Source organism: Xanthomonas sp. D-99 (assembly GCF_017746145.1).
Lineage (GTDB): Bacteria > Pseudomonadota > Gammaproteobacteria > Xanthomonadales > Xanthomonadaceae > Xanthomonas > Xanthomonas cissicola.
Map to the genome: position 1 here is coordinate 1 of NZ_JAGHWU010000070.1, position 57,671 is coordinate 57,671.

A 57,671-nucleotide genomic window follows, 5' to 3' on the forward strand; every position below is an offset into this window, starting at 1 on the left:
CGGGTCTGCTTACGCTTGCCCAAGCCCTCAGCGTCACCGAACGTCAGCTGCATGGATGAATCCTCTACATAAGGCGATAGTGTCGCGCATCTGCGGTGAGTTGATCAGACCTTCCTTAGAGTGCGCTGTTCGCACATCCCTCATTACGTCGTGTTTCCAGCACGTTTTGTCAGCCTCTCAAGCTTAAATCGGTGTGTGGATGTCGGGTGCGGCGATTTCTCAAGCTCGCAATCAGCAGACCTTGCAGACCGAACGGACTCCGCTTTTACGAATCCCGAATCCCGAATCCCGTCACCTGACCGGCATGCCCGGCTGTGCGCCGCTGTCGGCGTCCAGCAGCGCCAGGGCGCCGCCGTCGAAGCCAGCCGACAAGATCATGCCTTCGCTGATGCCAAAGCGCATCTTGCGCGGGGCCAGGTTGGCAATGAACACCACGCTGCGGCCGACCAGCGTTTCCGGTTCGCCGTAGCTGGCGCGAATGCCGGAGAAGATCTGCCGCGTGCCCAGTTCGCCGGCGTCCAGTTCGAAACGCAGCAACTTGTCCGAGCCTTCCACGAATTCGCACACCAGCACCTTGCCGATGCGTAGGTCGAGCTTGGCGAAATCGTCGATACCGATGAGGCCGGGATTGGTGGTTTGGGATTCGGGATTCGCAACGGCGGCAGGCTTTGCGTCAGCCTTGCTCGGTGCGGGCTTGGTGGTGGTGGCTGGTGCTGCGGGTGCGGCGAGGGTGTCCTTGGAAGCGTCGGTCATGGCGTCGATCAGTTTGGGGTCGATACGGGTAAACAGGGCGGTGTAGGGCTGGATCGTGTGCGCTGTCAGCGGGCCGATCACGTCTTCCCAACTGGTCATCGGCGCCGACAGGAAGGCCTCGGCTTCGGCGCAGGTGCGCGGCAGGATCGGCTTGAGCGCGGCCACCAGGATGCGGAACAGGTTCAGGCCCTGCGTGCAGACCGACTGCAGCTGCGCATCGGCGCCATCCTGCTTGGCGATCACCCACGGTTTGGTGTCGTCGATGTATTTATTGGCCTCGTCGGCCAGTGCCATGGTCTGGCGGATCGCGCTGGCGGCATCGTTGCGTTCGTAGGCCTCGCGGATCGGTGCCAGGGCGGCGACGAAGCGGTCGTACTGGGCGGCATCGGGTAGTGCGTCGGCCAGCTTGCCGTCGAAGCGCTTGCCGATGAAGCCGGCGCAGCGGCTGGCCAGGTTGACGAACTTGCCGACCAGGTCCGCATTCACCCGTGCGATGAAATCGCCCAGGTTGAGGTCAAGGTCGTCCACGCCGCCGGAGGACTTGGCCGCGAAGTAGTAACGCAGCGCTTCCGGTTCCAGGCCGACATCCAGGAAGGTCCGCGCCATCACGAAGGTGCCGCGCGACTTGGACATCTTGGCGCCGTCCACGGTCAGGTAGCCGTTGACGTGCAGCCGGGTCGGCGCGCGGTGGCCGGTGCCGTGCAGCACCGCCGGCCAGAACAGGCCGTGGAAATTGACGATGTCCTTGCCGATGAAGTGATGCAGCTCGGTCTGGGTGCCGGCCACCAGATGCGCATCGAAGTCTTCGCCCATCTGCGCGCACAGCGTCTTGAAGCTACACAGGTAGCCGATCGGCGCGTCCAGCCACACGTAGAAATACTTGCCCGGCTGGCCGGGAATCTGGAAGCCGAAATACGGCGCATCGCGCGAGATGTCCCAGGCGCGCAGGCCGCCTTCGGCGTCCAGCCATTCCTTGAGCTTGGCCTTGACCCCGGGCAGCGCCACATCGCCGGCAAGCCACTGCCGCAGGAAGCCGTCGAAATGGCCCACTTCGAAGAAGAAATGCTCCGAATCGCGCAGTTCCGGGGTGGCGCCTGAAATCACCGACTTCGGTTCCTTCAGCTCGGTCGGCGCATAGGTGGCGCCGCACACTTCGCAGTTGTCGCCGTACTGGTCGGCGCTGCCGCAGTTGGGACAGATGCCCTTGATGTAGCGGTCCGGCAGGAACATGCCCTTGGCCGTATCGTAGAACTGCGCCACCGAGCGCCGGCTGATGTGGCCGGCAGCATCGAGCTTGGCGTAGAAGGCTTCGGTGAGCTCGCGATTGACCGGCGAATTTGTCGAATCGTAGTGGTCGAAGGTCACTCCGAACGCCGCGAAATCGCGCTCGTGGCTGGCCTGGACGTTGGCGATGAAGGCTTCCGGGGTCACCCCGGCCTTCTCGGCAGCCAGCATGATCGGCGTGCCATGGGTGTCGTCGGCACAGACGAACCAGGTCTTGTCGCCGCGCAACCGGCGTGCGCGCACCCAGATATCGGCCTGGATGTAGCCGACCAAGTGGCCAAGATGCAGCGGGCCGTTGGCATACGGCAGGGCGGTAGTGACGAGTGCGGTGCGGGTCATGGCAGGCGTAATGCGGGGGACACGCGATTATCGCACTAGTCGTGAGCCGGGATTGGGGATTGCTCAAGGCAGGATCAGGCCGCCTGCCTGTCGAGCCGCGCGGCCTTAGCCATCTCTGCAGCAGCGGAAGCAATGATCCCGCTCATAGGACAAGCCCCAACATGCGCCTGCGCGCAAAAAAAGGCGCCCCGAAGGACGCCCGCTTTTGCAATCACCAATCCCGAATCCCGAATCCCGAATCGATTACTCACGCACCCACGTCTGGGTCCGGCCCAGCGCTTCGATACCGACATAGCCGCGCATCTGCAGCTTCTTGCCGCCGTCGGTGAGGGTGATCTTGGACTTGTAGGTCTTGCCCTTGGCCGGGTCGAGTACCGAGCCACCGCTCCACACCGCGGTGCCGTCGGGCTTGAGGCCCCACAGGATGGTCATGCCCTTGATCGGCTTGCCCTTGAGCGCGCCATCGCACTTGTCGCAGACCGGGTTGGGCCCCTTGGACGACTGCAGGATCTCGACCACCTTTCCGCTCAGCGTGCCATTGGCGGCCTGCTCGATCTGCACCACCGATTTGGGCTTGCCGGTTTCATCGTCGATGGTCGTCCAGCGGCCTACCGGCGAATCGGCCGCATGGGCCATCAGCGAAGCGGCCGCCAGCGGCAGGGCGAGCAACAGGGTCTTGAAGGTCTTGCGCATGGTTCCCCTCCCAGGGTTTGCTTGGGCCACCGTCGGCGGCCTGAACGCGAATGTATCCCGTGGAGTATGGTTGCGGAAAGATGCACTGCGGGATGCGTTCATGCGTGCGCTGCGGGCATCGCCGTGGCCCAGGCCGGTGACTGACCTTGCGCTGATCGCGCGCCACAGCAGACGCGCGGGAGCAGCGCATGCCGTGCCCTGTCCTGCGCCTGCTGCTTCAGTGATCGCCGATCAGTTGGCCGCCAGGCTGATCCGCTTCCGATTGTCGTCCGGCACCCGGTCAATCAGCTTGTTGTCGGGGTCGAAGCCGGCTTCGACGGGCAGGGCGTCCACCGTCAGCGTGAAGCTGGGCGTGGCGCTGGTGACGTGCCGCCGCTGTAGCGCCAGCACCGGCGCAGGTGCGTTCTTGTCGGCGGGCTGGCCATAGATCCCGACCTCGATCCAGTCGTCCATCGGCACTGCATGTTCCTTGCCGCGCCCATCGGCCTGCAGCTTGGCCGCCTGCGCCTGCACGGTCACATCGAAGCGTCCATCCGGGCGCTTGCGGGCCTGAGCGCTCACCACACGGTTGTCGTAAAACGTGATCCTTTCGAACAGGTCGGTGATCATTGCTTGCTGATCGGGGCCTGCTTCGGCACGAATGGCCTGTAGCAGTTCGGCCGAGGTGGTATAGGGCGGTTGCTGAAACGCCTTGGCCTGCAGGAAGCGCTGCAACGCGCGATTGAGCGCCTGTTCGCCGATCTCCTCACGCAGGCGATAGAACGCCAGCGACCCCTTGCGGTAATGGATGTACTGCTGGTTCTCCACCCGGTACAGCGGCAGCTCATCGATCGTTTCGCCGCCGCGCCCTTCCAGGTAGCGGTCCAGTTCGTATTTAAGGAAGCTGCGCATGTGCGTGCGCCCGTATTCGCGCTCCATCACCATCAGCGCCGAGTACTGCGCCAGCGATTCGGACAACATCGTGGCGCCTTGCACATTCGCACCGATCACCTGATGCGCCCACCACTGATGCGCCACTTCATGCGCGGTGACGTAGAACACGTAGTCGATGTCGTCCTTGTCGCGCAGGTCGGCGATGAACCCGATCGATTCGGAGTAGGGGATGGTGTTGGCAAACGACTGCGCAAACCCCGCATAGCCCGGGAACTCGATGATGCGCACCTGATGATGCTGGTATGGGGTGAAATTGGCTTCGTAATAGGTCAACGATTTCTGCACGCCTTCGATCATGCGTTGCACGTTGTACGGGTGCTTGGGATCGTAATAGATCTCGATCGGAACGTTTTTGTAATAGCCCTTGCGCGCCTGCCAGCGCGCCGACAGGTACGCATAGAAGTTGAGCATCGGGCGATCCATCACGTAGCGGAAGCAACGCCTGCCAGCCTGCCGGAATTCCTTCTGCAGATAGCCCGGTGCCAGTGCAATCTGGTCCGGTGCGGTGCAGATGGTGCTGGCGAAGCTGAGCCAGTCGGCATCGTCGCTGACGTAGGTGTTGGCGCGTGCGGCCTGGTCTTCCAGTTTGGGCATGCGCGTCGGTTCGCCCAGGCCACGCTTGCGGCGGTCGTTGCGGTCGGTGATCTCGGTCTGGGTGTTGTAGCCGAACCAGGGCAGTGCCTGACTGTTGAAGAAGCTGCCGTTGGCGACCAGATCGGTCTGTGCCTGCCCGGCGATGATGCCATGCGGGTGCTGGTCCACGCGGAAGCGGAACACGCGCTCTTCGCCAGGTTGCAGTGGGCGCTGCAGGCGATAGATGCGGTAGCCGGCCGGAATGTCGTGGGTGATCAACGTCTGCCCGCCCAGGTCGACGTTCACCAGGCTACGGTCGCCCGTGCGCCCCTGCATGCCGATATGCACCTCGTTGATCGGCGCGCTATGGGAATTACGCACGGTCCAGGTGGCATCGATCACGACCGACTGCGTTTCCGGGTGCAGATCGACATGATTGTCCACGGCAATGATGCGCGGCTGCGGCAGGTCCTTGTACTTGCGGTAATCGCGCTCGTAGCGTGCCTGCAGGTCCAACTGCTGCTCCGGCGACAGGAAACTGTTGTAGACGTTGGTGTTCCAGTACAGCCAACCACCGATCGCCGCAAAGCCAAGCAGGCTCACCGCCAATGCCGCGCCGGTGGGGCTGCGCAGACGCTGCGATGCCAGGCGCAGCCGCTGGCGCAGTCCATGGCCGACCCCACGCGGCCAGAACGCCGAGGACAGCAGCAACAAGGCCAGCAGGAACACGCCCCAATAGCCCTGGAACCACAGCTGCCCGGGCAGGAAGTGGCCGAAGCCGTTCATGTCCGAATACGGTGCGTTGGGCCAGCTTCCGAAGTTGTACAGGTTCTGCGTGTAGTCCAGCATCGACAACACCGATTGCCCGATCAACACCAGCATCAGCATTGCATAGCCGACGAACTTGTTTTTGCTCAATAACTGCAGCACCAGGGCCATACCGCCCATCAGCACATACAGCACCGACCCAAGCGCCAGGGTCTTCAGATACAGCAGCGGCTCGATCGTGGTGTAGCCACGGCCAAGTTGCAGCGCGATCGAGGTCAACGCACCGGCGAGCTGGAAGCTGGCGATCACGGCCAGCAAGGCGACGAACTTGCCGAGCAGGGGAACCCAGTCCGGCACCGGCATGGCATCGGTGATGCCGTCGATGCGGTTGCTGCGTTCTTTCCATACCAGTTCGCCGGCATAGAACAGCACCACGATGATCAGCAGAAAGCTGTAGCTGTTCTGCAGCGCTTGCAGCATCAATGAGGTGACCGGCAGCACGGCGGTGCCGTACATGCGTGCATTGAACAATGCGGTGGGGATGAAGTTGGCCAGGCCCAGCACCAGCAGCACCACGAACGGTGCGCTACGCAGCACGCCGAGCGTATCGAAACGGATCTGGCGCAGCAGTTGCCGAAAGGCGGTGCTGGCCGCGAAGACGGGCGTCACGCTGAGGCGGGTGGTGTTGACGCGCACTCCGGCTGCCTGCGCGCTGGAGGATGCGGCAGGCACCGCGCCGCGACGACGACGCGTGCCGCTGCGTTCGGTGCGGAAAAGTGCAAAGGTCGCGGCGAACAACACGCCGCTCATGCCCAGCCACAGGGCGCGATTGGCGAGCAGGTAACCCGTCAATGGGGGAAGCTGCAGGTTGCGTTGTTCCGCCGACCAGTAGCGCAGCGTTTGCGACAGTGCGCGGATGCCGAGTGGATCGGACAGGGTCGCAACCCAAACGTTGTCCAGGTCCGATAGCAGCGCCCGGCTCACGCCATACAGCACGAAAAACACGATGACGCCGATGTAGACCCACAGAATGCTACGCGTGGTCACCGCAAGCACCGACAGCAGCGCGGTGGTGAACAGTAGGTTGGGCAGCACCAGCACCAGCAGCGACCACAGGTACGGCAGCAGCGCGACCGGCCCGAGCCTCGCCTGGTCGATCCATGGCATGAACTGCGCCACAAACATGCCCAGCGCGATCACCAGATACATCACCGTGCCGGCAATCAACGCTGCGGCGATGCGGCCTGCCAGGTAATCGCGGCGGCGCACCGGTGTGGAAAACACCAGCTCTGCGAAGCCCAACTCGAAATCGCGCAGCAAGGCATTGCTGACAAACAGCGCAGCCACCAGTAGGCCGAGCAAGGTAAAAATCGCCAGCACGCTGGCAATCACGGTTGGCGCATTGCGCAATACATTGCCGATACCGCCGCCGATCTGCACGGCATCGCTGGACAGCGCGGCGAAGGCCAGTAACGCATACAGCGCGGCCAACAACCACAAAAACGGCGAGCGCAGTTGTTCGCGCAGCTCGAAGCGCAGGAACGCCAGGATCATGGCCGTGCTCCGTCAGGCAGCCAACGCCTGCTTGCGCAGGCGCTGGAAATAGACATCCTCAAGATCGGGAGCGACTTGTTCGAAACCCGGTTCCGGGCAGTCCGCACTGAACACGTGGATCACCGGATGGCCGGCGATCAGGCGTGTGGACAGCACGGTGAAGCGCGCTTCGTAGTCGGGCAGGGTGCTCTTGCTGACCTGCTTGCGCCAGACCTGCTGGCTGAGCATGTCGATGGCATCGGCCGGCCGTCCGGTCAGCAATACCTGTCCCTTGTTCATGATGGCCATCGTCGGGCACAGGTCGGTGACGTCTTCGACGATGTGGGTGGACAGGATCACCACCACGTTCTCGCCAATTTCGGCCAGCAGATTGAGGAAACGGTTGCGTTCCTCCGGATCCAGCCCGGCGGTCGGCTCGTCGACGATGACCAGCTGCGGGTTGCCCAGCAGCGCCTGCGCAATGCCGAAACGCTGGCGCATACCGCCGGAATAGGTGCCGAGCTTGCGCTTGCGCGCGTCCCAGAGATTGACCTGCTGCAGCAGGCGTTCCACCACTTCCTTGCGCTGTGCCCGGTTGGTGAGCCCCTTGAGCACGGCGAAATGATCGAGCAGGTCGAGCGCGCTGACCTTCGGGTACACGCCGAAATCCTGCGGCAGATAGCCCAACCGGCGCCGCAACAGGTCCTTGTCCTTGAGCACGTCGATGCTGCTGCCGTCGGCAGCGGTCAGCGTCACGCTGCCCGAGTCCGGCTCCTGCAAGGTTGCCAGCGTGCGCATCAGCGAGGACTTGCCGGCACCGTTGGGGCCAAGCAATCCGAACATGCCGCGGGGAATGTCGAGCGAGACGCCTTGCAGCGCATGCACGCCATTGGCGTAGGTCTTGGACAACGCGCGGATCTGCAACATGGACGGTCCTGTGCCCTGGGTTGTGAAGATCTTCAGGGCGTTGCCGCATGGCCGCATGCGCCGGAAGTCATGTCACATCGACGCACAGACGCGGTGGATGCGACCGCACCGCGCAACCGGCTGCGAGGTCTGCCGGTTCTAACCGACCTCGTACAACTCCAGCGGCAGCTCGTCCGGGTCGGCGAAGAAGGTGAAGCGGCGTCCGGTGTATTCGTCGATGCGGATGTCTTCGGTCGCCACGCCGTGTGCGTTGAGATGCGCGACCGCCGCATCCAGATCGTCGACGCGAAAGGCAAGGTGGCGCAAGCCGCGCGCTTCGGGGCGGCTGGGCCGCAGCGGTGCGTTGGGGAACGAGAACAGCTCGATCTGTCCGCCATCGGGCAGCGCCAGATCCAGCTTCCACGAATCGCGCGCCTGTCGGTAATGCTCATCGAGCACACGCAGGCCCAGAATTTCGCAATAGAACCGTTTGGATGCCGCGTAGTCGCCAGCGATGATTGCCACGTGGTGAATTCCGGCGAGCATCATGCGGCGCTCCACCGCAGTGTTTCAGGCAATGCGATCACTCTCGCCGTGTTCGAGCATGCGCAGCGCGTGGGCGCACTGGCAATCGAACGCGCAGCAAGCTCGGCATCGCTTGCGCGGGAGGCACCGTTTGGATTGGGCCTGCGCGTAGGCAGGGCCGCGGTGGCGAGGCGGCGCGCGGATGTGTGCAAATCCGGAAGGCGGTGATGGGGCATGGGAAGGGGCGAGCAGAGACCGATCAGCAGCATACCCGCGCACCAGTGAGCGGTCTTGCATCACAACTCGACTGCGCGCGGCTTTGCCCGTCTGCGTGCGCGTGGCAGGATGGAGTCCCCCGATCAGATGCCCCCATGCCCGAGCCGTCGTCCGCCACCGCACCGCAGTTCCAGCGCAGCATGCAGGTGCGCCATCTGGTGATGCTGTCGCTGGGCGGCGTGATCGGCACCGGCCTGTTCTTCAACACCGGCTACATCATTGCCAGCACCGGCGCGCTGGGCACGGTACTGGCGTACCTGATCGGTGCACTGGTGGTGTACCTGGTGATGCAATGCCTGGGCGAGCTGGCGGTGGCGATGCCGCAAACCGGTGCGTTTCATGTGTATGCCGCGCGCTACCTCGGCCCGGCGACCGGCTATGTGGTGGCGTGGTTGTACTGGTTGACCTGGACGGTGGCATTGGGTTCGAGCCTGACGGCCGCAGCGTTCTGCATGCAGTACTGGTTTCCACACAGCCCGGCGTGGCCGTGGTGTCTGCTGTTCTGCGCGCTGATCTTCGGCCTGAATGCAGTATCGGCGCGCTGGTTTGCCGAAGGCGAGTTCTGGTTTTCGTTGATCAAGGTGATCACCATCCTGGTGTTCATCGTGCTTGGTGGCGCGGCGGTGATCGGTCTGTTGCCACTGGCCGATGGTTCGCCCGCACCCGGGCTGCGCCATCTGCGCGCCGACGGCTGGTTCGCGCACGGTACGCTCCCGATCTTGATGACGATGGTGGCAGTGAATTTCGCATTTTCCGGCACCGAGTTGATCGGTGTGGCGGCCGGCGAAACCGCCCAGCCTGCACGCGCGATTCCGCTGGCAATCCGCACAACGCTGGCGCGGCTGGTGGTGCTGTTCGTCGGCACGGTGCTGGTGCTGGCGGCGCTGCTGCCTGCCAGCCAAGCGGCCGTGGAAACCAGCCCGTTCGTGCGCGCCTTCGCGCTGCTGGGCATTCCATATGCAGCCGACATCTTGAATGCGGTGATCCTCACCGCGATCCTGTCGGCGGCCAATTCCGGCCTGTATGCGGCCGCGCGCATGCTGTGGTCGTTGGCCAATGAAGGCACGTTGCCGGGCGGCCTGGCGCGCTTGACCGGCCGCGGCATTCCGCTGCGTGCCGTATCGCTGAGCATGCTGGGCGGCTTGCTGGCGCTGCTCACCGGCGTGTATGCGCCCGAAACGGTGTTCGTTGCGATCTCGGCCGTCTCGGGCTTCGCCGTCGTGGTGGTGTGGCTGAGCATTTGCGCCGCGCATTACCGCTTCCGTCGCCAGTGGCTGCGCGATGGCGCTGCGCTGGAAACGCTGGCGTATCGCGCGCCGTGGTACCCGTGGACACCGATTCTGGGCTTTTCGCTGTGTCTGCTCGCCTGCATTGGCTTGGCATTGGATCCGCAGCAGCGCATTGCGTTGTGGTGCGGTATTCCGTTCGTCGCGCTGTGCTATGGCGCCTACGCACTTACCCAATGGCTTGCGGCCCGGAGACTGCACGCATGACGATTCTTCCGCGCCAACCGCGCCCCAATGCGCCTTTCAGCCAGGCCCTGCAACACGACGGGTATGTGGTGCTGGATGGCGCGCTGGCCACCGAGCTGGAGCAGCGCGGCTGCGATCTCAACGATGCGCTGTGGTCGGCGCGCGTGCTGATGGAGCAGCCGGAGCTGATCTATCAGGTGCATCGCGATTACTTCGCCGCCGGTGCGCAATGCGCGATCACCGCCAGTTACCAGGCCACGCCGCTGGGATTTGCCGCGCGCGGGTTGGATGTTGCGCAAGCGCAGGCGTTGATCGCTCGCAGCGTAGCGCTGGCGGTGCAGGCGCGTGCCGATCATCTGACGCTGCACCCGCATGCCGCGCCTTTGTGGGTGGCAGGCTCGGTGGGACCGTATGGCGCGTATCTGGCCGATGGCTCGGAATATCGTGGCGACTACGTGCTGCCGATCGAGCAGTTGATGGACTTTCATCGTCCGCGCATCGCGGCGCTGGCTGAGGCTGGCGTGGATCTGCTGGCCTGCGAGACGCTGCCATCGGCCAGCGAAATCGTGGCCCTGCGGCAGTTGCTGCAACACGATTTTCCACAGCTGCATGCCTGGTTTTCCTTCACCTTGCGCGATGCGGCGCATCTGAGCGACGGCACGCCGCTGGCGCAGGTGGTGCCGGCGCTGGACGCCTGCGCGCAGGTGATCGCGGTGGGCGTCAACTGCATTGCGCTGGATCAGGCGACCGCTGCATTGCATAGCCTGTCGGCGCTGACCGCGCTGCCGCTGGTGGTGTACCCGAACTCGGGCGAGCACTACGACGCCAGCGACAAGCGCTGGCATGCCGGCCGCGGGGCTGCGCTCACGCTGGCCGACCAGCATGCGCACTGGCTGGCGGCTGGCGCGCGCTTGATCGGTGGCTGCTGCCGCACCGCACCGCGCGATATCGCCGCGCTGGCGGCGGCGCGTGCGGCGGAGTGACCCGGCTTACGAACGCGCACTCGCCCCGCGTGTCACACGCGGCCGGCATCGTTGGGATTGCCACCGCAGCATGCCAAGGGCGAGGCGAAGCCGGGCTTTGCCAAGCACTCCAAGCCTCAACCTGAGGCAATCCCAAGGCCAACCCGCAGTGACGGGTCAGCAGCGTCCAATCATCGCAGCCGCGCGCTTCACCCCTTCTGTGTGGCGATCCAGCGCTGGATCTTGTCCTGCAAGATATCCAGCGGCACCGAGCCGTCCTTGAGCACTTCGGTGTGGAAGGCGCGGACATCGAAGCGCGGACCCAGCTCGCGCTGCGCCTGCTCGCGCAATTGCGCAATCTTCATCTCGCCCACCTTGTAGGCCAGTGCCTGGCCGGGAATGGCCATATAGCGGTCTACCTCTGCTTCGGCATCGGCGCGGCTCATGGCGGAGTTGTCCACCATGTAGTCGATGGCCTGGGTACGCGTCCAGCCCTTGCTGTGCAGGCCGGTATCGGTGACCAGGCGAATCGAGCGCCACAACGCGTTCTGCAGATAGCCGTAGTAGTTGTACGGGTCGTCATACAGCCCTAGCTCGCGGCCAAGCGATTCGGCATACAGACCCCAGCCTTCGATGTAGGCCGTTTCGCCGCCCAGGCGGCGGAACTTGGGCAGGTCGGTCAACTGCTGCTGCAAGCCCAGCTGGTAGTGGTGGCCGGGCACTGCTTCGTGCAGGTACAGGCTCTCGGCCTCCCAGGTCTTGCGCGACGGCAGGTCCGAGGTGTTGACGTAGAAGATGCCCGGCGTGCTGCCGTTGCCGCTGGGGCGCATGTACGAGCCGCTGGCCGCCGATTGCGCACGCTGCGGTTCCACCGCACGCACTTCCAACGCCGGCATGCCCTGGGTGTTGAACAGCCGCGGCACCGCCAGCTGCACGCGGCCCTGCAGGCTGCGGTACGTGCCCAGCAACTCGGTGTCGCTGCGGAAGCTGAAGCGCCGGTCGGTCTGCATGAACTTGTAGAACTTGGGCAGGTTGCCGCGGAATCTGACCTGCTTGGCCAAGGTCTGGATGTCGCCCTGCAGGCGAGCGACCTCATCCAGGCCGATCTGATGCACCTGCTCGGGGGTCAGGTCCGTGGTGGTGCTCTGGCGCACATCGTAGGCGTACCACGCCGCGCCGTTCGGCAATGCCGCCAGCCCATCGCTGTCGCGGCAGGCGGGCAGGTATTCGGTGGCGATGAAGCCGCGCAACGCGCGGTAGGCCGGCATGATGCGCACTTCGATCATGCGCTTGTACTCGGCGGTGATGCGCTGCTTGTCGGCCTCGGGCATGTCGGCGGGCAGGTTGCGAACCGGACCCCAGAACAGGCTGTCTTCGGCATTGCGCGCGATGATCGCATCCAGCTGCGGCAACACCTTCTGCATCAGCACCTTGGGCTGCACCACCCTGGCCTGCATGCCCGCACGCATGTTGGCGATGGCCTGCTCGAACAGCTCGGGAATGCCGAGCGCACGCCGCGACCAGTTGTCGTAATCCTTGACCGTCTTGAACGGCTGCGCGCCGGTACCCGAGCCCAGCACCACCGCGATGCTGGCGATGTTGTAGAACTGGTTGATCGGCAGCATCCAGCTGGGGAACTGCTCGGCGGCCAGCGCGCTGCGCGCATCGCGTACGAAGATCTGGTAACTGAGCAGATCCTGTCCGCTCAGCCCATCGGGGCCCAGCGCCTCGGCCTTGCCCAGCCACAGCACGGTGAAATCGTGCGACTGCTGGCGGAACGCCGGCGACAGGAAGTTCGGCAACTGGTCGTTGTAGCGGCTCTCACCCTGGAAGGTGGCCTGCAGCGAGTTGAGCTTGAGCGAGGCGTCCCAGTACTGGTCGTACAGCAGGTTGAGCTGTTGCGCCTTGGTCAGCACCACCGGCGCGGCAACCGCGCGTGGCCTCACCTTGGCGGCCTTGCTGCCCTTGCCCTTGGTGCTCTTGGCTGCCGGCTTGGCGGTCTTCTTGCCTTTGCTCGCCTTCGCGCGCGTTTGCGTGGTCTGTGCCTTGGCGGTCTTCTTCTTGGCCGCATCGGCCGGCGCCGCCAGCGACAGGCTCACGAGGGCGGCCATGGCCAGGGACAGCAGGCGGGAAAAGCTGAGGGGCATTACCGGCTCCGGAAACAAGCGAGCGGGGAGCTTGCCCGATCCGCACGGTTACGGCCACCCATTGGCGGCATACCGCCTATCGGCAATTCATGCGGCGCATGGGCGCGGTGCTGTGCCCGCGCGATGTGGTGCGCTGCGACATGGCCAGCCAGGCTGCATGCAAGTCCCAGCTCGGTGGGCCGGCTCGCAGCGCCGCGATGCGGACCACTGTCGGCAAGGTGTGGCCGCCGCACCCCATTGCGGCGTGACGATCCTGGCTGGGAGGCAGCCCGGCTCAGTCGGCAGCGGCTTCTTCGCGCAGCTGCTCGGCACGCTCGGCGCCCAGGTACGCCGTAATGCCGCGGCGTGCCAGATACAGCAGCGGGATCAGCAAGACCGCAAAGCCCATCTTGTAGATGTAGTTGAGCGTGCTCACTGCCAGAAACTGGTCGACCGACCAATGCTGCGGGCCGAGCACGAAGGCGATATAGATCACCACGAAGCTGTCCACCACCTGCGAGACCGCAGTGGAGCCGGTGGCGCGCAGCCACACGTGTTTTTCGCCAGTCACGCGGCGGATGCGGTGAAACACCGACACATCGATCAACTGGCTGAACAGGAATGCCACCAGCGAGCCGCCGATGGTCCACAGCCCTTGCCCGAATACTGCCGCAAACGCCGCCTGGTAATCGGGCACGCCCTGGTTTTGCGCCGCAGTGACCCACCAGCCAGCCGGCGCCAGCGCGATGGCCGCGAATGCGAACACGAAGCCGTAGCCGATCAGCGCCACCGCCACCCACGAGATGAAACGCACCCCGCGGCTGCCGAAGAACTCGTTGATGGTGTCGGTCATGATGAACACGATCGGCCACAGCAAGGTGCCGGCGGTGAAGCTGAGCGAGCCGCGCTGGCCGAACAGATTCCAGTTCAGTGGCGCAATGCCGAGCGTGTCTTCCAGCGCGAAGATCTTGACGCCAATGAACTCGGCCAGCGCCGCGTTGACGCAGAAGAAGGCCGCCAGTGCAATGAACAGGCGTACCGCACGATCGTCGAGGGTGCGCACATGGGTCATGGTGTCAGCGATCCGCAGTTCGGGTGAAGGGAACCGATTCGGGCGCCACGGCGCCACCGGAAATGATGAAGCTCATCGCCTGATCCACGCTCCAGTCGGTGGGCGTGAGCAGCTCCACCGGCACGATTTCCAGGTAGCCGGAGGTGGGGTTGGGCGTGGTCGGCACGTAGACTGCGGCCAGCTCGCGGCCGGTGCCCTGTTCCTTAATCACCCGGGTGACCAGGCCCACCGATTTCATGTCGCGATGCGGGAAATCGATCAGCACCACGCGCTGGGTGCTGCCGGGCTGGGTCTGCAAAATGTCCAGCAGCTTGCGCGCGCTGTCGTAGACCACGCTGGCCAGCGGAATGCGCCGCATGATGGCCTCGAACCAGCGCAGCAAGCGCTGGCCGATCACGCGCCGGCTCAGGATCCCGACGAACAGGATGACCGCCACCGTGGCGATCAGGGCGATGGTGTTCTGCACCCACAGCGCCTTGAACCAGCCCAGATAATCGGGGAACGAGGCAGCGATGCGTTCGGACAACGGCACCACCCACGGGCTGCTGATGCCCGAAAGCAGCGAGAAAACGAACTTCACCACCACCCAGGTCAACCAGACCGGTAGCAAGGTGAGCAACCCGGTCAGAAAGACCCGTTGCAGGGAAGGGCGGACGTGCGGAGTAGGGGATTGGGACATCGGCATAGTGTAGGCATTCGGCCACGCTCGGTGGAGCTGGGGCCGGGGTCTGGCAGCAGGCATTCGCGATTGGCAAAAGTGTTTCGCGTGCCTCAAGCCGGCGCAATCCCGTCATTCCGGTACCCACATCGACACAGGCGTGGCGGTACCCGCAGCCCAGCGGCAGCGGGCGACCCGTGCAGCCCTTCTTTCATTGGGAAGCATGGCGCGCAGAGGCGCAGGGGGCGACGTCTGCAGCGCCCGGATCCTGATGAGACCGTCGCCCATCGCCAGCGCGTGGTGTGGTTGCCCAGTGTCACGCAGGTTGCCAGACGCACCGCTGCCGATGGTCTGCAGCCCAAAAGAACGCAATACGTCAGTGCCCGTCGCGGGCCTGTGCCGATGGCACTAAGATGCGCAGCTCCCAGGGACGGATCGTTCGCACGTGCTCGCCAAATTTCTCAAAGCCGCCTTGCTCGGTGTGTGCATCCTGATCGCAGCAGCGCTGGCGCTCTATGCGATCTCCAGGCATTGGCCGATTCCCGAATCGCAGCGTCAGGCGTTGGCGCAGCTGCGCCAGCCGCTTCCACCGTTGCGCGGGAGCAACATGTTCGGGGCGCTGTGGTCGCTGTCGTACGCGATTCCGGAGGCGCAGCGCGAGGCAGTGCTGGCCCAGGACGTGGAGCGATTCAATCGGCTGCCGGAGCATGCGGCATTTCAAAGCGCCGCTGTGGGCTATCGGCGCTTGCCAGGTTGGCCATCCAGCGCGCCTGCGCTGTGCATGGCCAGCGCTGGCGGATGCTTGCAGCGCGTGCGCGAACAACCGCAGGCCTATGCCGCTGCGTTGGCCGCACAGGCACCGATGCTGGAGCGGATGCGGGCGTTGTCGCAACACGCCGACTATCGCAGCCCGTTCCGTCCACGTGTCGATACGCCGTTGCCCGAACTGCCGCGCATGCCCTTGTCGATGACGGCCAGCGCCTTGGACTTTGTCCAGGGGCGCACCACCCAGGCCTTGTCCGGTGTCTGCACCGATGCGCAGGTTGCCCGTGTCCTGATGCGCAGTAGCGACAATCTGGCGATCACGATGATTGGCGCGGCGATGCTGCGCGGCAATGCGCACCTGTTTGCCGACATGCTGGCCGAATTGCCGGCGCAGCATCCCTTGCCTGCGCAATGCGCCGCTGCATTTGCGCCGCTGCCGGTGGATGAGATCGCGCTGTGTCACGCGTTGCACGGTGAATCGCGGATGGTGTTTTCGATGCTGCAGGAGGATGCGTTGACGCAAGGCGGCCAATCGTCCTGGCAAGACCGGTTCCCGCTACGGTTGCTGGACGACGAGCGCACCCAGGCCTTGCTGGCGCCCACCTTCACCTGGGCCTGCAGCGCGCCGGTGCGGACCTTGCTGGCACAAGATCAGCCGGTTCCGCAAACGCTGATCCCGTTGCCGCAGACCGCATCGGTGGCCTGCATCGCCAATGCAACCGGGTGTTTGCTGGCAAGCGTGTCGCATCCGGACTACGCCAACTATCAGCGCAAGATGCAGGACACCGCCGCTGCATTGCGCGCGCTGTCTGCGCTGCAGTGGTTGCGCGATCATCCTGCGCAGACAATGCCGCTGACGCAGCGGATCGCCGCGCTACCGCCTGCGTTGCGTGGACAGGTGCGCCCGCTAGGCGCAGGAAACGACGGCAAGAGCCTGATGCTTCGGCAGTACGCACGACCGGAGGGCGGGGCAGGCAATGATCGCTGGCCCGTGCCAGGCAGTGCGATCGCGGCCACACAGGCAGCCTCATCGGCTCGATGAAACAAGACGCCTTCTGCACTGCCAGGCACAGGGCGCAAGACTGGTACAGGCGGTCTACGCTTGCATGAGTAATGTTTGTATCGGCAGCAGCTGCCTGACGACCGCCGGCGGACAGCCGTCAAAGCCGGGCGAGCAGTCGCCAGGTGAGCGTGGAGGCGCGCATGAATCGCCGTGCGTGGCCATGCCGATGCGAACCATCGGCCATGCCTGCCTGGCATCTGCGCAGGGGTGGGGTGGCTGCCTGAAGCGGCCGGAGGTCAGGACGACTCAAGGCCGTGAATGCACTGTGCGCGTCGCTGTCTCCGGCCGCATGACGCATGCGGCCTTGTTCGCTGTCATCGGCATGCCGCACGTAAAGGACGACATGCCGCGTCCTTGCGGGACGCGGCATGTGATGACGCCACTGTTGTTGGAGATGGATCGCGCACCCAACCGCTGTGTTCAGAAGCGGAAGTTCAACCAGCCCATCACGAAGGTCGAGTCGCCGTAGCCGGCCTTCTCCAACGCCGGCCCGGCCATCAGATGTTCGGCGCGGAAGGTCACCGACCAGTTCGGGTCGATGTTCCAGGTGGCGTTGATGCGCGGCATGGTCCCGATGCGGCGCTCGCCGGTGTTCTGAGTGCGTGCGTAGGCGCGCGCCTGGTTGTTGTAGATCGCATCGCTGGTGGTCTGGCGCCACAGCGTTTCCCACTCCAGGTTCACGGTGAGCTTGGAGGTCGGCGAGAACGTCAACGTCGGTGCGGCAGTGACCAGGTTCACCGGGCCGAAGAACGTGGCCCAGCTGAAGTAGATCGTGTTGCCGTACAAGAAGTTGTTGTTGCGCAGCGTGCCGGTGCCGGAGGTGCCGCCGCCACCGGAAGCGATCTCGCTATGGAAGCCCAGGCGCGGCTTCCAGCCCGATTCGCTCAACGACCAGGCGTTGGAGGTACTGGCCATGTAGGCGCGCAGGTCGCGTCCGCCGAAGCTGCCGCGCTGCACGGTCACGAACGAGTCGGTGCGCAGCTTGCCCACGTTGCCCCACAGGCGCAGGCCGTAGTAATTGCGGTTTTCTTCTGCGGTCTGGCGGCCCCACACCTGGTTGTCGTTGCGGAACTGATAGAAGAACGGCTCCAGGTACATCGGCTTGGCCGTCGCCAGGCGGTAGCCACCGACCACGCCGCGGAAGTGCCGCGAGCGGTCGATGCGATCATCGCCGAGGCCTTCGGTGCCATCGATGTTGAAATTGAAATCGAACAGGTCAACACGCGTCCTGTCGCCGACTGCCCAGGCGCGCGCGCCGTTGAAGGTCACGAAGATATCGGTGTTGTCGCGCAGCGCCATCAGCGTGGTCGGGCCATCGACGAACACCTGACGTCCGACGCGCAGGCCGGTGTCGGCGCTGCCGATACGGCCTTTCACGTCGAAGAACACCTGCTGCAGGATCGCGTTGTTTTCCTGTGTGCCGGTCTTGGTCCCCTCATTGCGCCCGTCCAGGCTGCCATGCGCCAATTCCGTGTACAGACGGAAGTGCTCGCCCACATGGAAGTCCGCACCGAAGAAGGCGCGCAGCAGATACTGCTGCTGCGAATGGCTGCCGGGAATCAGGCCCGGATTGGTGATGGTATTGCTGCGCACGCGCAACTCGTTGCTGAGCGACACATATACATCGCCGTCGTCGTTGAGCGGGATGTACTTGAGCGGATCGAACGGACTCTTGCGCTTGGACGGGTCCTTCAGATACGACCAGTCTTCGGCCCAGCGCACCTGCCACATGTTGCCGCCTTGCTTGGCACCCCAACCCTGCGCTTCGAGCGGATAGCCCTTGGCGGTGGCCGGAGCGGCGGTGACCGGCGCTTTCGCCGGCTCGGCAACGGCCTGCTCGGCATTGGTCGGCGCCGGCTGCACCTGCGCCAGGCCAAGACCCGGCAGCGCCAACCCGATCGCAAGGCACAAGCGCCGTGTGGCACCAAAGGAAGTATCAGCCATGGCCGCCTGCGCCAAGCGTGTCGTTTGCATCGTATTCCCCGTCGAAAGTGAAAACCCCTAGGCGAAAGGTATCGGCAGGGGGGACACCGACTGTAGTAAAGCCGTGCCAGAAAGGCAGTAACCCAAAGGTTCTAAGCTCATGAACTCACTGGGTTTGCGCAGGCGGGCGCTAGTGGGGCGGGGATTGGGGATTCGGTATTGCGGATTCGCAACGGCGGCGCTACTGCGACGGGGCTCGCTGCGATGGGGCTCGCTGCGATGACGACAATTGCTCAAACAAGCTAGCGACCACGGCTTTTTTTTTGACCAATCCCCAATGCCGAATCCCCAATCCCCGCCCATGACTACCGGCACATTCACTATAGCTAGGTTCTACATAGCATCACCTTCAACCTAGCGGAGATGGCCGATGAGCGAGCCGGATATCCACCTACGCAAATTTCAGAAGGAACTGAGTGCGGGCACGGTCTCGTTGGCCTTGCTGGCCGTCCTGGCACAGGCCGATACACCGCTGTACGGCTACCTCATCGCCAAGCGGCTCGAGCGTCTGGAGGGCGTGCTCAGCGGCAAGCAGAGCGCCCTGTATCCGGTGCTGCGCAATCTGGAAGGGGCCGGGTTGCTGCACAGCCATGTCGAGCCCTCGGCCTCCGGGCCACCGCGGCGGTATTACCGCATCACCGACAGCGGGCGTGACTGCCTGCGCGACTGGACCGCCGCCTGGCGTGCCACCCGAGATTCCGTTGATTCAGTGCTGGAGGGGACCCACTCATGAAGACAGTTGCACAGGCACACCCGTTGCCGACCACCATTGGCGATTATCTGCTGCAGCTGCGCCAGGCGCTGTCCGGTGCAGATCCGGCAATGATCCAGGACGCGCTTTACGACGCCGAAGAGTATCTGCGTTCGGAACTGGCAGAACAGAAAGGCAAGAGCGAGGCCGAGGTCATTGCCTGCGTGGCCAGCAGCTACGGCGCGCCGGAGGAAGTGGCAGAGATCTACCGCGAAACCGAGGTGACCGTGGCACGCGCACTGCGTTCCCCGGTGCCACCGAGGCGGGCATCGTGGATCGGCACGTTCTTCGGTGTGGCCGCCGACCCCCGCACCTATGGCGCCTTGTTCTACATGCTGCTGTCGCTGCTCACCGGGGTGTTCTATTTCACCTGGGTCGTGACTGGCGCCAGCCTGTCGATCGGGATGTTGATCCTGATCATCGGCGTGCCGCTGCTGGTGTTGTTCTTCGGCTCGGTGCGGGTGTTGTCGCTGGTGGAAGGCCGCGTGGTCGAGACGCTGCTCGGCGTGCGCATGCCGCGTCGCCCGCAATACCCGGGCCTGCAAGGTGGTTGGCTGCAGCGTATCGGCGCGATGTTCACCGATGCGCGGACCTGGAGCACGATGCTGTATTTCCTGCTGATGCTGCCGCTGGGCATTCTGTATTTCACTGTGTTTTGCACGCTGCTGGCGCTGTCGTTGGGCCTGGCCGCTTCACCGATCGCGGTGCTGTTCGACAACCTCGCCGTGCTGACCTGGGATGGCGTGGACATCACCAGCGCCTGGCTGACGCTGCCGTTGTTCGCAGCGGGCGTGCTGTTGTTGTTCGTTACGCTGCACCTGGCGCGCGCGTTCGGCAAGTTGCACGGCATGTTCGCCAAGCACCTGCTGGTCAAGGGCGGAGAAGCGGCCGCGTGATGCGCCTGGCCGAGATGTCAGCGTGCGCAGGGTCGGTGGTGGTGCTCGCTCGCCGGCATCACGTCGTCTCGCGGTTGCACGCAGATCGAAATGAACATCCCCGGCATTGCCGGGGATGTTGTGTGGATCAGGCGCGTTTGCCGCGCTTGCGGATCGGGGTCACGGTGGCCGGGTCGCGGCTACCCACCGGGTCGGCGTCGTAGCGGGCGATGAATTCGCGCACCTGCGGGTACACCACCTCGCGCCAGCGACGGCCGCTGAAGATGCCGTAATGGCCGGCGCCTTCCACCACCAGATGGCGCTGATGCGCCGCATCGATGCCGGTGCACAGATCGTGCACCGCCTCGGTCTGGCCGAGGCCGGCCATGTCGTCCAGCTCGCCTTCGATGCTCAGCAGCGCGGTATTGCGGATCGCCGAGGGCTTGACCAACTGGCCGTCCACCTTCCACTTGCCTTGCGGCAGCAGGAACTCCTGGAACACGACGCGAATGGTGTCCAGGTAATACTCGGCCGGCATGTCGAGCACGGCGTTGTATTCGTCGTAGAACTGCCGGTGCGCTTGCGCATCCTGCAGATCGCCCTTGACCAGATCGGTGTAGAAATCCCAGTGCGACATCACGTGCCGGTTGGGGTTCATCGACAGGAAGCCGGCGTGTTGCAGGAAGCCCGGATACACCTGGCGGCCATGGCCCGGATACGGGAACGGCACGGTGTGGATCAGGTTGTTCTGGAACCACTCGATGCCGTTTTCCGTGGCCAGGTTGTTGACCTGGGTGGGGCTGCGACGCGCATCGATCGGCCCGCCCATCATCACCAGCGAGCGCGGGGTGGGCTCGTCGTTGCTGGCCATCAGCGACACTGCAGCCAGCACCGGCACGGTAGGCTGGCACACGCTCACCACATGCAGGCGCTCGGCGCCGATATGGCGGATGAATTCCTGGATGTAGGTGATGTAGTCCTCGAGCCGGAACGCGCCGGCGTCCAGCGGTACCATGCGCGCGTCCACCCAGTCGGTCACATAGACCTTGTGGTTGCGCAGCAGGGTGCGCACGGTGTCGCGCAGCAACGTGGCGTGGTGGCCGGACAACGGCGCCACCACCAGCACGGCAGGCTGCTCCTTCATCTTGCCGATTAGCTCGACGTGGTCGCTGAAACGCTTGAAGCGCAGCAGCCGGCAGAACGGCTTGCTCAACACTTCGCGTTCGATGATCGGTAGCGAATGGCCATCGACCTCGACATCGTCGAGCGCCCAGGCCGGTTTTTCGTATTCCTTGCCCAGCCGGTGGAACAACTCGTTGCTGGCGGCCATGCGCTCGGCGCCCGGGAGCGAGGCCCACAGGCTGTCCGGGTCGGAAAACATCTTGGCGTTCGCCTGGGCCTGATGTACCCAGGGGGCTAGCAGATTGCGGGTCAGCTCATGCAGTTGATAAAGCATTCCACCCATCCGTGCGGTTTTGCTGCCGCGCAGCATACCGGTTTTGGCGCATTTGCACCTTAATGGGGCTGCGGACCGTTGAGGCTGCCATACGATTGACGGCAAGCGCGAGCGCGTTGATTTGCCGCGGTTTGGTTTGCCGCAAGTGGTGATGCTTTGGACGGCTGCGCGCGCCGAAAGCGCGCGTTCGGCGCAGAACCCTGCGGCCTGCTGGACGAGTCCCTCTCCTGTAGAGGAACACGTGAGGTCGGAGCGCAGCCCAGTGCACTCAGACTTCTTCAGCGCTCGATCTCCACCAGGCTTCGCACGTACCTCGTCCGCCCCTGCGGGGCACCTTCTCCCGGCGGGAAGGAATCAAGCCGCTCAGCCTGCGAGGAAGGCTGCGTGGACTGAAGCCCCTCTCCTGCGGGAGAGGGTTGCGGTAAGGGGGCGCGGCGAAGCCACTCGCCACGCGTGCCGCAACCGGCCAACGTTTTGCTTAGCCGCGTTCCAGTGCAGAGGCCTCATCGGCCAACTGTGGCGACAACCAGCAATGCGAGCCGAGTGCAGCAAACCCCACGCTGGCGAAGCGGCGCCGATACCAGCGCGCCGATCGCGCCTGGAAGCCGTCGTGATCGCCCTCGAACGCATCTTCTTCGGCGAAGGCTTCCAGAAACGCCACGCCTGCGCACATCTCGGCCAACCCCGGCAGGCCCTGGTTGAACTCGCGCGTGGGCACGTAATGCAGCACGTCCGAGCAGATCAGTAGATCCACCGGGGCGCACGGGCGCAGCCAGGCAAAATCGCCGAAGCGGGCAGGGTGGATCTGGCGACTGCGGCCATAGCGCTGCACCGCATAGGCGCTGCTGTCGAAACCCAGATAACTCAGCTTTGGCCGCAATGCCAACAACGGCGCGCGCCATGCGGCTTCGCCGCAGCCGACATCGAGCACGCTGCGGATCGGCCGTTCCAGGTAGTACTCGGCCTGGGCCACGGCGAGTGCGACCTTGCGTCGCAGGCGTGCGGGGTCGGCCAGCCCGGCATCGCGATACCAGCGGCGGAAATAGTGGGCGTCGTACTGTTTGGGGTCGGACTGCTGCATGGGCTTGGCTGCTTTCGCGCGCGCGGATAGGTGAAAATGCGGGCCATCCTACGCGAGCCAGCGGAGCCAGCGCATGACCCTGTATTTGTGGATCAAGACCTTCCACCTGTTGTTCGTAATCGCCTGGATGGCCGCGGTGTTCTACCTGCCGCGCATTCTGGTCAACATCGCCGAAGCCGGCAGCGACACCGCGGTGCGCGCGCGCCTGGTGTTGATGGGGCGGCGGCTCTATGCATTCGGCCACAGCATGCTCGGTCTGGCACTGCTGCTCGGGGCGGTGCTCTGGCAGGGTTATCGGGTCATCCCGGATTTCCCGACGATGGTCGCCGGCGGCTGGCTGCACGCCAAGCTGTTTGCCGTGGCATTGATTCTTGCCCATTACATCGTGTCCGGGCGCTGGGTCAAAGGCGCCGAACAGGGGCGTGCAGTGCCCAGCGGTTGGGCGCTGCGCTGGTTCAACGAAGCACCGGTGATCCTGCTGGTCGGCGTGATCTGGTTGGTGCTGGCCAAGCCGTTCTGAGCGCATTGCCCACCGCATCTGCGTACGCCTGACGGCTCCGGCGCGCCGGTGCCAAGGCTGCTACTGCCGAAAAAATACGGGGCATTCCGGTGTCCCGCCGCGCATGCCTGTGGTGGTTCATGGAGGGACGGCCAGTGACGTGGAGATGTGCGCACCGGGCAAAAGGGCCGATGAATCTTAGGGTCCGCGCGAGCGCGACGACGAATTCATGCGCCTGACGGGTGTTGCTTGAGCAGCATCTCCAGATACCGTTTCTGGTGTCCGGCAAATCCCTTTCTGCCGTATAGCGCGTAAATTTTGCCGAAGGCAGCATAGGCGCGTGCCTCATCCCCGAGCTGCAGCATCGCTTCGCCTTCGGTCATCAGCACAAGATGGTCGGTGTGGTCTGGGTCGTCGTACATCAGTGCCATCACCTGGATCCATCGAAGCACGTTTTCCTGATCGTGCAGGTCGGCGTAATCCTTGACGAAACTTGCAGACAGGCTTTGCGGGTAATAATCCCAGTTCGCCTTAGGTTCGGGGATCAGCGCCCACGCCTGTAATCCCAAGGCGAGCGATTCGGCCAGGGCGCCGCTGCGAAACCGCTGTGTGGATTGCTCCAGCAGACGATCGATCTCGGCTCTCAGACCTGCCTCGATTTCAGGCTTCCTTTGCATGGTGATGGCCTTGATCAGGTTGCCAAGCGATTGGTTGCCGAGCGATGCGATGTGCGTGACCTGCAGCTACACGGGCGTCGTGTTGGCTGCTCTCAGGCGCCGGTGTCGAGCTCGCGCAGGCCCTTGCGCGCCAGGTCGACCCAGGCGCGTTGCTCGCGTTGGTAATGCTTGGGCGAGGCGGCGGCGTGACGCAGCACCTGTTCGTACACCGCCCTGGCCTGGTCATTGCGTGCGATGCGCTGCAGCAGTTGTGCATAGCGCACGCGTGCTTCTTCGCCCGGATAGCCTTGCGCCAGCGTGTCGTATTCGTGCAAGGCAGCCTCGGTGTCGCCACTGCCTTCGACCGCGCGCGCATACAGCAGGTGCCCGTCATGCGAGCGGAAGCTGGGGTTGGCTGCGATCAAGGCATCCAGGGTCTGCCGCGTCTGCTGCGGTCGGCCCAGCCCGAACTGCGCCTTGGCCAGGCCGAGCATCAGGTGCGGATCGTCGCGATAGAGTCCACGCAAGGCCCCCTGGTAATGCTCGGCGGCCTGGGCGTAATCGCCGCGCGCCAGCAAGGTCTCTGCGAGCTGGCGGCGATTTTCCGGTGTGTCGGCCACATCCAGCCGGCGTGAGGCATCGCGCTGTTCGCGTTGCGGGTCCAGGGTGCTGCGCACGCGCTTGAGGCCACGGCGTGCATAGGGGTCGTTGCGCAGATCGGGGATGACCGCCACGCACACATAGACCAGCACCGCCAGCAGCGAAAACGCCAGCAGCAGGAAGATCCAGTACAAGGGCCGCCCGCTGCGCACGACGTGGACGCAGCAGGCGGCTTGCAGCAGCAGTGAGATCAGCAGGAGCGGAGACATGCGGGTGTGGCGTCCTTTCCATGGCCGCGCACTTGGCGCGGCCGGCCTTCGTGCGAATCAATGCCCTTCGTAGGCACCGTAGCTGCGCAGACGCTCGTAACGCTGCTGCAGCAACGTATCCACTGGAATCTTTTCCAGCGCGTCCAGCTCGTTGAGCAGTACCGCTTTCAGGCGCTTGCCCATCTGTTCGGGATTGCGATGCGCACCGCCGGTGGGTTCACGGATCACCTTGTCGACCAGGCCCAGGCCTTTCAGGCGCTTGGCGGTCAGACCGAGCTGTTCGGCGGCGTCCTTGGCCTTGGCCGCGTCCTTCCACAGGATCGAGGCACAGCCTTCCGGCGAAATCACCGAATAGGTGCCGTATTCCAGCATCAGGGTACGGTCGCCCACGCCGATCGCCAACGCGCCGCCGGAGCCGCCTTCGCCGATCACGGTGCAGATCACCGGGATTTTCAGCTCGGCCATTTCCAGCAGGTTGCGCGCGATCGCCTCGGACTGGCCGCGCTCCTCGGCACCGATGCCCGGATACGCGCCGGGCGTGTCGATGAAGGTCAGCAGCGGCAGGCGGAAGCGCTCGGCCAGCTTCATCAGGCGCAGCGCCTTGCGGTAGCCCTCCGGGCGCGGCATGCCGAAGTTGCGTGCCACCTTGGTCTTGGTATCGCGGCCCTTCTGGTGCCCGATGATCACCACCGGGCGGCCGTCGATACGGCCCAGGCCACCGACGATGGCCTTGTCGTCGGCGTAGGCGCGGTCGCCGGCCAGTTCCTGGAACTCGTCGCAGATGGTGTTGATGTAGTCCAGCGTGTACGGGCGCTGCGGATGACGCGCCAGCTGCGAGACCTGCCAGGCCGACAGATCGCGGAAGATCTGCGCGGTGCGCACGCGCAGCTTGTCGCGCAGCGCACGCACTTCGGTCTCCACGTTGACCGCAGGCCCGGTACTGGCCTTGCGCAGTTCCTGGATCTTTGCTTCCAGATCGGCGATGGGTTGCTCGAAGTCGAGGTAGTTAGGATTCATGCAATGGCGTCGTCAACGTAAGGCGGGGAGTGTAGCTGAAGCGGTGTGGCTGGCCCGTACGCAGCCGTGCGGTTGCACGGCAGGGATTGGGGATTCGGGATTCGTAACGGCGGTCTGTTGCAGCGCCGAAGTCGCAGTGCTGCTGTTACGAACCCCCAATCCCGAATCCCGGCTCCTCACGCCCACGGCGGGTTGTACTTGATCTTCAAGGTCCGCACCGCAGGGTCTGCGCGCAGGCTGTCCATCAGCTGCTGGTCGATCCGCACCGAATGGTTGCCGTTGAGGTCGAGCATGCCGGCCACGCCCCCGCTGGGCGCGCGCAGCAGCAGGTCCAGGCGCAGGGGCGTCCTGCCGGGGCGGTGCTTGGCCAGCAGGGCGTCGATGCGCTTGAAGGCCTGCTTTTCGCGCAGGTCCAGGCGCAGCGACAGCCGCTGCGCGTGGTCGGCGCAGATCTGCTCGTAGTCCCAGCACTGGCGGATGCGCAGGCTATAGCCGCCGTTGAATTCGTCCTCGCGCAGGCCGCCCTTGACGATCAGGATGCGGTCGCGGGTGAGCAGGTGGCCGAACTCGGCCATCGCGTCGGAGAACGCACTGCATTCGACCCGGCCGCGGCCGTCTTCGAGCTGCACGAACACCTGGCTGTCGCCCTTGCGGCGTACGCCGACCACCTGGCCGGCCAGGATCGCGCTCACTTCCGGCCGCCAGGCGCGTTTTTCGCCATCGCCCCCGCCGCCCCCGCCACCACGTTGTTGCGAGGCCAGGATCTTTTCCAGCGCACCCAGATCGCAACCGACCAGCTCGCGGACTTCTTCGCGGTGCGGGTCGAACGGGTGGCCGCTGAGGTAGAAGCCCAGCGTTTCGCGCTCGCCGGTGAGCAGCTGGCCCAGCGGCCATTCCTTGCTCTCGGGCAGGTCCAGGCGCATCGCCGGGGCGCTCGGGTCCGGCCCGCCGAACAGCGAGTTCTGTCCGGAGGCGCGCTCACGCGCCATCTGCTCGGTAGCCTTCATCACCTCCGGCAACTGCAGCATCAGCGAAGCACGGTTCTTGCCCAGGCCATCCATCGCGCCGGCATTGATCATGGCTTCCAGCGTGCGCCGGTTGAGCTTTGCGGTGCCCACGCGCGTGCAGAAATCCAGCAGCGTGGTGTAGGGGCCGCCGCGCTGGCGTTCTTCGACGATCGCCTCGCAGGCGCCCTGGCCGACGCCCTTGATCGCGCCCAGGCCGTATTGAATGGTGTCCGGGCTGGCGGCGGCGAACATGTACGCCGACTTGTTGACGCGCGGCGGTTTGACGGTGAGGCCGAGGTTGCGCACCTCATCCAGAAAGCCCACCACCTTGTCGGTGTTGTCCATGTCCGAGGACAGCGTGGCGGCCATGAATTCGGCTGGGTAATGGCGTTTCAGCCACGCGGTCTGGTAGCTGACCAGCGCGTAGGCGGCGGCGTGCGACTTGTTGAAGCCGTAGCCGGCGAACTTCTCCATCAGGTCGAAGATTTCGTCGGCCTTGGCGGCGCTCACGCCGCCCTTGGCCGCACCTTCGCGGAAGATTTCGCGGTGCTTGGCCATTTCGGCCGGCACCTTCTTGCCCATCGCGCGACGCAGCAGGTCGGCGCCGCCCAGCGAATAATCGCCGACGATCTGCGCCATCTGCATCACCTGCTCCTGGTACACCATGATGCCGTAGGTGTCTTTCAGGATGACTTCGGTGCGCGGATCGGGGTAGACGATCTCCTGCTGGCCGTGCTTGCGCGCGTTGAAGTCCGGGATCAGGTCCATCGGGCCGGGACGGTACAGCGACACCAGCGCGATCAGGTCTTCGAAGCGGTCCGGGCGCGCGTCCTTGAGCAGGCGGCGCATGCCCGAGGATTCGAACTGGAACACCGCACCGGTATTGCCCGAGGCGAACACGCCCTTGTAGGTGGGCACGTCGTCGAGCGGAATGGCGGTGATGTCGACCGGGTCGATGCCGGCGCGCGCGTGGCGCACGTTGATCGCCTTGACTGCCCAATCGATGATGGTCAGCGTGCGCAGGCCAAGGAAGTCGAACTTCACCAGACCCACCGCCTCGACGTCGTCCTTGTCGAACTGGGTCACCGGGTTCTTGCCGCGGCCGTCTTCGTCGTGTTCGGCGAACAGCGGGCAGAACTCGGAAAGCGGATCGGGCGCAATCACCACGCCGCCGGCGTGCTTGCCGGCGTTGCGGGTGAGGTCTTCGAGCTGGCGCGCCAGATCCATCAGGTCGCGCACGTCGTCTTCGACCTGGTAGCGCTGGATCAGATCCGGCGAGGCCATCTCCGAATCCTTGCCTTCGCCCATCGCATCCTTGAGCGTGATGCCCAGGATGTTGGGGATCAGCTTGGCCACGCTGTCGACCAACCCATACGAAAAGCCCAGCACGCGGCCGGCATCGCGCACCACCGCCTTGGCGGCCATGGTGCCGTAGGTGATGATCTGGCTGACGCGTTCGCGGCCGTACTTGCGCGCCACGTAGTCGATGACTTCGTCGCGCCGGTCCATACAGAAGTCGATGTCGAAGTCGGGCATCGACACGCGCTCTGGATTCAGGAAGCGCTCGAACAGCAGGTTGTAAGGCAGCGGGTCCAGGTCGGTGATCTGCAGCGCCCAGGCCACCAGCGAGCCGGCACCGGAGCCGCGGCCCGGGCCGATCGGAATGCCCTGGTTTTTGCCCCACTGGATGAAGTCGGCCACGATCAGGAAGTAGCCGGGAAAGCCCATCTTGATGATGGTGTCCAGCTCGAATTCGAGCCGGTCCACATAGTCCTGGCGGGTCTTGCCCGGCGCGATCGGGTTCTTTTCCAGGCGTGCGGCCAGACCCTGTCGCGACTGGCTGCGGATCCAGCTGTCCAGCGTTTCGTCTTCCGGCACCGGGTAGGCGGGCAGGAAGTAGGTGCCCAGGCGCATCTCGATGTTGCAGCGCTGCGCCAGCGCGTGGGTGTTGTCGATGGCGTCGGGGATGTCGGCGAACAGCGCCGCCATCTCCTCGCTGGACTTTATGTACTGCTGGTCGCTGTAGTCGCGCGGGCGCTTGGGATCGTCCAGCACGCGGCCGGAGGAAATGCAGACGCGCGCTTCGTGCGCATTGAAGTCGCTGGCGTACAGAAAACGCACGTCGTTGCTCGCCACCACCGGCAGCCCGCGCACGCCCGCGGCGTGCAGGGCGAACTGGTTGAAGCGTTCCTCGCCATCGCGGCCGGTGCGGGTGAGCTCCAGGTGCAGGCCATCGCCGAACACGCGCTGCCAGTCGGCCAGCTGTTGCTCGGCCAGATCCGCGCGGCCCTCGTTGAACAGGCGCCCGGCCAGGCTGTCGCGGCCGGCCAGCGCAAACAGGTTGGCGTGCCCGGCCTGCAGCCATTCGGGATGGATCGCCACACCGCCTTCGGGGCGGTGGCCTTCCATCCAGGCGCGGGTGAGCAGCCGCGACAGGCTCAGGTAGCCTTCACGGTCGCGGCAGAGCAGGGTCATGCGCCACGGGGTCATGTCCGGCGTGGCGATCATCACGTCGGCGCCGGCGATCGGCTTGATGCCGACGCCTTCGGCGGCCTTGTAGAACTTGACCAGCGCGAACAGGTTGTTGAGGTCGGTGACTGCCAGCGCGGGCATGTCGAGTTCGACTGCCCGGCTCAGCAGGTTGGCCTGCTTGGCCTTTTTCGGGTCAGCCTGATCCGGTTTCTCGGGCACACGGATGGTGGAATCCGCCAGCGAGAACTCGGTGTGGACGTGCAGATGGACGAAGCGGGAAGTGGACATGCGGGACCGGAATAATGCGCGGTCAGGGTACCGGCGGGGGCGGGGGCGAACAAGGCTTGACAGCGGGGGGCGGGACCCGGGACCGGAGACCTGGAAGGGCGGTCAATCGCTTGCCGGGCCGGCGCTGCACAGGCATCCGAGGACCGCAGGGCCGAGACGAGTGGAATGATGTGTGCCTGGAGCCACTGCGCACGGCACGCAATCAATGTGCGGCTGTTCAGGCTCCGACGCGCAGCCGGACACGCCGATGCCGACCCTGGCGTCTCTTACAGCGGCGCAACCAATTGCCCGACCTGCAACTGCTCCAGGTCCCGGGTCCCGTGACCCGGTTCCAGGCCTTCACGGCCTTGCAGCGCCAGACGCACCGGCGCAAAACTGCGCCGGTGTTGCGGGCATGGCCCGTGGGTTTGCAACGCGGCCAGATGCACCGGCGTGCTGTAACCCTTGTGCTGATCGAAGCGATATTCCGGGTGCCGCGCGTGCAGTTCGTGCATCAGCCGGTCGCGCGTCACCTTGGCCACGATCGAGGCGGCCATGATGGCGCGGTCCAAGGCGTCGCCACCGATCAACGCCTCGGCCGGGCAGGGCAGCCCCTTGGGCACGCGGTTGCCATCGATGCGCGCGAACCCGGCCACATGCGCCACGCCTTCCACTGCGCGCCGCATGCCGAGCATGGTCGCCTGGTAGATATTGATGCGGTCGATCTCTTCGCTGTCGATCAACACCACCGACCACGCCAGCGCCCGGTCGACGATGCGCGCATACAGCTGCTCGCGCCGCTCGGCCGTGAGCTGCTTGGAATCGTCCAGCCCGTTGATGCGCGGCTTGCCGGGGTCGAACACCACGGCGGCCACGGCCACCGGCCCGGCCAGTGGGCCGCGGCCAGCTTCGTCGACACCGGCGATCAAACGCCGCGATTCGACATTCGGGATTTGGGATTGGTCAAACAAGGGCGACTGGCGCGCCTCGGCGTCGGCGCTATCGGCCTGGGTGCCTAAAGCAATGATTTTCATGCCTTCGCTCCTGCCGAATCCCCAATCCCGACTCCCGACTGCCGGCCTTCCAGCAGCCCAGCCACCGCATCCGCTGCCCGCGCCGACGCATCGCAGCGCAACTCCGCGTGCAGGGCCAGGTAGCGCGGCTGCAGGGCGGCGACCTTGTCGGGGTGTTTGAACCAGTCCAGCAGTGCCACGCACAGCCGCTCGGGGGTGCAGTCGTCCTGCATCAGTTCCGGCGCCAGGTCGTCATTGGCCAGGATATTGGGCAGGGCGTAGCGGTTGACCTTGAGCAGGCCCAGCAGCTTGACGATGCGGTAGGTGAGCGGAGCGACCTTGTAGCCCACCACCATCGGGCGCTTGACCAGCATCGCTTCCAGCGTGGCGGTGCCGGAGGCCAGCAGTACCACGTCGGCGGCCAGCATGGCGGTACGCGCCTGGCCGTCGAGCAGATGCGAGCGCATCACCGGCAGCGACGAGCGTGACAGCTGCTCGGCCAGCAGGTGCTTGCAGCCTGGATTGGCGGCCGGTACCAGCACGTGCAGATTGGGCAGGTGCTCGGACACCAGCCAGGCCGCCTGGAAAAAGGTGTCGCCGAGCCGGCTGATTTCGCCGTGACGGCTGCCTGGCAATACTGCCAGGACAGTGCTGGAGGCGGACAGGCCCAGCGTTGCGCGCGCTGCTGCGCGGTCGGCCTGGTAGGCAATATCGTCGGCCATCGGGTGGCCGACAAAGCGGGCGTCCACGCCATGCTTGGCATAGATCGGCGGCTCCATCGGAAACAGGCACAGCACCAGATCGGCGCTGACGCCGATTTTTTCGGCACGCTTCTCGCGCCACGCCCACACCGACGGGCTGACGTAGTGCACGGTCTTGATCCCGCGCTGCTTGAGCCAGCGTTCCACCGGCAGATTGAAATCCGGCGCGTCGATGCCGATGAACACGTCCGGCTTCCACGCCAGCACCCGCTCGCGGAACGCGCTGCGCAGCTTGAGCAGGCGCGGCAGATGCCGCAGCACCTCGGTCAGGCCCATCACCGCCAGTTCGCTGGCATCGAACCAGGTCTGGCAACCGGCGCCACGCATCGCATCGCCACCGATGCCCACGAATTCGGCATTTGGATAGCGCAGCCGCAACTGCTCGATCAGCCCCGCGCCGAGACTGTCGCCAGAGGCCTCGCCGGCGATCAGCGCGATGCGCGGTGCGCGGAGATTGGGGATTGCGGATTGCGGATTGGCCAGCGCGTCGTGCACGACTTCGCCCGGTGTGGTGTGGACGCTTTGCATCCCCAATCCCGAATCCCGAATCCCGGCCGTCATCGTAACAACGGCCGTTCTGCTGCTTCGATGAACTCGAGCATCCCGCGCACATCGTCGCTGCTCTTGGCCTGTTCGGCCAGCTGCAGCTTGGCATCTGCCAGCGGCAGGCCGGCGACGTACAGCGTGCGGTAGGCGCGCTTGATCGCGGTGATGCGTTCGGCGTCGAAACCGCGGCGCTTGAGCCCTTCGCTATTGATGCCGCGCGGACGCCCCAGCGATTCGCTGCCCACCATGGTGAACGGCGGGACGTCGCCGTTGGTCAGCGCGCCCATGCCCAGGAAGGCGTGCGCGCCGATACGGCAGAACTGATGCGCGCCGGCAAAACCGCTGATGATCACGTAGTCGCCGACGGTGACGTGGCCGGCCAGCGTGGTGTTGTTGGAGAACACGCAGTGGTTGCCCACATGGCAGTCGTGCGCCACGTGCGTATAGGCCAGCATCCAGTTGTCGTTGCCGACCACGGTGATGCCGCCACCACCGCCGGTGCCGCGATTGATGGTGACGAATTCGCGGATCACGTTGCCGTCGCCGATCACCAATTCGGTCCGTTCGCCAGCGTACTTCTTGTCCTGCGGTTCGCCGCCGATCGCGGCGTGGCCGATGAAGCGGTTGTTGCGACCGATCCGGGTCGGGCCGTGGATCGAGCAATGTGGCCCCACCTCGGTGCCCGCCCCGATCTGCACATCGGCGCCGATCAGCGAGAAGGCGCCGACGCGGACGTCGTCCGCCAGCGTTGCCGATGGATCGATGACCGCCGTCGGATGAATCAAAGGTGTTGAATCGCGCATCGTGTCTTACTCCGAAAGCGGGGGATTACCTGGCGCCGGCGCACATCACCTCGGCACTGGCCACCACTTCGCCGTCGACCTTGGCTTCGCCGTAGAAGCATCCCACGTTGCGGATCAGGCGCTTCATCTGCACTTCCATGATCAACACGTCGCCCGGGACCACCTGCTTGTTGAAGCGGGCCTTGTCCACCTTGACCATATAGAACAGCTGCGACAGGGCATCGCGGCCCAGGCCGAGCTGGGTCATCACGCCGCCGACCTGCGCCAGCGCCTCGATGATCAGCACGCCAGGCATGACCGGACGGTTCGGAAAATGGCCCTGGAAGAACGGTTCGTTGATGCTGACGTTCTTCTGCGCCACGATCCACTTGGTTTCAAGATCGAGTTCGAGGATGCGGTCGACCAGCAGAAACGGGTAACGGTGCGGGAGCAGCGTCTGGATCTGACTGACGTCGATCGGCAGTTCGTAAACGTGGTGGCTCATTGTTTCTCCTTGCCCACAGCCAGGATGCGCCTAGCGAGCGCATCAAGCTGCTTGAAGCGCGCGGCGTTTTTGCGCCACGTGCGATTGTCGGTGAGAGGGGTGCCGGACGAATACTCGCCCGGCTCATGGATGGAATTACGCACGACAGACTTGCCGGTGATCACCACCTTGTCGCAGATCTCCAGGTGGCCGACCACGCCGACATGCCCGCCAAGCAGGCAATAACGGCCGATCTTGGCGCTACCGGCAATGCCGGTGCAGCCGGCAATCGCACTGTGCGCGCCGATGCGGCAGTTGTGCGCGATCTGCACCAGGTTGTCCACGCGCACGTCTTCTTCCAGCACGGTGTCTTCCAGCGCGCCGCGGTCGATGCAGGTGTTGGCGCCGATTTCGCAGTCGTCGCCGATCACCACACCGCCAAGCTGCGGCACCTTGATCCAGTGCCCGGCATCCATGGCCAGGCCGAAGCCATCGGCGCCGATCACCGCACCGGGGTGGATGCGCACGCGCTTGCCCAGCCGCACGCGGGTGACCAGGGTGACGCGGGCAAGCAGCTCGCTGCCGGCGTCCACCACGCAGTCTTCGCCAATGATGCTGCCGGTGCCGATCACGCAGCCATCGCCCACGCGACTACGCGCGCCAATGCTGACGAACGGACCGACATGCGCGGTGGCCGAGACCTGGGCGGTCGGGTCGATCACCGCAGAGGCATGGATGCCCGGTTCGCGCACCGGGGCCACATCGAACAGCGCGGCGATCTTGGCGAACGCGGTATACGGGTCCTTGGCGACCAGCGCGGTGCCTTTGGCGGCCTCGGCATCGTCGGCACGCAGCACCACGACAGCGGCCTGGGTGTCGGCCAGTTGCGGACGATAGCGTGGGTTGGACAGGAAGCCCAGCTGGCCTGCGCCTGCATGGGCCAGGGTGGCGACGCCGCTGACTTCGGTGGTGCCGTCACCGACGACGGTCAACCCGAATTGTTCGGCAATCGCACTGGCGGTCAATCGCATCAGGGTAAACCTCGCGTAAACGATAATTGGCTGGTTTAACAGGGGGGGGAACGTCGCCAAAAGTTGGCTAAACAGTCGAGCGTATTGCTTACCGGGCCGCAACGATGCGGCGAACCCAGGAAGAAACATATGAAAACTGTTCTCTCCATTTTCGGTAGCGTGATCCTGCTGGGCGCAGTCACCAGTGCATCGGCCGACGATTTCGCGCAGCAGCGCACCAACGCTCTGAGCTTCTGGGACCAGCAGGTGCAATGCGTGGACGCATCCGATTGGGGCGCCACCGCCACCTGCCTGGGCAATGTCTGGAACAACTACTTCTAAAGCTGTTTCCTACCAGGGTGTTCAAACAACAATGGCGGCCCGGGCGTCCGGGCCGCCATTGGTTCGCGTGCCAATCTTAGAACTGGCCGCCGAAGGTGAACTGCAGACGCTCGATCTCGTCGTTGTCTTCCTTCTTCAGCGGGAATGCATAGCTGATCGAAATGGGGCCGACCGGCGCGCGCCACAACAGCGCCACACCGGTGGAGGCGCGCAACTCGTTGGCCTTGAAGTTGTCCACGCCGCTGTAGACGTTGCCGAAGTCGACGAATGCCGAAACGCGCGCCGACGGGCTGTCGAACAGCTTGGGGAAATACATTTCCACCGAGCCCACCGTCTTGAACGACCCGCCCAGCGGCTGGCCGCGGGTATAGCCATTGATCGCTTCCGAACGCGGGCCCAGGGTGTTGTCTTCGAAGCCACGGACCGAATTGGTGCCGCCGGCGTAGAAGTTCTCGTAGAACGGCAGGCCGGTGGCGGTGACCGTGCGGGTGCTGCCATCCGGATTGGTCAGCACGCGGGTGCTGTCCTTCCCGTAACTGTCGCCGTAGCCCAGTTCGAAGCGCGTGTTCAACACCAGCGCCGGAATGATCGGCCAGTAGTTGGAGATCTGGTAGTTGAGCTTGTAGTACTCGACCGTGGAGCCGGGCAGGGTGGTTTCCAGGCCCACACGCTGGTACATGCCGCGGGTCGGCATGAAGAAGTCGTTGCGGGTGTCGCGCGCCCAGCCCAGTTCCGTGCGCCAGGCATGGAAGGTGCGCGTGCCGATCGCATTGATGTAGTCGATGATCGCCTGCGGTGTGGTGCCCGCGAAGGTGGTGATCTGGTTGCTGTCGATACCCACCATTGCCGAGACGGTGTCGTTTTCGGTGATCGGCACGCCGAACACCACCTGCGCCGAACCGTTCTTGCTGTTGAATTGCGCGGTGTTGAAGTCCGAATAATCCAGTGCACGCCAGGACAGGTTGTAGCCCAGCGACACGCCGTCGTCGGTAAAGAACGGGTTGGTGTAGGAGAACGCGTAGCGCTGCTGATAGCTGCTGCGCGAGGCCTCCACTGCCACGCGGTTACCACCGCCCAGGAAGTTGTTCTGCGACAACTGCACCGAGGTGGTCACACCGAAGCTCTGCGAATAACCCAGGCCGAACACGAAGCTGCCGGAGGTGGTCTCCTTGACGTTGTAGACCACGTCGACCTGGTCGTTGCTGCCGGGCACCGCGGGCGTTTCCACGTCCACGCTTTCGAAGTAGCCCAACCGCTGCAGACGGATCTTGGAACGGTCGATCGCCGCCTGCGAATACCAGGTGTTCTCGAACTGGCGCATTTCGCGGCGCAACACCTCGTCGGAGGTACGGCTGTTGCCCTTGTAGAGGATGCGGCGCACGGTCACGCGCGGGCCGGGCACCACCTGCAGGTTCACTGCCACGGTGCGGTCTTCGCGATTCGGCGTCGGGATCGGGTTGACCTTGGCGAACGCGTAACCGACGTTGCTCAGCGTATTGGTGATCGCATCGGACGTGTACTCCAGCAGCGCACGCGAGAAGATGTCGCCGGCCTTGGGGATCACCAGGCGCTCGATGTCGGCCTGCGGCAGCACGGTGTCGCCGGTGACCTTGATTTCGGAAATCTTGTACTGCTCGCCCTCGGTGACGCCGGCGCTGATGAACATATCGCGCTTGTCGGGGCTGATCGAGACCTGGGTGGAGTCGATGCTGAAGTCGACATAGCCGCGGTCCAGGTACCAGGAGTTGAGCTTTTCCAGGTCGCCGGACATCTTTTCCTTGGAGTACTGGTCGTCGCGGCGGTACCACGAGGCCCAGTTGTGTTCCTTGGATTCCCAGTTGTCCAGGATGTCCTCGTTGGCGAACTTTTCGGTACCGATCAGGTTGACGTGGCGGATCTTGGCCGCCTTGCCTTCCTTGATCGCGATGGCCACGTCGACGCGGTTACGGTCCAGCGGGCTCACCGTCGGGGTGATTTCCACGTTGTACTTGCCGCGGTTGTTGTACTGGCGGGTCAGTTCCTGGGTCACGCGGTCCAGGCTCAGGTGATCGAAGGTGCCACCCTCGGACAGGCCGATGTCACCCAGGCCCTTGAGCAGTTCCTCGGACTTGATGTCCTTGTTGCCGGTCACGGTGAGCTTGTTGATCGCCGGGCGCTCCTTGACCGTGATCACCAGGATGTTGCCCTGGCGGTCCAGCTGCACGTCCTCGAAGAAGCCGGTGCGGTAGAGCGCCCGGATCGCGTCGGCCACCTTGGCATCGTCCACGGTGTCGCCGCGGTTCACCGGCAGATAGGTGAAGACGGTGCCGGAGGCGATGCGCTGCAGGCCGTCGACGCGAATGTCGCTGGCAACGAACGGCTCGACGGCCAGAGCAACGGCCGGCAGGCTGAGGCCGGCGGCAAGAGCGAGGGCAAGCAGGCGGCGAGTGGGAAGACGCGTCATGTCACATCCGGTTGGAGTCGTATTCGGGTGTTGCTGGATGCCGGCGTATGACGACGACAACAGGCGGAAAGAGTGGAGCAGCTTCATCGTGGAACCAGGCCGAGGATGTCGTTGTAGAACGCCAGTCCCATCAACCCGGCCAGGACCGCCAGGCCGACGTATTGTCCGGCAATCATGGCCCGTTCGCTGATCGGGCTGCCCTTGATCAACTCGATAAGGTAATACAGCAGATGCCCACCGTCCAAGATCGGGATGGGCATCAGGTTGATGATCGCAAGGCTGAGCGACAGCAACCCGAGGAAATACAGGAACCAGTCGAGCCCGCGTTCGGCCGAGGCGTTGGCGGCGCGCGCAATGGTGACCGGGCCGGAGATGTTCTTGACCGAGGCCTGGCCGGTCAGCATGCGCTTCATCATGCCCAGCGAATCGGCGGTCATCCGGCCGGTTTCGCGGATCGCGGCCGGCACGGCGGCGAACAGCCCGTACTGCTGGCGGCTGTCGTATGCCGGAGCCGGGGCGGCGGCCGGACGCACGCCGATCATCCATTGGCCCTGCGGCGACTTGCGCGGGGCGATTTCCAGCGCCAGCCGGTCTTCGCCACGCGCCACCTCGATCATGCCCGGCCCGCCGTGGGCGCCCAACGCCTGCACCTGCGGAATGATGTCTTCGGTCGAGCGGATCGGCTGGCCATCGATGGCCACGATCCGGTCGCCCGGCTTGAGCAGGCCGTCGGCCACCGATCCCTTCACCACTTCGGCAATCACCGGTGGCTGCAGCATGAACTGCCAGCCGATGCCGGCCAGTGCGGCAACGCGGCGTTCGTCGAAACCGACCGGCAACTGCGACAGGCGCAAGGTGTGTTCGCTGCTGCTCGCAGTGTCGGAGGCGGTCAGGACGCGGACATCGCGCCTGTCCATTGCCGCAGTGGTGAGCTGCAGGCTGGCATCGCTCCAGCTGCTCACGCTGCGGCCGTCGATGCGTACGATGCGCTCGCCCGGAGTCAGTCCGGCTTCGGCGGCCAGGCCATCGGCGCGACCGACGGTTGCCGAATAATCCTGCTTGCCGACCACGAACATCGCCCACAGCATCGCCATGCACAGCAGCAGGTTGGCGATGGGGCCCGCCGCGACGATCGCGATGCGCTGCCACACGGTCTTGCGATTGAAGGCCTGGTCCTGCTCGGCCGGATGCACGTCGCCTTCGCGCTCGTCGAGCATTTTGACGTAGCCGCCCAGCGGGATCGCGGCGACCACGAACTCGGTGCCGTGGCGATCGCGGCGCATCCACAGCGGTTTGCCGAAGCCCACCGAAAAACGCAGCACCTTGACGCCGCAGCGCCGCGCGACCCAGAAATGCCCGAATTCGTGAAAGGTCACCAACACGCCCAGGCTGACGATCATCCACCAGACCGAACCGATGAAATCACCCATGTGTGCAGCTCGTGTGCGTGGAACGATCAGGCATGAAGGGCGTGATGGGCGAGGGCGCGTTCAGTGATTTGCCGGGCTTGCGCATCGGCAAAAAGCAGGGTGTCGAGGGAATCGGCATTGTGCCGCTGGAGCGTTGTCAGTGTGTGTTCGACCAACGCAGGGATCGCTAGGAAACCCACCTGGCCCTGAAGAAAGGCTGAAACAGCCACTTCATTGGCCGCGTTCAGGATCGCCGGGGCGGTGCCGCCGGCCCGTAATGCGTCCCAGGCCAGACGCAGACACGGGAATGCGGCGGTGTCGGGGGCCTCGAAATCCAGCCGGCCCTGGGTCAGCAGGTCAAGTCCGGCGACACCGGAGTCGACCCGCTCCGGCCACGCCAGGCCCACCGCCAGGGTGGTGCGCATGTCCGGCAGGCCAAGCTGGGCAAGGGTGGAGCCGTCGACGAATTCCACCAGCGAATGCACCAGGCTCTGCGGATGCACCAGCACATCGATCTGCTCGCCCGGCAGTCCGAACAAGTGATGCGCCTCGATGACTTCCAGGCCCTTGTTCATCAGGGTCGCCGAATCCACCGAGATCTTCGGTCCCATCGACCACTTCGGGTGGGCGACGGCCTGCGCCGGCGTTACCGCCGTCAGCGCCTCACGGTCCCAGCCACGGAACGGACCGCCCGAGGCGGTCAGTACCACGCGGCGCACGCCACGACTGGCGTCACAGGAGCGCAGGCACTGGAAGATAGCGCTGTGTTCGCTGTCGATCGGGATGATTTCAGCCCCGGCAGCGGCTGCGGTGCGGGTCAGCAGCTCGCCGGCCAGCACCAGGGATTCCTTGTTGGCCAGCAACAGGCGCTTGCCGGCGCGCGCTGCCGCCAGCGTAGACGGCAGCCCGGCCGCACCCACGATCGCCGCCACCACGGTGTCGCACGCATCGCCACTCGCCAGTGCGTCCAACGCCTCGGCGCCGGCATGCGCCTGGGTCGCCAGGCCCAGCGCGCGCAGGCCATCGCGCAGTGCCGGGTACAGCGTCGTCTCGGCAATCACCGCATGCGCAGGCCGGCGGGTGGCGCAGAGCCCCAGCAGCTCGTCGACCTTGCTGCCGGCCGACAGCACGCTGGCGCGCAGCCGCTCGGGGTGGCGCGCGATCACGTCCAGTGCCGATGCGCCGATCGAGCCGGTGGCGCCGAAGACGGCGACCTGACGGGGAGAAGAGCCAGCCATGCCTAGAATCCGAGAATTTCCTTGCCGAGTGCGAACACCGGCAGGGCAGCGAGCACGCCATCGATGCGGTCCAGCACGCCGCCATGGCCAGGAATCAGCGTGCCCGAATCCTTGGCGCCGGCGTGGCGCTTGAGCAGGCTTTCGAACAGGTCGCCCAGCACCGATGCCAGCACCGCCAGCGCGGAGACCAGCACCAGCTGCGGCACATGCGCCAGGGTCAGCCCGGCCAGCCAGCCGAACGCGCAGGCAACTGTAATCCCGGCGAGCAGGCCTCCGAGCAACCCTTCGATGGTCTTGTTGGGGCTGACCCGCGGCGCCAGCTTGTGCTTGCCGAACGCGCGGCCGGCGAAATACGCACCGGAGTCGGCCGCCCACACCATGGTCAGCGCGGTCAGCAACCACAGGTTGCCCTTGTCCGGGCTGGCATGCAGCAGCACCAGCGCCGCCCATGCCGGCAGCACCGCCAGGGTGCCGGCGGCCAGCTTGAGTGCGCGCGCCTGGCCGTTGCCATGATCGGCGCCGAAGGTGAAAAAGCGCAGCCAGAGCAGCGCCAACAGCCACCACGCCACGCCGACCAGCGACGCAATCTGGAACAGCACCATCGAGCCGGCCGAGGCCCACACCATCAGCACCATCAGCAGCAGATTGAGCATCAGCAGCACGGTGCGCGGCAGGCTGTCGTCGATGCCGGAGAGCTTGAGCCACTCCCACAGACCGGTCAGGAACAGGACCGCCGCCAGCGCTGCCAGCCATTGAGTGGGCAGCAGCACGATCGCGCAAATCGCGAGCGGCGCCATGATCAGCGCGGCAATCACGCGAGTCTTGGTCATGCGGAGGAGCTCTCCGTCGCCTTGTCGGCGATCTGTGCGCTGGTCAGGCCGAAGCGGCGTTCACGCCCGGCATAGTCGTCCAGCGCTTGCTGCAGCACGCCGGCATCGAACTCCGGCCACAGGGTTTCGGTGAACCACAGCTCGGTGTAAGCCAGCTGCCACAACAGGAAATTACTGATGCGGGTGTCGCCACCGGTGCGGATGAACAGATCCGGCGCGGGCAGGTCGGCCAGGGCGACCCGGCTGGACAGCAGCGCTTCGTCGATCTGCTCTGGCTGCAGGCGGCCGGCAGCCACGTCTTCGGCCAACGCGCGGGCCGCCGCGGCGATGTCCTGGCGGCCGCCGTAGCTGGCGGCGATGCTCAGCACCAGCCGCGAGTTCGCTGCGGTGCTGCGCTCGGCGCCGGCCATGCGGTCGCGCAATGGTGCGGCAAAGCGGCTGCGGTCGCCGATGAAGCGCACCTGCACGCCACGTCGCTGCAATTCTTCGACTTCGCGGTCGAGCGCATGCAGGAACAGCTTCATCAGCGCATCGACCTCATCCTGCGGACGGCCCCAGTTTTCACTGGAAAACGCGAACAGGGTCAGCGCCGACACGCCTTTTTCCAGGCAGAAATCGATCGTGCGATTGACCGCGCGCGCGCCGGCACGGTGGCCGATGACGCGCGGACGCCGCCGACGCTGCGCCCAACGCCCATTGCCATCCATGATGATGGCAATGTGGCGCGGCACAGCAGCAGAGAGGACGGGATGCATGGCAGGCGATGCCACGATCAGACCGTCATCAATTCCTGTTCCTTGCCCTTGACGACCTCATCCACGTCCTTGATGGACTTGTCGGTCAGTTTCTGGATGTCGTCTTCGGCGCTGCGGGCCTCGTCTTCGGTGACGGCCTTGTCCTTGAGCAGATCCTTGACCTGCTGGTTGGCATCGCGGCGGATGTTACGGATCGCCACCTTGCTGTCTTCGCCCTCGCCATGCACGGACTTGCTGAGCTCCTTGCGGCGCTCCTCGGTCAGCGGCGGCAGGTTCAGGCGGATCACGGTGCCGACCACGGTCGGGGTCAGGCCCAGATCCGAGGCATAAATGGCTTTTTCCACGTCCTTGATCATGCCCTTGTCGAACAGGCTGATGACCAGCGAGCGGCCTTCGGACACGCTGATGCTGGCAACCTGATTCAGGGGCGTGTCGGCGCCGTAGGCCTTGACCTTGATGCCGTCCAGCAGCGCCGGCGAGGCACGGCCGGTGCGGATGGTGGTGAGGGAATGGCGCAGAGCATCGATGCTCTTGGTCATGCGCGTCTGCGCGTCTTGTTTGATCTGGGTGAGCATCGCCGGAATCCGTGTGGAGCTGAATCCGGAGATTATAGCCGGGACTGAGGTTTCACGACTCGCGGGCCGCCAGCACCCGCGCAGCCGGTTCACTTGCCGCCCCTTTCTAGGTGCCGGGTCCGCGGGTTGGAGATCGCCGCACAGCTTGCGGTACTGCGCCTTGCGATTCCCCAATCCCGATTCCCCGCCTCAGCTACGGCCCTGCACCAACGTGCCGATCTGCTCGCCATGCAGGATGCGCAGCAGCACGCCCGGTTCGCTCATGCCGAAGATGCGCAGCGGCAGGTCGCTGTCGCGCGCCAGTGCAAAGGCGGCGGTATCCATCACCTCCAGGCCCTGCAGGATCACCTGGTCGTAGGTCAGGCTGTCGTAGCGCACCGCATCGGTGTGCTTCTTCGGGTCCTTGTCGTACACGCCGTCGACCTTGGTTGCCTTGAGCAGCAGGTCGGCACCGATCTCGATCGCGCGCAGCGCCGCGCCCGAGTCGGTGGTGAAGAACGGGTTGCCGGTGCCGGCGGCGAAGATCGCGATGCGGCCCTTTTCCAGGTGACGGATCGCGCGGCGACGGATGAAGTCTTCGCAGACATCGTTGATCTTGATCGCGCTCATCACGCGCACCTTGGCGCCAAGCTTTTCCAGCGCATCCTGCATGGCCAGCGCGTTGATCACCGTGGCCAGCATGCCCATGTGATCGCCGGTGACGCGGTCCATGCCGCTGGCGGCCAGGCCGGCGCCGCGGAAGATATTGCCGCCGCCGATGACCAGGGCCACCTGCGCGCCGGCCTGCTGGGCTTCGATCACTTCATGGGCAAGGCGGTTGATCACCTTGGGATCGATGCCGTAATCCCCGTCCCCCATCAGCGCCTCCCCGGAAAGTTTGAGAAGAATGCGGCGATAGGAAAGTTCGGACATGGGGGAAACCTCGGGGGTGGGGGATCGGCAAACGCCGGCAATTCTAGCGGAAGCCTGTCACCTGGCGTGGTAAAAATTCCTTTGTTGGCAGTGGCGTGACCGGTTGCTCAATGCGCGCGCGGGTTCGGTGGCGTTGGTACATCGGTCGCATCGTAAGCGGTGACGCGGTTGCGGCCGCGATGCTTGGAGCGATACAGCGTGCTGTCGGCGGCCTGCAACAAATGGTCGATGCTGTCGAACTGGCGCTCGGCACCGCCGTGCGTGGCAAGACCGGCAGAGAAGGTGATATGCAGTGGGCCGCCCTGCAGTTGCGCCATCGGCGTGCGCGCGGTTTCGGCCAGGATGCGTTCGATCACCATCAGCGCCGCATCGGCAGGTGTATTGGGCAGGATCACCAGGAATTCTTCGCCGCCGTAGCGCGCCACCAGGTCGCTGGTGCGCACCATGCGTTGCAGCGTTTGCGCGAAATTGCGCAACACTTCATCGCCGACCAGATGTCCGTGCGCATCGTTGACGCGCTTGAAGTCGTCCAGGTCGATGAAGGCGATCGACAGTGGCCAGCCTTGCCGCGAGGCCAGTTCGAACTCATGCGTCAGTGCGGTACCGAGCTGATGCCGATTGAATACCCCGGTCAACGCATCGCGGCTGGCCTGTTCGGCCAGGTGGCGCATGCGGTTTTCCGATTCGTCGGCATGCCGGCGTGCTTCGGCCACGTCCTGCAATTCGCGCAGGCTACGCAGCATCGCCAGTTCACGCGCCTGCTCGAAGATCATCTGGATGTGCTCGGGCTGCGGCACGCGGATGTCGAACAGCGCTTCCAGTTCCGGCAGCGATTCGGCGATGCGTTCGATCACTTTTTCGAAGCGTTCGGCATCCAGCTCCAGCACGTCCTGGGCCTGCTGCTGCGCATGTTCGGTTGCGGTGACCGCACTGGCCGAGAGCCAGATATCGGCCAGGCGCCCGGATAGCGCCACGCAGGCCATGAACGGTTCCAGGCCTGCCGGGTCTTCTTCGCTCTGCGCAACTGCATTCTGCAGATATGGCGGCAGCTGCCACTGATGCGCCAGCCAGGCGCCGACTTCGGCATGCGTGGCGCCCAGTTGTTCGCGTTCGGCATCCAGCAGCGCGGTGTTGTCGGCGGCCTGTTCCAGCAGCGGTCCGTATAGATCCGGCGCACCTTGCAGCAGGGCCAGCTTGCCGATGTCCTGCAGCAGGCCGGCCAGCATCAATTCTTCGGGTTTGCGGATGCCGTAGGCCTGGCCGAGGATGCGACTGGCCAGCGCGCACAGGCCGGCGCGTCGCCAGATGCGCTCGTGCAAGGGGTGGGCGATGAAGGTGCTGCGCACGCCGTGCACCATCGAAAAGCCCAGTGCCAGGCTCAAGGTCGCGTTGAGGCCGAGCATGGTCAGCGCCTGGCCGAGATTGTCGATGCGGCGGCGACTGGCGTATAGCGGCGAATTGGCCACCCGCAGCATGCGTGCGCTCAATGCCATGTCCATGCCGATGACCTTGGCCGTGGTGCTCATGTCCACGTCCGGATCCTGCGCAAGTTCGATGATGCGCAGCGCAACGCCAGGCGGCGAGGGCAGGTTGCGGCAGTAGTGCAGGGCGGCCTGGAGATCTGGTTGCATGAGTCATTGCCAACAGTGGCCACAAGCATACAGCTGCGGTCGTTGAGTGGGGCGCGCCATGCTCCGCCATCGCCGCGCCACAAGACATGCGTGATGGAACGCGAAAAGCCTGGTCGGCATCTTCAGGTAACGGCAATACCGATGACATCTGTAGAGTTGAGGCCGCTTTGCCGCTGCGCCGGATGCGTTCGCTTCAGGTTCGCGCCGGTGTGCGGATGCGCGATCGACGGCAAAAAAAAAGCCGCGGCATGCCGCGGCTTTCTTTCGAGCGGGGAAGATCAGGCCAGGCCGGCCTGCTTCATCACTTCGGCGGCGTAGTCTTCCACCACCTTCTCGATGCCTTCGCCAACGGCCAGGCGCTGGAAGCCGATCACTTCGGCGCCGGCGGCCTTGACTGCCTGCTCGACGGTCTGGTCGGTGTTGAGCACATACGGCTGGCCGTACAGCGTTACTTCGTTGACGATCTTGCTGATCTTGCCGCTGATGATCTTTTCCAGGATCTCGGCCGGCTTGGCCTTGTCCTTTTCGGACATCTTGGCCAGTTCGATTTCCTTTTCCTTGGCAACGAATTCGGCCGGAACGTCGGACGCCTTGACGTGCGGCGGGTTCATCGCCGCGATGTGCATGGCGATGCCGCGCGCCAGCTCGATGTCGCCACCCTTCAGTTCGACCAGCACGCCGATACGGCCGCCGTGCACATAGGCCGCGACGTTGTTGGCGCTGTCGATACGGACCAGGCGACGCACCTGCAGGTTTTCGCCGACCTTGGCGATCACCGCAGCGCGACGCTCTTCGATGGTCTCGCCGCTGTCGAGCTTGACGCTCTTGAGTGCTTCGGCATCGGCAGCGTCCGAGTGCAGTGCGGCATTGGCCACCACCTCGGTGAAGGCCAGGAAGTTCTCGTCCTTGGCGACGAAGTCGGTCTCGGAGTTGACTTCGACCAGCACGGCCTTGCCGCCGGCCTGGGCGGTGGCGATGCCGCCTTCGGCGGCAACACGGTCGGCCTTCTTGTCGGCCTTGGCCAGGCCCGACTTGCGCAGCCACTCGGCCGCGGCGTCGATGTCGCCTGCGTTTTCGACGAGTGCCTTCTTGCACTCCATCATGCCGGCGCCGGTGCGCTCGCGCAGTTCCTTGACCAGGGAAGCAGTGATTTCCATGGAATTACCTCATATGGACGAATGCGTGCGGCGGAAGTGATTCCGCCAGTAGGAGACGGTGCAGCATGCCGCCGCCCCCGTAAATGTATTCAGTCGCCTCAGCGACGGAGCGACAGGGCGCCGTCGGGGCTGCGGCCGCACAGCATGGTGCGGCCGCATTGCACGCCGATTACTCGGCGGCGTCAGCCTTCTTGTCGCCCTTCTTGGCCGGAGCGCGACGGCCCTTGCCTTCGTCGGCGGCGTCGGCCGAGAACTCTTCTTCGCGAACAGAAGCGGAGTTCGGCGCAGCAGCCTTGCCTTCCAGCACGGCATCGGCAGCGGCGCGTGCGTACAGCTGCACGGCGCGGATGGCGTCGTCGTTGCCCGGGATGGCGTAGTCGACCAGGGCCGGATCGTAGTTGGTGTCGACCACGGCGATCACCGGAATGCCGAGCTTCTTGGCTTCCTTGATGGCGATGTCTTCATGGCCGATATCGATCACGAAAATCGCGTCGGGCAGACGGTTCATTTCCTTGATGCCGCCGAGCGAGGCGTCCAGCTTCTCGCGCTCGCGACGCAGGCCCAGCACTTCATGCTTGACCAGCTTGTCGAAGGTGCCGTCGGTCTCTGCCGCTTCCAGTTCCTTCAGGCGGGCAACCGACTGCTTGACGGTACGGAAGTTGGTTAGCGTGCCGCCCAGCCAGCGCTGGGTCATGAACGGCATGTTGCACCGCTCGGCTTCTTCCTTGATGGACTCGCGTGCGCTGCGCTTGGTGCCCAGGAACAGCACGGTGCCGCGCTTCTGCGCAACCGAGGAGAGGAAGTTCATCGCGTCGTTGAAGAGCGGAACGGTCTTCTCGAGGTTGATGATGTGGATCTTGCCGCGCGCGCCGAAGATGTACGGCGCCATCTTGGGGTTCCAGTAGCGGGTCTGGTGGCCGAAATGGACGCCGGCTTCCAGCATCTGACGCATGGTGACTTGGGGCATTGCAGTAACTCCGTAAGAGCGGAATCGCCGTGCGCTGACCTGACTTTTGAAAAGTCCGCACATGGATGTGCAGGTTCTTGCGAGAGGCTCGCAGTCAAACGCACGTAATTCCGGGGTTGGGCTTCCCTGTTGCCTCCGCGACGAACCCCTTGCGAGGGCACCCCGGCGCGGATGGCGGCAGCAGGTGTGAATTCGTCGGTGACGTCCGACGTGGACGACGTAATGCGTTAAGACGCAAAACAGCCGGCGGAGTATAGCCGGCCGGGTGGCGTGGTGCAATTGGTCTGGTTCTGAGGCAGCTGACGGTGATCGCTGGGGATTCGGGATTCGGGATTGGTTTACAGCGGATCGCGAATGACCGGTGGTGTCGCGCATGCCGAAGGACGGCGAGGCCAGCAACGCTTTGCGATTCCAATCCGCGATCCCAGCCCTCAGGGCTGCAGCGCCAGCGTGCTTTCGATATCGCTGTTGATGTGCGCCACGAAGCGGCCGCTGCCTTCGGGCAGGTTGGCGGGCAGGGCCCATTGGCGGGTCTGGCCGGGGAGGACGTAGCCGGCCAGGTCGTCGCGGATGTTGCGGCGGGTGCCGCCGGCATCGATATAGGCCAGGTCGGCCAGGCGCGCATGGCTGGGGCCGGAATTGTAGATGCGCAACGCGCGCTGGCTGCCGTGCCCGGCCAGGCTGGCGTGCAGCGCCGGTTGCGCTGCGCTGGCCTGGCTGGGCTGTGCAAACACGGGGGTGGAATAACGCAGCAGGTCGGTCTCGTTGCCGATCGCGTGCTGGGTCACGACGAGCCGGTAGCTGTCTTCGGCCTGCGTGGGGCTGGGGCCGAGGCGGATCACGCGCAGCAGTTGCCGGCCCTGCGACGGTATTTCGAAATGCGCCGGGCTGACGGTGGCGCCGGTGGCCGGCTCGAGGAGTTCGCGCTCACCGTCCTGGCGCCAGCGGTAGAGCTTGGCGTCGGCACGCCATGGCTGGGCGGCCTGGTTGTAAAGCCAGACCGTTGCCTGGTCGCTGTCGGCCGGGATATGCGCAGTGGTCGGCGCGATGGCGATCTCGGCAGCACTGGCGGCGCCGCTTCCCGCCATACCGCCGAGGACCAGGACCAGGACCAGGACCAGGGCCAACAGATCGCGAAGGTGGCGGGCAGTGGCCATGCTCAGAACGCGATGGTGGTGATGCGCGCGCTGCCGGCGGGCATCGGCCCGGCGAGTGCGCTGGCGTCCTGGCCGGTGCTGGTGACGGTCGATGCCTCATTGCTGCTGGGCGGCTCGGCGATCGCCATCGGCGTGCCCCTGGAGCAACTGGCGCGTGGCGGCGCGGTACGCAGTTCGCAACCGCTGAGCAGGCGCAGGCCGATATGCAGGGTGGAGTTTTCCGGCCCCCGCACCGTGGCTGCGTTCGCCGCGGTAGAGGTCGCGGCGCATGCGAGAGCAGCCAGGGCCAAGCGCTTCAGGAAGGTGACCTGCGTCATGGAGGCAATCGTTTGCATTGGAGACGTAAGAAATAGCGACGCCCCCGATACGAACTTTATTAACTGTCAGTAAGTGATGGAGACGGTCACCGTATCGGTGTAGGCGCCTGCAATCGGCAGTTGTGGGGCCGGCGCGCGTCCATACACCGTGACCGTCTGGGTGGTGCCATTGCCGGTACCCGACAGCGTGTCCACCCCGATGACGGTGCCCCACCGATTACTGCGCCCGGTATTGCTGTAGAGCTCGTAGTTGATGTAATTGGCGCTGCTGGCATGACGCATGCGCCGCACGCTGCCGCTGGCATTGCTGCCATTGTCCAGCCCGATATTCCAGGCAGTACGGTTGGTGCAGGCCAGGCTGATGGTGGAGCTGCGATCGATGGCGGTGTCGATGCTGCCGGCGATGCTGCCGAAGTCCAGATCGGTGGTGACGTAGGCATTGCAGCGAGCCGGCACAGTGGCCGAGGCAGTGAACGGGAAGGCGTTGCTGGCAGTCTTGGAGCCGGTGCCGCCAGCGGTACAACTGCTTGGCAGCGAGGGCATCCCGGTGATGCTTTCGTTGTAGGAGTAGCGCAGCACGGTGTCGGCGCCGCCAAAGCTGCTGGTGTGGTTGCCGACAGAAAGGGTCTGGTTGGCCGGAATCCGCCCATACACGGTGATGGTGGCGGTCTGCGAGCCGCCGGTGATCACCGGGACGGTGTAGGACAGTGTCAATGTCCGCGGCGAGGGAGCGGCCGACCCGGTGGCGCCCCAGATCTGCGTGCGTGTTGCCTCGCTGTAGATCTGGAAATCCAGGCTGTCGCTGGTGGAGTTGAGCATGCGGCGAGGGGCATACACGCCGCTGCTGGCACTGCCGGGGCCAAGGTCCAGGCAGAGGCTGACTTGTGCATAGCCCAGCACGCTGAGCGCAGCCGTCGCGCAGGAAACATTGAGCGTTGCCACTGCATCGGTGGTGCCGTTGGCCGCCACGTTGCCAAACGCCAACGGAGTGCCGAGGGTGACGGTGCAGGTGGTGTCCGCGTGCGCTCGCTCGCTGGGCCCAAGCCACAACATCGCGATCGTCAGCGCGAGCATCAGGCGCCAACGTGTGGACATGCTCACGGCGTGGTCTGCTCAACGATGCACTGCAGGGGACCCACCCGCGGAATGCCGCCCGGGTCGGCTGGATACGCGAACTGCGCAACGCAACGGCCCTGGGGCAGGTCGACCATGATGCGGTTGTCGCGTTGCAGGTTGTCCAGATAGGTTTCGCCGTCGTAGCCGACCACCACGCGGTCGGTACTGCCTTCGCGCTGCACCATGCTGCCGACGGGCAACGGCGCGCCGTGCGCATCGTGCAGCACGATGATGGCGGCGCGCACGCGGGTGATGCCGAAGCGCACCGCCACACCCGATTGCTGGCGCGGTGTCACCGTGGTGTCGACCCGGTCCACGCGCAGGTCCGCCGACAGGCCCAAGGTGTCGATGGAGAGCTGGTTGCGCTGCCATGATTGCAGTGGCGTGACCAGCAGGGTGCCGCGCGCGTCGGTGACCCCGATCAAGCGGTTTTCCAGCCGCACCGGAATGCCGGGCTGGCCGTCGGTGCTCACCACCGCGAACGCGTCCTGGATATCGCGCGCGGCGAAGGTGCGGCCGTTCATCCACACCAGGCTGCCGCTGGCGCTGGCATAGCCGAAGCTGTCGCCGTCCTGGGTTGCTGCGCCGAGGTTGTAACGGCCGATCCGGTTCAACCAGCCCAGTTCGGCCAGCCCGCCGCTGGCATCGTCGCCGGCACGTCCTTGCAGGCGCCAGCCGATGCCGCCCAGATCGCCATCGCCAGGCAGCGGCTGGCTGATATCGGCCACCAGGCCGGTGCGCTCGCCGTTGCGCTGCATCGATGCGCTGGCCTGACGCACTTCGCCGAAGGTGGTCGACAGCGACAGGTACAGGCTGCGATCGCTGGGGACATCCAGATTCTGATTGCCCGATAGATTGGCCGCCCAGTTGCGCCCGAAGCTGCGCGACCAGAACACGCTCGCATAGCGCGAGGTATCGCCCTGCGGATAGCTCAGCCGCACATAGCTGGTGCCGAGCGAACCGATCGGGTCGACGTTGACGCCGAGTGCTGCGCGGTCGCTGACGCGCGCTGGCAGGGCGCCTTGCAGTGCGCCCAGGTCACGATAATCGCCATGGGTGCGCTGGCTGCCCAGATTGACGTTGAAACGCCGGTTGTTCCAGGCGTAGCCCAGCACGTACTGGCCGCCACGCAATGCCTCCATCCGGCTGTGCGCGTAGGCGGCGTTGAATACACCGCCCACGCCAAGCAACCACACGCCGCCTGCGCCTGTATTGATTACGCCACCGCCAGTTTCGGCATGCGCTTCGAGGGTGAAGTCGTCGCGCAGGCCCTTGCGAAAGGTGGCGCTGGCCACACGACGTCGGTCATAGGAAAACGAGCGCACGCCGTAGTCGCGGCGCAGATGGCCGATGCCGACCGACCATTCGGAAATGCCGCGCGCCAGCAACTGCGGTGTGCCATAGAACGCAAAATCCAGCCGGCGCACGCGACCGAACGCATCGGTCACCACGATCTGCGCCTGGCCCGTGCCGCTGATGCCCGGTTGCGCGGCCAGCTGAAACGGGCCGGCCGGCACCTGGCCGCTGTACTGGCGTAAGCCATCCACATACAGCTCAACGGTGGAAGGCACCGCCGCTTCGCCGAGAAAGCTCGGCGTGGGCGTCAGTACCCGATACGGTTGCAAGGCGTAATTGCGGCCGATCTGCACGCCGCCCAGGCGGATCGAGCGGCTCCAGTCGACAAAGCCGCTATAGAAATCGCCCACGCTCAGGCTGGTGGCGCTCTCCGGGAAATCCATCTGCCAGGCACTGTCCAGGCGCACCGCTTCGCTGCGCCAGCGTTTGTCCTGTGGGCGGTCGTAGGCCAGAAAGACCGCAGTGGTATCGACCATGCCGCGCCCGATGCCGAAGGCGCGCACTTCGGTGGCCAGCGACGCGCTGCTGACGCCGGCGTTGCGGGTGGCATACAGGTCGTAATTGAGCAGCATGCCTGGCGATGCGGTGGCGCTGGGCGGAGCCACTTCTTCGGCTTTCAGCACAGTGGTGGACAACGACAGCTGTGCCAGCGGCGCCTGCAGCGCGAGCCGCTGCAGCGCGGCGTCGTAGCGCACTTCCACGTCGGGCAGGCGGTCCAGATCGACCAATTCGCCAGGGACGCGGTCGGCCAGGATGAAGCCGAGTTTGCGCAGGGTTTCCACCGAGCCGCGCAGCCGCCCGTCGACCAGTTCGAACGGCGCCAAGCCGCGATCGGCCTGGTTCAAGGTCACGTCCAGATAGAGCGTTTGCGGCTGTGGCGTGGCGCTGGGCGGCGGCGGATCGGGAAGCGACGCCACAGCGGCCAGATCGCCGGCTGCGGCGCTGCCCAGGCAGCTGGCGGTCGCAAGCAGCGTCATCGCCAGTCGCGCCGCATCAAGGCGCCGTCGGCGCGGCCAACAAAGTACGTTCGTCAGCCTCACCATTGATCCTTGCGATGATGGTGCCGCGGCCGAACTGCGCCAGCGGCGCACCCAGCGACCAACGCATGGTCTGCCCGGGCAGTACATAACCGACCAAGCCGTTCAGTGCGGTCTTGGTTGCGCCATCGACCTGGTGCCGCAGGTCGGCGACCTGCGCATGGCCGGTGCCGGTGTTGCTGATCTGGATCTGCGCCTTGCCATCGCTGCCGGCAACCACCTGCGCGCTCAGGGCCGGCGAAGGTTCGGCGGTGCCTGGCGGCAGCAGGAAGATCGGCACCGAATAACGCAGCACGAACTGCATGCCCTTGCGGTCGGCATCGGCGCTGGGCAGCTCGTCGACGATGATGCGGTAACACTGCTCCTGCCCGCTCGGGGCAGGGCCGGCGCGGATGACCCGGATCAACTGGCGTTCGCCAGCGGCCAGGGTGCGCATCGGCGGGCTGACCAGCAGATCCTGGGTGGGGTCGAGCTGATCCTGCCCATCGCGCTGGGTCCAGCGATAGGCGCGGGTCTGCACCTGGACCGGCGTGCTGCCGCTGTTGCTCAGCCACAGGCCGTCGGCGGTCTGCTGGGCGCTCAGGCTCAGCGATGTAGGGGCCAACTGCAGGCTGGCGGCATGCGCCGGCGTCGGCAAGCCGCCGTTGGCCATGACCAGCGCCGTCGCCAGCCCGGCCGCCATCAGCCAGACCGGTAAACGTGACAACGGGCGGTGATGCACAGGCATACGCGGACTCAATAGACGATCGTGGCAGTGATCGTGTCCTGGTAACTACCGGTCGCAGGGTTGTTGGCCGACGGGTTGGTCACGCGACCGTAGACCGGGTAGACCTGATTCAGACCGGTGGCGGTGCGGCTGAGCGTGTTGGTGCCGGTGGTGCTGCCCCAGACCGTGCTGCGGCCCAGATCCTGGTAGAGCTGATAGGCGATGTAGTTGTTGGTGGTCACCAGCGCGTCGGTATTTTTCATGCGGCGGGTGGTGACGTCGTTGGCGGTACCGGCATTGCTGCCTGCGCTCAATGCGATGTTGTATGGCGTCAGCGCGGTGCACTGGGCGGTCACGCTGCCGTTGGCGTCCGCATTGGCGGTCGAGGTCGAGAGCACCGAGCCGAAGTCGACATCCGTGGCGGACGCAGCGGTGATCGTGCAGGCCTTGGTGACCGCGATCTTGACGTTGAAGGTGGTGGTGTCTGCCGCGCTCGCCATGCCAATGGTCGAGAGCAGGCCGAGCGACAGCAGGACAGGGCGGACAGTACGCATGGACATTTCCTTGACCGTTCTGGTCATTGATGACGCGACGAGTCGTCGCCTTCCCTGCAATGCATCAGCTGTGCCAAACATAACGCCGAATTCACGCGCTATCTAGTTGTCTTCACTCGTTTTAATCGTAAAAGTGCGATGTCTTACGGATGGCTTCGTTAAGGCAACTTTTGACGCCGAGTGCGCTGCGTCACGCATGAATGGGAGGCTGCGACGGTTTTCTGCTGTGCGGTCCGCTTGAGGCGAACCACGGTGTCCCATAAAAAACGCAGGCGCGGGTCGTTCAGATTCAGCCCGGATCGGCGATAATCGCGGCCATGAGCGTCAATCTGAAAACCAAAGAAGAAATCGAACTGATGCGCGTCGCCGGCCGCCTGGCCGCCGAGGTGCTCGATGTAGTGGCACCGCACGTGAAGCCGGGCGTGACCACTGCCGAGCTGGACCGCATCTGCCACGACCACATCGTCAACGTGCAGGGAACCATCCCCGCCAATGTCGGCTATCGCGGCTTCCCCAAGAGCGTGTGCACCTCGGTCAACAACGTGATCTGTCACGGCATCCCGAGTGCGGCCAAGGTGTTGAAAGACGGCGACATCGTCAACATCGACGTCACCGTCATCAAGGACGGCTGGCACGGCGACACCAGCCGCATGTACTACGTCGGCACTCCGTCGGTGATGGCCAAGCGCTTGGTCGAAACGACGTATGAAGCGATGTGGCGCGGCATCCGGGCGGTCAAGCCGGGCGCCACGCTGGGCGATGTGGGCCATGCGATCCAGAAGTTTGCCGAAGCCGAGCGCTTCAGCGTGGTACGCGACTACTGCGGCCACGGCATCGGCAAGGTCTATCACGACGAGCCGCAGGTGATGCATTACGGCCGCCCGGGCGAAGGGCTGGTGCTCAAGCCGGGCATGACCTTCACCATCGAGCCGATGATCAACGAAGGCACCTATCACCATAAGACGCTGCCCGACGGCTGGACCGTGGTCACCAAGGACCGCAAGCTGTCTGCGCAGTGGGAACACATGGTTGCGGTCACCGAAGACGGCGTGGATGTGTTGACGCTGTCGGCCAATTCGCCCGCGCCGGTATGACGGCCACGCCGGCGGAGCGACCCGACCCGGGCGTCGCCGGCGACGCGGACTGGGCCGCGCAGGCCCGTCCGCTGCTGGTGCATGCGGACATGCGCCTGTGCAAACGCTTCGATCAGGGTGAGCCGATCGAGCGCCTGGTCGCCTTGCGCGCACGCGCGGTCGACCAATTGATGCGAAATGCCTGGATGCGCTGTGTTCCGGCCGATAGCGGTTTGTCGCTGCATGCGGTCGGCGGCTATGGACGTGGCGAATTGTTTCCGCGCTCGGATGTGGATGTGCTGGTGTTGGGCGACACCGCCGCGCAACAGCAGCACGAGCAGGCTCTGGCGCGCCTGTTTGCGCTGCTCTGGGATGTGGGCCTGCCGATCAGTCACGCGGTGCGCTCGCCGGCGCAGTGCACCGCTGCGGCGGCCGACCAGACCGTGCTCACTGCCTTGATCGAATCGCGCGCGCTGGTGGCCGACGCCCAGGCGCGCGGGGCGCTGCTAGCAGCGATCGCGCCGCCGCAGGTGTGGCCGCCGCGCGATTTCTTCCAGGCCAAGCGCGAGGAATTGCTGGCGCGCCACCAGCGCTTCGGCGACACCGCCGATAATCTCGAACCCGACATCAAGGACGGCCCCGGCGGTCTGCGCGATCTGCAGACGCTGGGCTGGATGGCCTTGCGCGCGTTCGGGGTCAAGGACCTGGAGGCCTTGGTCGGGCTGGGCCATGTCGGCTTCGACGAAGCCGCCGCGTTGCGTCGCGAGCGCGAAGAGCTTGCCCGTCTGCGTTTCGGTTTGCACATCGTGGCCAACCGGCCGGAAGAGCGCCTGCGGTTCGATTATCAAAAGACCCTGGCCGAACGGTTGGGGTTCGCCGACGACCGGGAAAGCCTGGGCGTGGAAAAAATGATGCAGCGCTTTTATCGCAGCGCTGCATTGATTCGCCGCATCAGCGACCGCCTGTTGCAGCGCTTCGAAGAACAGTTCGATGGCGAAGCGACGCCGGAGCCCCTGGGCGGCGGCTTCAGCCTGCGCCGCGGCTATCTGGCTGCCGACCCCGAGAGCTGGCCGGACGGCGATGTGCTGCAGGTGTTTGCGCTGTTTGCGCAATGGGCCGCGCATCGCGAGGTGCGCGGACTGCATTCGCTGACCGCGCGCGCGCTGGCCGAGGTCCTGCGCGATCTGCCGGCGTACGAGGTTGCCGATGCGACCGCCCGGGAACGCTTCATGGCGTTGCTGCGCGGCCCGCGTGCGGTGGAGACGCTCAATCGCATGGCGCGGCTGGGCGTGCTGGGCCAGTGGATTCCGGCATTCGCCAGCGTTTCCGGGCGGATGCAGTTCGACCTGTTCCATGTCTACACGGTGGACCAGCACACCTTGATGGTGTTGCGGAATATTGCGCTGTTTGCCGCAGGCCGTGCCGATGAACGTTTCTCGATCGCGCATGAAGTCTGGCCGCGTCTGCGCAAGCCGGAACTGCTGTTGCTGGCGGGCCTGTTCCACGACATCGCCAAGGGCCGCGGCGGCGATCATTCGGAACTGGGCGCGGTGGATGCGCGCGCGTTCTGCCTGGCGCATCGCTTGAGCGAAGGCGATACCGAGCTGGTGACCTGGCTGGTGGAGCAGCACTTGCGCATGTCGGTCACCGCGCAGAAGCAGGACATTTCCGACCCGGAGGTGATCCACCGTTTCGCGACGTTGGTCGGCACCCGCGAGCGTCTGGACTATCTGTACCTGCTCACCTGCGCCGATATCGCCGGCACCAGTCCCAAGTTGTGGAACGCGTGGAAAGATCGGCTGTTGGCGGATCTGTATTTCGCCGCGCGTCGCGCGTTGCGCGAGGGCCTGGAACATCCGCCTCCGCGCGAAGAACGGCTGCGCGAAGCGCGCGAGTCGGCGCGCACCTTGATGCAGGCGCAGGGGCATGACGATGTCACCATCGACCGGCAATTCGCCGGCATGCCGGACGAGAATTTCCTGCGGTTCCGTCCCGAGCAACTGGCGTGGCAGGCGGCCTCGCTGATCGAAGTGGAGATCGGTCAGACCCTGGTCAAGGCGCGTCGCGCGGTGCCGGATAACGACGCGCTGGAAGTATTCGTGTATTCGCCAGACCGCGATGGGCTGTTTGCGGCCATTGTGGCCACGCTCGATCGCAAGGGCTACGGCATTCATCGCGCACGTGTACTGGACGCGCCACACGATGCGATCTTCGACGTGTTCGAAGTGTTGCCGCAGGAGACCTATGCCGACGGCGACCCGCAGCGGCTGGCGGCAACGCTGCGCCAGGTGCTGGCCGGCGATCTGCAGAAGGTGCGCCCGGCGCGCCGTGCGGTGCCGCGCCAGTTGCGGCATTTCCGCTTCGCACCGCGGGTGGAGTTCAGCGAAAGCGCCGGTGGCCGCCGCACCCGCATCAGTCTGGTCGCACCCGACCGCCCCGGCCAGCTCGCCGATGTCGCGCACGTGTTGCGCATGCAGCACCTGCGCGTGCACGACGCGCGTATCGCCACTTTCGGCGAGCGTGCCGAAGACCAGTTCCAGATCACCGACGAGCATGACCGCCCGTTATCCGAATCCGCCCGGCAGGCGCTGCGCGATGCGTTGTGCGCCTGCCTTGACCCTGTCTAGCTAGCAACTCCGGAGACCCTCCATGGCCACCAGCAAGAAGACCGCGCCCAAGCAGAGCGCGACCACCACCACCAACGCAGCGTCCAAGCGCGCGAATGCTCCGAGCGGCAAGGCTGCCAAGGTGCCGGCCGCTGCCGACTCCAAGCCAGGTGTCGGCGTCGGCAAGCAGGGCGCGGCAGCGGGCGCTGTTGGCAAAAAGACTGCTGCATCTGATGCAGCAAGCCCGAAAACCGTTGCAAAGAAGACTGGCGCCAAGACCGCGACTTCCGCTGCACCGCGCGTGGCCAGGCAGCCGACCAAGGTGGTTGCTGCACCGGCCGCAAAGAAGGCTGCTGCGGCAAAGAAGCTGCCGATTGCCGAGCAGGCCGTGCACAGCGCCGCCACGCAGGTCGGCAGCGACGAGCTCAAACTGGGCATCGAAAGCGCATTCGAACGGCGCGCCACGCTGACCATGGACGAGATCGACGGTTCCACCCGTGCCATTGTCACCCGCGTGGTCGACGGACTGGAAAGCGGGCAGTTCCGCGTCGCCGAGCCGGACGGGCAGGGCGGCTGGACCGTCAACGAATGGCTGAAAAAAGCGGTGCTGCTGTATTTCCGCGTCAACGAGATGGCAGTGATCGACGCCCAGCCAGCGCCGTTCTGGGACAAGGTGGAATCGCGCTTTGCCGGCTTCCATGAGGCCGAATTCCGCAAGGCCGGCGTGCGCGTCGTGCCAGGTGCGGTGGCGCGTCGCGGCAGTTACTTCGGCAAGGACGTGGTGCTGATGCCGAGTTTCACCAACATCGGTGCCTATGTCGGCGAAGGCACCATGGTCGATACCTGGGCCACCGTGGGGTCGTGCGCGCAGATCGGCAAGCACTGCCATTTGTCCGGCGGCGCCGGCATCGGCGGCGTACTCGAACCGCTGCAGGCCAGTCCCACCATCATCGAAGATCACTGCTTTATCGGCGCGCGCTCGGAGGTGGTGGAAGGCGTGGTCATCGGTCACCACAGCGTGATCGGCATGGGCGTGTTCATCGGCCAGAGCACACGCATCTACAACCGCGCCACCGGCGAGATTTCTTACGGCTATGTGCCGCCGTACAGCGTGGTGGTGTCCGGGCAGTTGCCCTCCAAGGATGGCTCGCACTCGCTGTATTGCGCGGTGATCGTCAAGCAGGTGGATGCCAAGACGCGCAGCAAGACCAGCGTCAACGAACTGTTGCGCGGTCTGGCGGATTAATCCACTTCGCATCG

General features: G+C 65.0%; 46 protein-coding genes. 10 read left to right on the top strand and 36 right to left on the bottom strand.

What is annotated here, in order from left to right; genetic code table 11:
• Positions 1-291: 291 nt before the first annotated feature.
• From metG to J7360_RS18430, 5 genes are all read right to left on the bottom strand, one after another.
• Positions 292-2,376, bottom strand: coding sequence for a methionine--tRNA ligase (gene metG, locus J7360_RS18410; RefSeq protein ID WP_089112771.1), 2,085 nt, complete (start codon positions 2,374-2,376; stop codon positions 292-294).
• A 243-nt stretch (positions 2,377-2,619) separates the two neighbouring features.
• Entirely contained in the window at positions 2,620-3,069 is a 450-nt protein-coding gene (locus J7360_RS18415) for a DUF2147 domain-containing protein (protein ID WP_003485424.1), read from the bottom strand.
• A gap of 231 nt (positions 3,070-3,300) precedes the next feature.
• Complete coding sequence (locus J7360_RS18420) at positions 3,301-6,897, bottom strand: M1 family aminopeptidase (protein ID WP_209034450.1); 3,597 nt, start codon at positions 6,895-6,897, stop codon at positions 3,301-3,303.
• Positions 6,898-6,909: 12 nt separating this feature from the next.
• Positions 6,910-7,803, bottom strand: a complete 894-nt coding sequence (locus tag J7360_RS18425) for an ABC transporter ATP-binding protein (protein WP_005924907.1) — start codon at positions 7,801-7,803, stop codon at positions 6,910-6,912.
• Between the two features lie 138 nt (positions 7,804-7,941).
• Positions 7,942-8,331, bottom strand: a complete 390-nt coding sequence (locus tag J7360_RS18430) for a VOC family protein (RefSeq protein WP_022559734.1) — start codon at positions 8,329-8,331, stop codon at positions 7,942-7,944.
• Positions 8,332-8,678: 347 nt separating this feature from the next.
• Between J7360_RS18430 and mmuP the strand changes: the two genes are divergently transcribed.
• Both mmuP and mmuM read left to right on the top strand, forming a co-directional pair.
• Complete coding sequence (gene mmuP, locus J7360_RS18435) at positions 8,679-10,076, top strand: S-methylmethionine permease (RefSeq protein WP_209034452.1); 1,398 nt, start codon at positions 8,679-8,681, stop codon at positions 10,074-10,076.
• Positions 10,073-11,038, top strand: a complete 966-nt coding sequence (gene mmuM / locus J7360_RS18440; protein WP_057660917.1) for a homocysteine S-methyltransferase — start codon at positions 10,073-10,075, stop codon at positions 11,036-11,038. The genes mmuP and mmuM overlap by 4 nt, the downstream gene beginning before the upstream one ends.
• Positions 11,039-11,226: 188 nt before the next feature.
• Here the strand turns inward: mmuM and J7360_RS18445 are convergent, their stop codons facing one another.
• The 3 genes from J7360_RS18445 to J7360_RS18455 form a co-directional block, all read right to left on the bottom strand.
• Positions 11,227-13,164: a DUF885 family protein gene (locus tag J7360_RS18445; RefSeq protein WP_057660919.1), complete on the bottom strand. Its 1,938-nt coding sequence runs from the start codon at positions 13,162-13,164 to the stop codon at positions 11,227-11,229.
• A 274-nt stretch (positions 13,165-13,438) separates the two neighbouring features.
• Positions 13,439-14,215: a queuosine precursor transporter gene (locus J7360_RS18450; protein ID WP_007965588.1), complete on the bottom strand. Its 777-nt coding sequence runs from the start codon at positions 14,213-14,215 to the stop codon at positions 13,439-13,441.
• Between the two features lie 4 nt (positions 14,216-14,219).
• Entirely contained in the window at positions 14,220-14,894 is a 675-nt protein-coding gene (locus J7360_RS18455) for a DUF502 domain-containing protein (RefSeq protein ID WP_022559729.1), read from the bottom strand.
• Between the two features lie 424 nt (positions 14,895-15,318).
• On the opposite strand from J7360_RS18455, the gene J7360_RS18460 reads away from it, so the two are divergent.
• The gene (locus J7360_RS18460; RefSeq protein WP_057660920.1) at positions 15,319-16,680 is read left to right on the top strand and encodes a hypothetical protein; all 1,362 of its coding nucleotides are present in this window, start codon (positions 15,319-15,321) and stop codon (positions 16,678-16,680) included.
• A gap of 441 nt (positions 16,681-17,121) precedes the next feature.
• Here J7360_RS18460 and J7360_RS18465 read toward each other — a convergent pair whose 3' ends face one another.
• A complete protein-coding gene (locus J7360_RS18465; RefSeq protein WP_057660922.1) occupies positions 17,122-18,675 on the bottom strand; it encodes an alginate export family protein in 1,554 nt (517 codons plus the stop codon).
• A 379-nt stretch (positions 18,676-19,054) separates the two neighbouring features.
• Between J7360_RS18465 and J7360_RS18470 the strand changes: the two genes are divergently transcribed.
• Together J7360_RS18470 and J7360_RS18475 are read left to right on the top strand one after the other, a co-directional pair.
• On the top strand, positions 19,055-19,417 hold the full coding sequence (locus tag J7360_RS18470) for a PadR family transcriptional regulator (protein ID WP_057662021.1): 363 nt from the start codon (positions 19,055-19,057) through the stop codon (positions 19,415-19,417).
• Complete coding sequence (locus J7360_RS18475) at positions 19,414-20,331, top strand: sensor domain-containing protein (RefSeq protein WP_057662018.1); 918 nt, start codon at positions 19,414-19,416, stop codon at positions 20,329-20,331. Before J7360_RS18470 ends, J7360_RS18475 begins: the two co-directional genes overlap by 4 nt.
• Before the next feature lie 127 nt (positions 20,332-20,458).
• On the opposite strand, the gene J7360_RS18480 is transcribed toward J7360_RS18475, so the two are convergent.
• Together J7360_RS18480 and J7360_RS18485 are read right to left on the bottom strand one after the other, a co-directional pair.
• Positions 20,459-21,802: a polyhydroxyalkanoate depolymerase gene (locus J7360_RS18480; RefSeq protein ID WP_176215038.1), complete on the bottom strand. Its 1,344-nt coding sequence runs from the start codon at positions 21,800-21,802 to the stop codon at positions 20,459-20,461.
• A gap of 442 nt (positions 21,803-22,244) precedes the next feature.
• Positions 22,245-22,847 (bottom strand): class I SAM-dependent methyltransferase, encoded by a 603-nt coding sequence (locus tag J7360_RS18485; protein ID WP_057662016.1) that lies wholly within the window; start codon positions 22,845-22,847, stop codon positions 22,245-22,247.
• 73 nt (positions 22,848-22,920) lie between these two features.
• Here J7360_RS18485 and J7360_RS18490 point away from each other — a divergent pair, with 73 nt between their 5' ends.
• Positions 22,921-23,367, top strand: a complete 447-nt coding sequence (locus tag J7360_RS18490; protein WP_057662014.1) for a CopD family protein — start codon at positions 22,921-22,923, stop codon at positions 23,365-23,367.
• Positions 23,368-23,573: 206 nt separating this feature from the next.
• On the opposite strand, the gene J7360_RS18495 is transcribed toward J7360_RS18490, so the two are convergent.
• The 9 genes from J7360_RS18495 to lpxD all read right to left on the bottom strand — a co-directional run bounded on the left by J7360_RS18495 (position 23,574) and on the right by lpxD (position 34,251).
• On the bottom strand, positions 23,574-24,089 hold the full coding sequence (locus tag J7360_RS18495; protein ID WP_244664001.1) for a hypothetical protein: 516 nt from the start codon (positions 24,087-24,089) through the stop codon (positions 23,574-23,576).
• Positions 24,090-24,115: 26 nt separating this feature from the next.
• Positions 24,116-24,871, bottom strand: a complete 756-nt coding sequence (locus J7360_RS18500; protein ID WP_057662007.1) for a tetratricopeptide repeat protein — start codon at positions 24,869-24,871, stop codon at positions 24,116-24,118.
• 57 nt (positions 24,872-24,928) lie between these two features.
• Positions 24,929-25,888 (bottom strand): acetyl-CoA carboxylase carboxyltransferase subunit alpha, encoded by a 960-nt coding sequence (locus tag J7360_RS18505; protein ID WP_005924942.1) that lies wholly within the window; start codon positions 25,886-25,888, stop codon positions 24,929-24,931.
• A 176-nt stretch (positions 25,889-26,064) separates the two neighbouring features.
• Positions 26,065-29,655, bottom strand: coding sequence for a DNA polymerase III subunit alpha (dnaE, locus tag J7360_RS18510; RefSeq protein ID WP_057662005.1), 3,591 nt, complete (start codon positions 29,653-29,655; stop codon positions 26,065-26,067).
• A gap of 266 nt (positions 29,656-29,921) precedes the next feature.
• A complete protein-coding gene (locus tag J7360_RS18515; protein ID WP_007965609.1) occupies positions 29,922-30,668 on the bottom strand; it encodes a ribonuclease HII in 747 nt (248 codons plus the stop codon).
• Entirely contained in the window at positions 30,665-31,969 is a 1,305-nt protein-coding gene (gene lpxB / locus J7360_RS18520) for a lipid-A-disaccharide synthase (protein ID WP_139792795.1), read from the bottom strand. The genes J7360_RS18515 and lpxB overlap by 4 nt, the downstream gene beginning before the upstream one ends.
• Positions 31,966-32,757 (bottom strand): acyl-ACP--UDP-N-acetylglucosamine O-acyltransferase, encoded by a 792-nt coding sequence (lpxA, locus tag J7360_RS18525; RefSeq protein WP_003485381.1) that lies wholly within the window; start codon positions 32,755-32,757, stop codon positions 31,966-31,968. The genes lpxB and lpxA overlap by 4 nt, the downstream gene beginning before the upstream one ends.
• Positions 32,758-32,782: 25 nt before the next feature.
• The gene (gene fabZ, locus J7360_RS18530; protein ID WP_003485378.1) at positions 32,783-33,241 is read right to left on the bottom strand and encodes a 3-hydroxyacyl-ACP dehydratase FabZ; all 459 of its coding nucleotides are present in this window, start codon (positions 33,239-33,241) and stop codon (positions 32,783-32,785) included.
• Complete coding sequence (lpxD, locus tag J7360_RS18535; RefSeq protein ID WP_057662000.1) at positions 33,238-34,251, bottom strand: UDP-3-O-(3-hydroxymyristoyl)glucosamine N-acyltransferase; 1,014 nt, start codon at positions 34,249-34,251, stop codon at positions 33,238-33,240. The genes fabZ and lpxD overlap by 4 nt, the downstream gene beginning before the upstream one ends.
• 129 nt (positions 34,252-34,380) lie before the next feature.
• Here lpxD and J7360_RS18540 point away from each other — a divergent pair, with 129 nt between their 5' ends.
• Positions 34,381-34,572, top strand: coding sequence for a hypothetical protein (locus J7360_RS18540; protein WP_005911715.1), 192 nt, complete (start codon positions 34,381-34,383; stop codon positions 34,570-34,572).
• Positions 34,573-34,648: 76 nt separating this feature from the next.
• Here J7360_RS18540 and bamA read toward each other — a convergent pair whose 3' ends face one another.
• From bamA to J7360_RS18620, 16 genes are all read right to left on the bottom strand, one after another.
• Entirely contained in the window at positions 34,649-37,015 is a 2,367-nt protein-coding gene (gene bamA / locus J7360_RS18545) for an outer membrane protein assembly factor BamA (protein WP_209034454.1), read from the bottom strand.
• 83 nt (positions 37,016-37,098) lie between these two features.
• The gene (gene rseP, locus J7360_RS18550; RefSeq protein ID WP_057661997.1) at positions 37,099-38,445 is read right to left on the bottom strand and encodes an RIP metalloprotease RseP; all 1,347 of its coding nucleotides are present in this window, start codon (positions 38,443-38,445) and stop codon (positions 37,099-37,101) included.
• Positions 38,446-38,471: 26 nt separating this feature from the next.
• Positions 38,472-39,662, bottom strand: coding sequence for a 1-deoxy-D-xylulose-5-phosphate reductoisomerase (locus J7360_RS18555; RefSeq protein WP_057661994.1), 1,191 nt, complete (start codon positions 39,660-39,662; stop codon positions 38,472-38,474).
• Between the two features lie 2 nt (positions 39,663-39,664).
• Complete coding sequence (locus J7360_RS18560) at positions 39,665-40,492, bottom strand: phosphatidate cytidylyltransferase (RefSeq protein ID WP_057661993.1); 828 nt, start codon at positions 40,490-40,492, stop codon at positions 39,665-39,667.
• Positions 40,489-41,247 (bottom strand): polyprenyl diphosphate synthase, encoded by a 759-nt coding sequence (gene uppS, locus J7360_RS18565; protein WP_057661990.1) that lies wholly within the window; start codon positions 41,245-41,247, stop codon positions 40,489-40,491. The genes J7360_RS18560 and uppS overlap by 4 nt, the downstream gene beginning before the upstream one ends.
• 17 nt (positions 41,248-41,264) lie before the next feature.
• Positions 41,265-41,822, bottom strand: coding sequence for a ribosome recycling factor (gene frr / locus J7360_RS18570; protein ID WP_057661986.1), 558 nt, complete (start codon positions 41,820-41,822; stop codon positions 41,265-41,267).
• Between the two features lie 189 nt (positions 41,823-42,011).
• Complete coding sequence (gene pyrH / locus J7360_RS18575; RefSeq protein WP_005911727.1) at positions 42,012-42,734, bottom strand: UMP kinase; 723 nt, start codon at positions 42,732-42,734, stop codon at positions 42,012-42,014.
• A 107-nt stretch (positions 42,735-42,841) separates the two neighbouring features.
• The gene (locus J7360_RS18580) at positions 42,842-44,365 is read right to left on the bottom strand and encodes a GGDEF domain-containing protein (protein WP_057661982.1); all 1,524 of its coding nucleotides are present in this window, start codon (positions 44,363-44,365) and stop codon (positions 42,842-42,844) included.
• A gap of 278 nt (positions 44,366-44,643) precedes the next feature.
• Positions 44,644-45,522 (bottom strand): translation elongation factor Ts, encoded by an 879-nt coding sequence (gene tsf / locus J7360_RS18585; RefSeq protein ID WP_209034456.1) that lies wholly within the window; start codon positions 45,520-45,522, stop codon positions 44,644-44,646.
• A 169-nt stretch (positions 45,523-45,691) separates the two neighbouring features.
• A complete protein-coding gene (gene rpsB / locus J7360_RS18590; protein ID WP_005911732.1) occupies positions 45,692-46,489 on the bottom strand; it encodes a 30S ribosomal protein S2 in 798 nt (265 codons plus the stop codon).
• Positions 46,490-46,920: 431 nt separating this feature from the next.
• Positions 46,921-47,646 (bottom strand): fimbria/pilus periplasmic chaperone, encoded by a 726-nt coding sequence (locus J7360_RS18595; protein WP_209034457.1) that lies wholly within the window; start codon positions 47,644-47,646, stop codon positions 46,921-46,923.
• 2 nt (positions 47,647-47,648) lie between these two features.
• A complete protein-coding gene (locus J7360_RS18600; protein ID WP_042674793.1) occupies positions 47,649-47,981 on the bottom strand; it encodes a hypothetical protein in 333 nt (110 codons plus the stop codon).
• Positions 47,982-48,029: 48 nt separating this feature from the next.
• The gene (locus tag J7360_RS18605) at positions 48,030-49,064 is read right to left on the bottom strand and encodes a spore coat U domain-containing protein (protein WP_022559712.1); all 1,035 of its coding nucleotides are present in this window, start codon (positions 49,062-49,064) and stop codon (positions 48,030-48,032) included.
• Positions 49,061-51,412, bottom strand: coding sequence for a fimbria/pilus outer membrane usher protein (locus tag J7360_RS18610; RefSeq protein WP_057661973.1), 2,352 nt, complete (start codon positions 51,410-51,412; stop codon positions 49,061-49,063). Before J7360_RS18610 ends, J7360_RS18605 begins: the two co-directional genes overlap by 4 nt.
• A 16-nt stretch (positions 51,413-51,428) precedes the next feature.
• Positions 51,429-52,199 carry a molecular chaperone gene (locus tag J7360_RS18615; RefSeq protein ID WP_057661971.1) on the bottom strand — a complete coding sequence of 257 codons (771 nt, stop codon included), beginning with the start codon at positions 52,197-52,199 and terminating at the stop codon, positions 51,429-51,431.
• 8 nt (positions 52,200-52,207) lie between these two features.
• Entirely contained in the window at positions 52,208-52,759 is a 552-nt protein-coding gene (locus tag J7360_RS18620; protein ID WP_008576696.1) for a spore coat U domain-containing protein, read from the bottom strand.
• Positions 52,760-53,049: 290 nt separating this feature from the next.
• Between J7360_RS18620 and map the strand changes: the two genes are divergently transcribed.
• From map to dapD, 3 genes are read left to right on the top strand one after another with little or no spacing between them, the layout of a single operon-like run.
• Positions 53,050-53,826, top strand: coding sequence for a type I methionyl aminopeptidase (gene map / locus J7360_RS18625; RefSeq protein ID WP_008576697.1), 777 nt, complete (start codon positions 53,050-53,052; stop codon positions 53,824-53,826).
• A complete protein-coding gene (locus J7360_RS18630) occupies positions 53,823-56,432 on the top strand; it encodes a [protein-PII] uridylyltransferase (RefSeq protein ID WP_209034459.1) in 2,610 nt (869 codons plus the stop codon). Before map ends, J7360_RS18630 begins: the two co-directional genes overlap by 4 nt.
• 22 nt (positions 56,433-56,454) lie before the next feature.
• Complete coding sequence (gene dapD, locus J7360_RS18635; RefSeq protein WP_033481301.1) at positions 56,455-57,657, top strand: 2,3,4,5-tetrahydropyridine-2,6-dicarboxylate N-succinyltransferase; 1,203 nt, start codon at positions 56,455-56,457, stop codon at positions 57,655-57,657.
• The last annotated feature ends 14 nt before the right edge of the window (positions 57,658-57,671 follow it).

Bases quoted from the DNA above. Each gene is read 5' to 3' on its own strand.
- frr (WP_057661986.1), bottom strand. From the start codon at position 41,822: ATGCTCACCCAGATCAAACAAGACGCGCAGACGCGCATGACCAAGAGC.
- mmuM (WP_057660917.1), top strand. From the start codon at position 10,073: ATGACGATTCTTCCGCGCCAACCGCGCCCCAATGCGCCTTTCAGCCAG.
- J7360_RS18615 (WP_057661971.1), bottom strand. From the start codon at position 52,199: ATGCCTGTGCATCACCGCCCGTTGTCACGTTTACCGGTCTGGCTGATG.
- mmuP (WP_209034452.1), top strand. From the start codon at position 8,679: ATGCCCGAGCCGTCGTCCGCCACCGCACCGCAGTTCCAGCGCAGCATG.
- J7360_RS18515 (WP_007965609.1), bottom strand. From the start codon at position 30,668: ATGAAAATCATTGCTTTAGGCACCCAGGCCGATAGCGCCGACGCCGAG.
- lpxB (WP_139792795.1), bottom strand. From the start codon at position 31,969: ATGACGGCCGGGATTCGGGATTCGGGATTGGGGATGCAAAGCGTCCAC.
- J7360_RS18475 (WP_057662018.1), top strand. From the start codon at position 19,414: ATGAAGACAGTTGCACAGGCACACCCGTTGCCGACCACCATTGGCGAT.
- J7360_RS18445 (WP_057660919.1), bottom strand. From the start codon at position 13,164: ATGCCCCTCAGCTTTTCCCGCCTGCTGTCCCTGGCCATGGCCGCCCTC.
- J7360_RS18595 (WP_209034457.1), bottom strand. From the start codon at position 47,646: ATGGCCACTGCCCGCCACCTTCGCGATCTGTTGGCCCTGGTCCTGGTC.
- J7360_RS18620 (WP_008576696.1), bottom strand. From the start codon at position 52,759: ATGACCAGAACGGTCAAGGAAATGTCCATGCGTACTGTCCGCCCTGTC.
- J7360_RS18600 (WP_042674793.1), bottom strand. From the start codon at position 47,981: ATGCAAACGATTGCCTCCATGACGCAGGTCACCTTCCTGAAGCGCTTG.
- metG (WP_089112771.1), bottom strand. From the start codon at position 2,376: ATGACCCGCACCGCACTCGTCACTACCGCCCTGCCGTATGCCAACGGC.
- map (WP_008576697.1), top strand. From the start codon at position 53,050: ATGAGCGTCAATCTGAAAACCAAAGAAGAAATCGAACTGATGCGCGTC.
- rpsB (WP_005911732.1), bottom strand. From the start codon at position 46,489: ATGCCCCAAGTCACCATGCGTCAGATGCTGGAAGCCGGCGTCCATTTC.
- J7360_RS18560 (WP_057661993.1), bottom strand. From the start codon at position 40,492: ATGACCAAGACTCGCGTGATTGCCGCGCTGATCATGGCGCCGCTCGCG.
- J7360_RS18465 (WP_057660922.1), bottom strand. From the start codon at position 18,675: ATGCAAACGACACGCTTGGCGCAGGCGGCCATGGCTGATACTTCCTTT.
- J7360_RS18425 (WP_005924907.1), bottom strand. From the start codon at position 7,803: ATGTTGCAGATCCGCGCGTTGTCCAAGACCTACGCCAATGGCGTGCAT.
- J7360_RS18540 (WP_005911715.1), top strand. From the start codon at position 34,381: ATGAAAACTGTTCTCTCCATTTTCGGTAGCGTGATCCTGCTGGGCGCA.
- J7360_RS18450 (WP_007965588.1), bottom strand. From the start codon at position 14,215: ATGACCCATGTGCGCACCCTCGACGATCGTGCGGTACGCCTGTTCATT.
- J7360_RS18470 (WP_057662021.1), top strand. From the start codon at position 19,055: ATGAGCGAGCCGGATATCCACCTACGCAAATTTCAGAAGGAACTGAGT.
- J7360_RS18485 (WP_057662016.1), bottom strand. From the start codon at position 22,847: ATGCAGCAGTCCGACCCCAAACAGTACGACGCCCACTATTTCCGCCGC.
- J7360_RS18555 (WP_057661994.1), bottom strand. From the start codon at position 39,662: ATGGCTGGCTCTTCTCCCCGTCAGGTCGCCGTCTTCGGCGCCACCGGC.
- lpxD (WP_057662000.1), bottom strand. From the start codon at position 34,251: ATGCGATTGACCGCCAGTGCGATTGCCGAACAATTCGGGTTGACCGTC.
- bamA (WP_209034454.1), bottom strand. From the start codon at position 37,015: ATGACGCGTCTTCCCACTCGCCGCCTGCTTGCCCTCGCTCTTGCCGCC.
- uppS (WP_057661990.1), bottom strand. From the start codon at position 41,247: ATGCATCCCGTCCTCTCTGCTGCTGTGCCGCGCCACATTGCCATCATC.
- fabZ (WP_003485378.1), bottom strand. From the start codon at position 33,241: ATGAGCCACCACGTTTACGAACTGCCGATCGACGTCAGTCAGATCCAG.
- J7360_RS18455 (WP_022559729.1), bottom strand. From the start codon at position 14,894: ATGTCCCAATCCCCTACTCCGCACGTCCGCCCTTCCCTGCAACGGGTC.
- lpxA (WP_003485381.1), bottom strand. From the start codon at position 32,757: ATGCGCGATTCAACACCTTTGATTCATCCGACGGCGGTCATCGATCCA.
- J7360_RS18415 (WP_003485424.1), bottom strand. From the start codon at position 3,069: ATGCGCAAGACCTTCAAGACCCTGTTGCTCGCCCTGCCGCTGGCGGCC.
- dapD (WP_033481301.1), top strand. From the start codon at position 56,455: ATGGCCACCAGCAAGAAGACCGCGCCCAAGCAGAGCGCGACCACCACC.
- J7360_RS18490 (WP_057662014.1), top strand. From the start codon at position 22,921: ATGACCCTGTATTTGTGGATCAAGACCTTCCACCTGTTGTTCGTAATC.
- rseP (WP_057661997.1), bottom strand. From the start codon at position 38,445: ATGGGTGATTTCATCGGTTCGGTCTGGTGGATGATCGTCAGCCTGGGC.
- J7360_RS18430 (WP_022559734.1), bottom strand. From the start codon at position 8,331: ATGATGCTCGCCGGAATTCACCACGTGGCAATCATCGCTGGCGACTAC.
- J7360_RS18480 (WP_176215038.1), bottom strand. From the start codon at position 21,802: ATGCTGCGCGGCAGCAAAACCGCACGGATGGGTGGAATGCTTTATCAA.
- J7360_RS18630 (WP_209034459.1), top strand. From the start codon at position 53,823: ATGACGGCCACGCCGGCGGAGCGACCCGACCCGGGCGTCGCCGGCGAC.
- pyrH (WP_005911727.1), bottom strand. From the start codon at position 42,734: ATGTCCGAACTTTCCTATCGCCGCATTCTTCTCAAACTTTCCGGGGAG.
- J7360_RS18580 (WP_057661982.1), bottom strand. From the start codon at position 44,365: ATGCAACCAGATCTCCAGGCCGCCCTGCACTACTGCCGCAACCTGCCC.
- J7360_RS18505 (WP_005924942.1), bottom strand. From the start codon at position 25,888: ATGAATCCTAACTACCTCGACTTCGAGCAACCCATCGCCGATCTGGAA.
- J7360_RS18610 (WP_057661973.1), bottom strand. From the start codon at position 51,412: ATGACGCTGCTTGCGACCGCCAGCTGCCTGGGCAGCGCCGCAGCCGGC.
- tsf (WP_209034456.1), bottom strand. From the start codon at position 45,522: ATGGAAATCACTGCTTCCCTGGTCAAGGAACTGCGCGAGCGCACCGGC.
- J7360_RS18420 (WP_209034450.1), bottom strand. From the start codon at position 6,897: ATGATCCTGGCGTTCCTGCGCTTCGAGCTGCGCGAACAACTGCGCTCG.
- J7360_RS18500 (WP_057662007.1), bottom strand. From the start codon at position 24,871: ATGTCTCCGCTCCTGCTGATCTCACTGCTGCTGCAAGCCGCCTGCTGC.
- dnaE (WP_057662005.1), bottom strand. From the start codon at position 29,655: ATGTCCACTTCCCGCTTCGTCCATCTGCACGTCCACACCGAGTTCTCG.